This window comes from Streptomyces lydicus (assembly GCF_000717345.1).
Classification (GTDB): domain Bacteria; phylum Actinomycetota; class Actinomycetes; order Streptomycetales; family Streptomycetaceae; genus Streptomyces; species Streptomyces lydicus.
This window is the reverse complement of the sequence record NZ_JNZA01000019.1, coordinates 57,672-112,754: the sequence shown is the minus strand read 5'-3', so window position 1 is coordinate 112,754 and position 55,083 is coordinate 57,672. Positions and strand designations below refer to the sequence as shown.

The window sequence follows — 55,083 nt, the reverse complement described above, 5'->3', positions numbered from 1 at the left end:
GGGGTGGCCCGGCGGCCATGTGACCGGGCCACCCCTTCGGGCATGCAACTGTCAGGCGGGCTGCGCGGCGGGCGCTGGGGCGGGGGCCTTGTGGGCCTTGCGGGTCTCGCGGAGGGTCAGCAGGCCGGTGATCGCGATCAGTGCCGAGGTCAGGCCGTGTATGCCGAACGCGGCGGAGAGGGAGCCGTGGTGGGCCAAGACGTTGATCATGTCGCCGAACGGGGCGACGGCCTCCATCAGCAGGACCCAGCCCAGAGCCCGGCGGTGGCCCGTCACCAGCAGGATGCCGATGACCAGGCCCATCGAGAATTCGCGGGTGCCCTTCATGATGAGGAAGCCGTCGCCGTTGCCGGCGGGCCAGTTCGGCAGGCCAACGCCCTGAGTGGACGCCTCAGGGGCCAGGATGAAGGACAGCCCGAGGTAGAGGACGAACAGGGTGACGGCAGTGATCAGCACGGTGTTGACGTTCTTCAGCGACATGACGCTTCTCCTTTGATGCTCAGGTTGGAGTGGGGCAGGGTTCGGCGGCGGGCGTAGCCGGGGCGGCCGGTGACGTGCCGGATGACGCGGACCGGTGCGGGCGGGGCGGACTAAACCGCGATTGCTCGGGGGCATCCGTAGAGCCGCACACCAGAAGTGCTTCGCAGTGCTGCCCTGCAGACGGGGGGAACGGACACTGGCATGGCTGACCGGCATCGCCGCGGCTGCGAACGCAATCCCGCTGTCACCGGCGAGGGCGTGATCCGCTGGGTCGCCACCGGCCTCACGACCCGGCACCGCCCGGGGTGAGGATTTCCATGAGGTGTCCGTCGGGGTCGCGGAAGTAGGTACCCCGGCAGCCTTCGGTGCGCTCGCTGCGGTAGATCTGCCCGTTCTCTTGGCATGCGGGATCGGCGTAGTGGGTGATTCCACCGTCCTGGATGCGGGCGAAGGCGGCGTCGAACTCCTCCTCGCTGACCATGAATGCGTAGTGGTGTGGCTCGAAGTCATCCAGCTGGTCGTAGTCCAGGCTGACTTGGTTGGCCAGCGTGACCGGCGTGAAGTGCGCCAGCGGCGGGTCGACGCTGAGGCCGAGGATGTCGGCCAGGAACTGCGCCGAGGCTTGCGGGTCACGGGCGGGGACGATGGTGTGGTTCAGTTCCACGGTCATAGTGACTCCTGTTCAGGGACGGGCTGCGCGAGGTGGGGTGCTGCCCGCCCGGGGGAGGCAGGGCGTCTCCGGCCGCCCTGCCCTCCCTCGGCTGCGGTTGCCGTGTCACACGTCGATCTGCTCGAAGATGTGCGGGTACGACACGATGTCGTCGGGGGACTCGGCCACCATGCGCTGGAACTCCGGGCGGCCGAACGCCGTGGCGAGCGCCTCGGTCGACTCCCAGACCGCGACGTTCATCAGAAGCTGACTGTCCGCCGTTCCCTTGTGCATCTGCAGGGAGACGAATCCCGGCTGAGCCTTCATGAACCCGGCCTGCCTGTGAAAGAGGGCCAGGAACGCTTCCGTCCTCTCCTTCGGGACGACGAAGGTGTTGGCCAGGACGATGGGCCCGGTCTTCTCCTTGAACTGCGCGAACATCGGGGTGTCCGGGTCGAGACCCTGCAGCTTGGCCATTTTCGGTACGTCCTCTCACTAACGGGGGGGGTACCTGTGGCACGAGGGGGTCTGACGGGTACTCAAGGGCCATCGCTGGTGCCGGCCTCCAACGACTGCGACCCTGCCAACGCGTGTTGGCCAACTCGTGTTGGCAAACGTAGGGCCGCGGCTCTGGACTGTCAACGCTTGTTGGCCAACTCGTGTTGGCCTATGTTTGTTGGCATGACCGGCACCACGGAGAACCAGCAGGCCGCACGGCGTTCCGACGCCACCCGCGCCACGATCCTCGCCGCGGCCCGCGAGCGGTTCGCGGCGGACGGCTACGAGAAGGTGACCATCCGGGCCATCGCACGCGACGCCAAGATCGATCCGTCAATGGTGATGCGCTACTACGGCAACAAGGCGGGCCTGTTCGCGGCGGCCGTCGCGATCGACCCCGGGCTGCCTGGCCTGCCCGTCGAACCGCGCGAGGAGATCGGCCGCACCCTGGTGCGCCACTTCCTGACCCTGTGGGAGGAAAACGAGGAGCTCACCGCACTGATGCGGGTCGGCGCCACCGACCCGGCCGCCGCCGAGCGCATGCAGAGCGTGCTGCGTGAGCAGTTGATCCCGCTGGCCCGCCGGCTGGGCCCCGAACCGGACCAGGCGCCGGCGCGGGCGGCATTGTGCGCCTCGACCGTGCTGGGGCTCGCGCTGACGCGCTACGTGCTGCGGTTCCCGGCGAGCATGGCGCTCGGCCGCGAGGAGATCGTGGACTGGCTTGGACCCACGGTCCAGCGGTATCTCACCGCGCCCACGCCCTGAACAACGCGTCGAGGGCACCAACCACCGCGACCTCGGTCACGGCGTTTTCCCTCCCGGCGAAAGCCGACTCGTCACCGAGCATCAAAGGCCGGCAGGCACGCAGCCCACCAGGCGGATGCTGAGGGGCGGCGCCCTGGCCGGTGCGTGCGTACCGTCGAGCCATGCGATCGCTCTGGCAGGGAACGGTCTCCTTCGGCCTGGCCGCTTCTCTGAACTTTGTGGCCGGTCCGTCCCAAAGCCTCTGGTCTGTAGCTCTCTGAAACCGACTCGCTGATGTCAGAGGCGTCACAGCAAGAGCCGCTCCGCCTGCCGCCTCAGTACTGTGACTTCGCATGACCGACACCGAGATCGAGATCACCGCAGACCTGGTCCGCGACCTGCTGCAGGAGCAACATCCAGACCTTGCAGGGCTGGCCATCCGCGAGGTGGCGGGCGGCTGGGGCAACCAAATGTGGCGTCTCGGGGACGAGTTGGCCGTGCGTATGCAGCGCATGGACCCCACCGCGGAGCTCCAGCTCAAGGAGCGGCGGTGGCTACCCGTGCTGGCTCCGCGCCTGCCGCTCCCGGTGCCGACTCCGGTGCGGTTTGGCGAACCGTCCGAGCGCTTCCCCAAGCACTGGACCGTGATGACGTGGGTCCCCGGCGAGCCGCTGGACCACGGCTCGATCAGCCGCGGCGCCCACGCGGCCGACACGTTGGCGGGCTTCCTCCGGGCGCTCCATGTGGAGGCGCCCGCCGAGGCGCCGATCGCTACGGACCGCGGTGCCCATCCCAAGAACTGCACGGACGGCTTCGAGAATTTCTTCCAGGCCGTTGCCCTCGACGACATCGCTGCCGACGTCCGGGCCGTCTGGGACGACGCCGTGGCGGCCCACGCGTGGGAGGGCCCGCGGGTGTGGGTGCACGGCGACCTCCATCCCGCGAATGTCGTCGTCTCGGACGGAACGCTCTCGGGCATCGTCGACTTCGGTGACATGTTCGCCGGCGACCCGGCATGGGACCTCGCCGCCGCATGGGTGCTGCTGCCCGCGGGCACGGCCTCACGGTTCTTCGACATGTACGCGCACGCAGACGAGGCAGCGATCCGGCGCGCCCGCGGGCTGGCCGCGATGAAGAGCCTCTTCCTGATGCTCATGGGGCAGAACGGAGATCGGGGCCTTCCCGGCGGCAAGCCGAACTGGGGACCTGCAGGCCGCGCGGCACTTGACCGTGTTCTGAAGGGTGTTTGATGCGCGCCTCTAGGAACTGGTTCTCGATCTTGGTTGAGGGGCATGCGGCAGTCTTCCCGAGGACCACAAGGTCGTCAAGCAGCTCGCTCGCGCGAAGTGCAGCTGACCCGGCGGGGCTTCGGTCCGTGGGCGCGTATCTACCGGCCGGCCGAGGGCGGCCGGCGGCAGTGCGTGCAGCTGGCGGTCCTGCCCTGGGCGGCGCTCGAGGCGCGCTCGTGGGGGAGCACCGACCAGTTGGAGCCCGCGGACATCGCCCGCGTGCTGGGCACTTACGCTGCCCGTGTCCTGACCCCGCGGGGATCGACGGCCGTCTCCGGCCTGGAGGCGATGACCGCCCTGCGACCGCCAACCAGGGCAGTCAAGGATGAGGAGTCCGGCACCTGGGTCTCCGGCCCGATGCCCGGCTCCTTGACCGCAGCGGTCGACCCGGCCCCGGTGGAGGCCCCCGACGAGCACCCCGCCGCCGCTGCTCACCGACGCCGAGTGCGCGCGGGCCTTCGCGGTCGGCATCGACGTCAACACCGCCTTCCTCGCCGCCGCCAACCGCCTCGTCGTCGGCCTGTCCGGCCCGGTGCATGTGAAGGCGCCGGCCTTCGACAAGAAGGCGCTCGGCTCATAGCTGGTGGACCTCTCCAGCATCGAGCTCGACCCCCGTCTGCCCAACCCCTTCACCCTGCACGGCACCCGGCTCGAGGGCCCGGCCTGGTACGCGACGCCGACCGTCACCTACGCCCAGGAGCTCATCGACACCTACCGCCTCCCGGCGCAGGTCCGGCCGCTGGAGGCGTGGATCCGCACCGAGTCCGGCCCCTTCCTGGACCCCTGGTACAAGCGCATCAGTGAGGCGTACAAGGCGACCATGGCCGACCTCGGGGTCACCTCCGACCTGTCGGAGGAGGAGTTCCTCGCGGCGATGGAGCGGCACAAGGCCACCGACCCGGCCCTGGCCGCGGTGTTGTCGGCGATCAAGTCGACGGTCAAGGGCGGCATCGGCAAGCTGCGCGAGCGGCCCAAGAGCATCCGCCACAAGTTCGGCGAACGGTGGCCGGCACTGGAGCGGCCGACCTGGCGGCCCGACTTCCGCGCCGCCGTCATCTCGACGCCCGCGTCAACATGCACCGCAAGGTCCTCAAGACCGCCCTCGCCACACAGCACGCGCCGACGCCGTCGGGGAACCTGCTGCTCGCCCAGGACGCCCTGCTGTCGGACTGTTCGGTCTACCTCTCGGACGGGCCCAGCCCGCTGGACGTCCTGCCGCACACCGCCGACGGCAAGCCGGCTGCCGGGGCGTTCCGGCTCGGCGTCTCGCCGGGGTTGGTCAAGCACGAAGGCACCCAAGAGCTGCTGTGGGCGGTGCAGATGCTCGACGAAGACCACAACCCCGCCCGGCACATCAAGGGCACTGACGCCGTACCCGACGGAGAGTAGGAGACCGACGTGGGCATCCTCGGCGACAGCCTCGACAAGGCCACGGACGCCACCACCACCCGCCCGATCCCCAAGAGCGCGGGCGCGCAGATGCGGTTCCTGGTCAAGCAGCACAAGGGCTCCACCAAAGCCGTCGCGCAGCTGCTGGGCATCTCCCGGCGCACCGTGGAGCGATACGCCAAAGACCAGATCCGCCGACCCCGTCGCGAGCTGGCTGCCCGCATAGAGCGCGAGGTCCGCAAGCGGTGGCAGCCGAAGGTGCGCCAGAAGGCCCAGCAACGCGCCTCCTCCACCGGCGAGATCGTCATCGAGACCAGGGCACGGTTCGGCTTCACCGCCGCCCCCGGCACGACCGATGACGGGCGGATCCGGCTGATCACCCAGCACCTTCCTCCGGCCTACGCCGCCCGGCTCTTCGACGCCCAGGCCTCCGGCGCCACCGAGCAGCAGCTGCAGAACATCGCCGCCGAAGGTCTGCAGGAGATCTACTTCAAAGACCGCGGCCGCCGCGCCGACGGCCTCCTGGTCGAGTTCACCGACATCGACTATGTGGAGCTCGACTTCTGAGACCACGTGGCAGCCGGCGGTCGAGGAGCAGCTGTGACTGAGCGCTTCAGTTGGCCAGTGAGCGGCTGAATTGGCCGGTTGAGCGCCTCGGGCCGACCGCTCAGTGCGACATTTCAAGATAGATGACTTCGGATCGACGTGATTGCCACCAACCGCACGCACCGAAGGCCGCGGGTGACGAGGGCGCTTGTTGTCCAGGGTGTCCAGCCGAAAACGCAGGCGAGTGGGCTACCGGTTGTTCTGGCAAGTGAGGCTGTAGCGTCTCGGATTTCGTGGCACAGTCTCAGTCGCGGTGGCACAACCGTGAGGCCGGCGTTGTGAGATCCCTGGTTGGAGCTTTCACCCTTTCGGGTGGTGGTGACGCTGGTCCGGCCCCGCGCCAATCAGCCAGTCATTCGTCGCCGACCATCGCCCGCATCCCACGCCGAGCACCGTCTGCGCTCGAACGGCGGTGGCGGACGTGAGGGGGAGGCCGAGTACGCTCAGTCTTTTTTGGACTCTTGGAATCCCACCACGGCCGCGCCGTGCTCGTGAGCCCACTCAGTCAGCACGGCGATCGGCTTCACCAGCGTCCGGCCCAAGTCTGTCAGCACGTACTCGACCTTCCCGGCCTCGGCATGGCGGTCGACCAGGCCGTACCCCTGCAACCGCCGCAGCGTCTGGGTCAGCACTTTCCGCGAGATTCCGCCGATCAGGTCGACCAACTCGCCGTGCCTGCATGGTTCCCGGCTCAACGCGAACAGCACGACCACCGCCCACTTGTCGGCGATGATCTCGATCGCCAGCCGAGCCGGGCAGTCGGCGAGGAAGACGCTGCCGGAGTACTCACGCATGCCCCGACGGTAGCCCTCTGCCAGGAACCTGGAGGTACCTACCGCCTCACTAGCGTCCACGGCGGAAGCTACCGAGCAGGGGGACCGAATGACGGCAGAGACCGAATGGCCGGGCGGGCGGAAGGTCGTAGCGCTGGTCACAGTCGCGTTGGAGATGTGGTCACCAGGGCACTGGCCCGCCTACGCGCCGATGGCCGCGGCGTGGCCGCTGTCCGGCATCGACGACACGCACAGCACCTCCTGGGCGGACTACGGCGTCACCACCGGCATCTGGCGGCTGCTCGACGTCCTCGGTGACCTGCCCGCCACCGTCGGCGTCAATGGACTGGTGGCCGAGCGGTACCCCGAGACCGTCATGGCCGTGCACGAGGCGGGTCACGAGATCGCCGCACACTCCTGGGCCCAGGACGTGGTGCCCGCGCTGCTCGATGTCGATGCCGAGCGGACCAATATCCGTCGTTGCACCGACATCCTTCGCCGAGTCACCGGCGTTCGCCCGACGGGGTGGATGAGCCCACGCGCCACCGGTTCGAGGCACACTGCCGGCCTGCTCGCCGAGGCCGGCTACCGCTGGACCGGCGACCACTGCGACCACGACCTCCCGCAGGTCCTGTCCACCGCTCACGGTCCTCTGGTTTCCCTCATGCACAGCGACTACTCCGACGTCCGCGACGCTGCAGCCGGCCCGTACGCCTATCGCGACCTGCACCGTGAGCTACTGGACCAGATGCTCGTCGCCCCTGGCCCAGGCATCTTCCGCCTGACCATCCACGCTCACGTTGGAGGCCGACCGCTCCTCGCGGGCATGGTCGGCCAGATCCTCGACCACATCCGTGAGTCCGGCGACGTCTGGGTTGCCACCCACGCCCAGGTGGCCGAACACGTCCTGACACACCAGGGAAGAACGCCATGACCCACGTCCTCGTCGTCGGCGGCACCGGAGCCATGGGCAGCCACGTGATCCCACACCTGTTGGCCACCACCGACGCCACCATCACCGTCCCCACCCGCCACCCGGAGTCCGCCCGCGCCACCGAACTCGCCGCCACCGCGCCCGACCGCGTGCGACTGGTCCGCTCCGAGTCGGCGGCCCTGGAGGTCTTGATCGGGCAGGCCGACCGCGTGTTCGCCAACACCGACTTCTTCGCGACGGGCAGCGCCGTGGGTGAGTATCGGCAAGGGCTGCACTTGCTGGCCGCCGCGGAGCGGGCCGGCGTGGAGCGTTTCATCTGGTCCTCGTTGGACAGCGCGGTGTCCCTGACCGGCCACCCCGTCCCGCACTTCGACAGCAAAGCCGCCGTCGCCGCCCACATCGACCTGATGCGGTCGGAGGAAATGCTCCGAAAGGAGACCGACGGCTGGTACACGGACCACGTCTCGGTACTGACCACCGCGCCGTACTTCGAAAACCTGCGAGACCGACTCACCCCCCGACCGGACGGCCGAGGCGGCCTGACCTTCAGGCTTCCCCTCGGCGCCGCCCGCTACCCGCTCGTCGCCCTCGACGACATCGCCTGGTTCGTCGGCCACATGTTCGACAACTGGCAGTCCTGGGGCGCCCGCGACCTCGCGGTGATCGGCGACAGTCTCACCGGCGACGAGATCGCCGCTACCTTCGCGCAGGTCACGGGCACACCCAGCACCTACATCCCCATGCCGCATGACGACCTGCGCGCCGCCGTCCCCGACTTCGGCCACGACTACGTAGCGATGTTCCAGTTCTTCGCCGACCGTGATCTCTACGCCAGAGACCGGGACATCAAGCTCCTGCGCCGCCTGCACCCCGACTTGATGACCTTCGAGGACTGGCTGCACCGCACCGGATGGACGGGATGACCACCCACCACGTCAAGTCCGAACGCAGTCACGCACGACAGGACTCGTCGCTCCGGACCGGGGCCGACGCCGGCCTGAGCTCTGGCAAACCTGGCGTGACACACACCAGGGGCCAGCCGAGGAAGATGCCACGAGTTTGAGACCGATCATGACGGCATCGCCGTGAGACAACGAAGAAACGCCCAGGTCGCACAAGGTCGACATGTCATGCGCGGCGAGACCCTGCAGAGGCACATGTGAACGGGGGCAGGTTGTGCTGGCCGCCGCGTTCACCGCGACCGGGGTGCACAGGCGGGGGCACCCGACTCATCCCGTAGAAAAACTTCGGGGACGGTGTCGATCTGATGGCGTCCCGTTCGTCGTCATGGTGTACGGCGACCCGCCGGACGAAGAGGCAACAGGACCTGACAGGAGTCGGACCATGAAGTACATGCTGCTGATCAACGCTGGTGCGGTCGATGAGAACGGCGCAGCCGCCGAGTGCAGCGTCGAGGACTGGGTGACGTACGACAAGGAAGTGAAGGACGCGGGGATCTGGGTGTCCGGGGAGTCGCTGGCCGATCTGGTCACCGCCACGGCGGTGCGGGTCGGCCAGGACGGCAGGCGGACCGTCACCGACGGACCGTTCGCCGAGAGCCGCGAGGTCCTCGGTGGTTTCTACGTGATTGACGTACCGGACCTGGACGTCGCGCTCGACTGGGCGGCCCGCTGCCCCGGCGCGCGCGGCAGCGGCTCGGTTGTCGTCCGCCCGATCGCCGAGTTCGGGGTCTGACAGTGCCTGATATGGAGGACGAGGGAGTCACCGGGCGCGGCATACCCGTCGCGTCCGCCCGCCAGTCACCCGCCCACGCGTCCGCCTGCGCGTCCGTGGAGTCGGTGTTCCGGGAGGAGCGCGGGCGGCTGCTCGCCTCCCTCGTCCACCACTTCAGCGATCTCGACCTGGCCGAGGACGTCGCCTCCGAGGCCGTCGAGGCGGCGCTGGCGCACTGGCCGGCCGAGGGCGTTCCGGCCCGGCCAGGGGCCTGGCTGCTGACCACGGCGCGACGCAAGGCCGTCGACCGGCTGCGGCGGGACCAGGCGTACGCCGCCCGCCTCGCCGTCCTGCAGGTGGAGGCTGACCGGGCCGCCCCGGCCCCGCCGCCCGCGGACGCCGCCGGCGATCTGCCCGACGAGCGGTTGCAGCTGTTTTTCACCCGCGCGCACCCCGCGCTCGCGGCCGAGGACCGCACGGCGCTGACCCTGCGCTGCCTGGCCGGGCTCACCACACCAGAGGTGGCGCGGGCCCTTCTCGTCCCGGCCGCGACGATGGCCCAACGGATCGTGCGGGCGAAGAAGAAGATCCGCCAGGCGCGTATCCCGTTCCGTGTGCCCGGCGCCGATGAGCTGCCGGAGCGCCTGCCGGGAGTCCTCCAGGTCCTCTACTCGATCTTCACCGAGGGCTACGCGGCCAGCTCGGGCCCGCAGTTGCAGCGGATCGACCTCGCGGAAGAGGCCATCCGGCTGGCGCGCATCCTGCACCGGTTGATGCCCGCTGCACGGGAGGTCGACGGCCTGCTCGGCCTCATGCTGCTGATCCACGCGCGACACGAGGCCCGGACCGGTCCGGACGGCGAACTCGTGTTGCTGGAGGACCAGGACCGCAGCCGCTGGGACCACACGATGATCAAGGAGGGGTGCAGGCTGGCGGTCTCCGCTCTCACTGGCGGACCGCCCGGCCCGTACGGCGTGCAGGCCGCCATCGCCGCCCTCCACGACGAGGCCGCCGACCTCGCCACCACCGACTGGCCGCAGGTCGTGGCACTCTACGACGTACTGCTCGCACTCGCCCCGTCCCCCGTCGTCGAGCTGAACCGGGCCGTGGCGGTGGCGATGCGAGATGGCCCGCAGGCGGGCCTGGCACTGCTCGACGCACTGGCCGGCGAGCCGCGGCTGCGCGGTCACCACCCCTACCCGGCCGCCCGGGGAGACCTGCTGCACCGGCTCGGCCGGCTGCCCGAGGCAGCGGCCGCCTACCAGGAAGCGCTCGATCTGGCCGGCACCGAACCCGAACGGGCCCACCTGCGACGCAGGCTGCACACGATTGAGCCGCCCGGCCCGGGCGACAGAGCAGACAAGACCAGCACATGACCGGGCTGCACACTCGATGAGCTGACCTTCGCCATAACCCCACGCCGAACACCTGGCGGCCACCGGCGCCGTACGTGCCTGAAGAACCCTCGGATACCTTCAAGGCACGTACAGCAATGAGTGCTTGCCACACTTTCCTTCATCCGAATTCGCCCCTAGATAAAGCTTGTGACCTGCGAGAACCTCCTGCTGCTGGTGGCAGTTGGGCCGAAGACCAGGACCAGGTGTCAGCGAACTCCAACTATCTGGTGTCAGGCAACGCGAAAACTTGTCTGCAACTACCCAGATCACCCCTCGCCTCGGTGTCATCTATCGCGAAAAGTCGCACTCAGCTGCCGTACGTGACAAGCAAGATGAAACCGACGGTGAAAACCGCGAACAGCAGTAGCCAGCCGAGCAACTGCCGAGCTTGCGCGTCCGCTCGCGCGGCTTCGGCTTCTGCGTCCAGCTGTCGGCGCGGGGCCGTTGTGGCTCAGGCGTCTGGTCATGAGGGTGATCGCCGCCCAGGTGATCAGGGTCTCGGATTCTCTGCACTAGGCGTGGCTGCGTGCCGCTCAGGAACTGCCCGTCGACATGTCGATGGAGGCTGCGAAGCCTGCGAGGGTAGTGAAGTCGTCGTCGCGCAAACCGATCCGCGGATTGACGTGGTGGAGCAAGGCAGGTGCGCGGTGGTTGGCAGCCACGTGCTCATGATCCGCGTCGCTCTGTTCGTCGTCCACCCAAGCGAATGGTCGGCCATTGGCGTACTCCACCAATGGCTCGGACTTCCAATGAACGCCATCAGGGCGCTCGCTGAGCAGGGCGTTACCGAAGTCGACGAACGGCAGTTCAGGCAGACCGAGCACAGGTCCGATCCACTTGTTCGCGTCACTCATCCAGGTTGTGGCCCAGCAGATCTCGTAGCCGAGGGTCAGCAACGCCCGCCCGTGATCGGGGTTGAGCCATACACGCAGTGGCCTCCTGCGGGTCCGCACTCTCCCGGGCTCCCCAGCTACCCCGCTCTCCTGTGGGACGCGGAGGGTGGTGTAGCCCTCGGGGCGCTTCTCAGGTTTTGCCGCATACGGATTCAGGGGTCCGTCGACATCGAGGAACAGCAGCGGACGACCCATGGCAACCCCCCGAATTTTCGCTCCCTATCTACTCAGTCGCCGAAGCGTATCCGTCTTCATGTATCTCTAGCGCGTCCGGCGATCTGGGTGAAGCCGGGCATCCCGAGATCGACCGCTGTGGCCGTGCGGGCTGTGGCGGCCTCCATCTGGGCGAGCTTCTCCTCGGCGCCAGCGAGGCTGGTTTCGAGGTCAGCTGCTGCGGACCCCAGGGATCACCGGTCTGTCGTAAGCGGCTCCACTGCGGCAGTTCCAGAGCAGATAGATCACGCTCGGCCCCCTCGTTCTCAGGCATACTCGGAAGCTAGCAGCAGCATCCTCCATAGCTTGTCTGAACTGGAAAAAATCCCAGTTCAGACAACAGGAAGTGCTGGACGAGTCGTTCGTAGTCCCGGGCATGCCGGCGTGCGGGCCTCATCCAGGTGAGCGACCTCTCGACGACCCAGCGGCGGGGAAGGACGACGAAGCCGGAGGCCTCCTTGGGACGGCTGACAACCAGCGCCCTGGAGCGACGCCTACGGGGCACCGGATACTTGCCGGCATGTCCCTTGCTCCAGATGATGAGATCCGCAGCCGCGAGGAGCTGGCCGCTTTCGTCCGCACACTGCACCAGGACTTCCTGCAGCAAGGCGATGCGTGGGAGAACAACACACTCGCCACCTTCCTGGAGGCCCTCGCCGCCTGGGTGCACGACTCCCCAGGCTTCTATCAGAACTTCGGCAAAGAGCTTCCAGCAGGCGGTGACTGGACCTTCATCGCCCGCGCGCTCCAAGCAGCCAAGGTCTACGAGTAGTCCATAGCCCGGCTTCCGTCGGCGCCAACTACGTGCCTTACGTCCCTCACGCTGCCACGGATCATTGAGCTGCGATGAAAGCACCGGAACCCAAGATAATGATCACGATCGTGGCGTACGTCGAAGCCTAAGAGATCGTCTCAACTGGCTTGGTCATTAGGCTGCTTGCGGTGATAGCGATGGTGGAGCGGCTGGTGCCGAACGGGTTGTGGGAGTTGTTCCAGCGGGTGGTTCCCGCAGCCCCGGTGCGTCCCCAGGGCGGGGGCCGACGGCGGTATGGGGACCGGCAGGTACTGGCAGCGATCTTGTTCGTGGCCACGACGGGCTGCACGTGGCGCCAACTGCCGCCAGGCTTCGGCCCGTGGGGGCCAACCGCACACCGGCGATTCACGGAGTGGAGCCGGGCGAGGGTGTGGGGCAAGCTGCACCGCCTGGTCCTGGACGAGCTCGGTGCCCGCGGCAGCCTGGACTGGTCACGGTGCGCGATCGACTCCGTGAACATGCGCACGGTGAAAAGGGGGGACCTGACGGGTCCGAACCCCGTAGATCGCGGCAAGAGGGGGTAAAAGATCCACTTGATCACCGAGCGCACCGGTCTGCCCCTCTCGATTGGCATCTCTGCCGCGAACACCCATGACAGCCAGGGTCTGGAACCCCTGGTACGGGGCACACCTCCGATCCGCTCCCGGCGAGGGCCCCGTCGGCGACGGCCCGCCAAGCTCCATGGTGACAAGGGATACGACTACGACCACCTGCGCCGATGGCTCCGCTCCCGGAACATCACCCCGCGCATCGCCCGTAGGGGCATCGAGTCCTCCCAGAAGCTGGGCCGCCACCGTTGGACCGTGGAGCGCACAGTGGCGTGGCTGTCCGGCTGCCGCCGCCTGCACCGGCGCTACGAACGCAAGGCCGAGCACTTCCTGGCCTTCGCAGGGATTGCCGCCGCCCTGATCTGCTACCGCCGTCTGTCCAGGTAGACAGCCCACCGGCCCTCCATATCCCGTTGCAGTGATCCGTTCCGCGGGACGATCATGACCGTCATGAAGCGGCCGAGGCAGATCATTGAGTGCGGAGACTTCGCCCTGCGACGCTGGCGAGGGCAGAGCGACTTCGAGCCGGCGTTCACGTTGATCGAGGAGTCCCTGGACCACCTGCGCCCGTGGATGCCATGGGTCGCCCGTCACAGCGAGGAGAAGACTCGCGACTTCCTCGCGAAGTCCGACGCGAAGTGGGACAGGGGTGACGCCTTCAACTACGCCATCACCAGGGACGGCACGCTCATCGGCATGTGTTCCACCTACCGCGGGGCCGAACCCCAGGGCTGGTACACGGGGTACTGGCTGCACCCTGCCGCCACCGGCCAGGGCATCGCCACGAGAGCGACGGCAGCCATGGTGGCCGAGGCATTCACGCTGCCGAACGTGGCATATCTGGAAATCGCGCACGACCTGGCCAACGTCTCCAGCGGCGCCATCCCGCCCCGACTGGGCTTCACCGAAGTCCGTCGCGAGCAGGTGACGCCGCCCGCTGCCCCCTCAGACACCGGCATCGACGTGGTCTGGCGGCTTAACCGCCCCACGACGCCCGCTAGCGACATTCCCTGTCCCTGAACTGAACAGACCGAACTTATCTCCTGCCACTTCGACACCAAACGAGATCACCTCTAAGCCACTGAGGTGCCGCGGGCGCGGGCCGGTCGGTCAGCGCGCAAGACACCTCAGCCGTAGGCCACGATCTGCGGCTTCGCGCCCTTACTTCTCGGCCGCGGCAGCGGGGGCGCTGCCCTCCAAGTGCTGGCGAATACTGGCGTACTGCTGGGGCGCCCACTCGGGCGAGACGGGTCGCGACCGAAGCTCGTGCGCACAATCCGGTTCAGACACTGTCTTCGTCGTCCGGGCAGACGTCGCCTGTGAGGTGGAGGTCGAGGTAGTAGCGCTCTGGGGTGGGATTGTTCTGCCAGGCACGCTTGAGGCTTTCGGGCTCGGTGTGTTCGGCCAGAGTGCGGTCGTAGTAGTCGCGTGTGGAGTTTCGGCCAGTCCACCAGGCGTGGCCCTCGTAGACCCCGGGCCGGGGAAGATCCATGGTTCCTGCGGGACCGATGGTGAGTTGGTTGATGACCAGGCAGGCGGTGGCGGACTCGATGAATACGGGGATGGAACCCTCGGAGTGCTTGGGTGGTGCTTGTGCCTGATCCCAGATGCGAATGGTGACGTCAACCGCGATGTCGGGTTGCAGGCTGTGCAGGTACAGGTGGTAGCCGTTGCCGGCTACCACCTGCTCTCGTGATGCCTCGGCCGCGGCGCTGTCGTCGAGATAGGCGTCGGCGTCATAGACCTCCACCAGACCGTGCGCAGGTCGGGCGTTAACGGTGTGCTCGGCGAGCAGCGCCACAGTGTCTTCCTTGGGTCAGCTCGTGATTTTCACGAAGAAGGGATCCCCGTCGAGGATCCTGTTTGCGGTGTAAACGGAGTTGAGTCGACGGCCGCCGGTTTCGTTGTCGGTGCCGTCGATCAGCCGGACGGAGTAGCGGTTGTCGCCCTTATTAGATCCCTCGCGGGTCGAAGCGGAGGGATACTCGTCGCACTGCAGGGGAGTTCCGGAATAGTTCCCCCACACCTTGTTGCACTCAACGATTGATTTGTCCCGGTTCGCTTCCTGCTTTTTGGTATCGACGAGTCGGTGCAGCGGTTCCTTCGCTCCGGGCACGCTCTTCCCAGGCCAGGCCAGGCCAGGCCAGGACGGGAAGGTTCGCTCCGGGTTCTTCTGGGCGTCGAGTATGTGCTGTGCGCTCTCGTTGACTGCCGGGTCCTTGAGGCTCAGCGCAAGTTCAGCTGTCCTTGAGGGCCGCCTGAGCCACCCGCTCCAAAGCGAGCAGCCCGGCCGCCGCATCATCGAGACGAGCTGCGGGCCCGGGGACCAGCCGGGGCACGGACGCGGCAAAATCACCGACCACCCGCATGGCCAGACGCAGCCCGGCGCGCACTTCCACCGCCTCGGCCTGCACCACTGCGACCCGGTTGAGGACCACCAGGGCCAGCGGGACGCCGAACGCCGCAGCTGTCACGGACGAGAAGACATTGGTGACGAAGGACTTGTCCGCCCAGAATCCCGTGCGATAAGCACGGGACGTGGCTGCGCCCGCCGATCCTGATCGACCGCCCCTCTTGGCCCCGTCAGACAGCGGGCTGCAGGGCGTTGAGGGCAGAACACGCGTCGGTGTCCTGCGCGGCCGTGGCTTTGTACGCGACTTGCGACTTCGTTTCGACGTGGGACTGGGAGTCGCACGCTCGCACGAATAGGTGATGTTCGCGAGAACGGGAGTCAGTCGCCAGGAGCTCCTTCCTGGGCGTGCCCGTCACTGCCCGGTCCGGATGATGAGGGACTGTTGAGAGGCGCTCGGTGGCGCGAACAGTGCCTGGACAGTTTCGGCGGCCATCTCGCGCAGCCAGTTGTGGGCGCGGTCGTCGTCGTAGCGCTGGTGCCACAGCAGGTACAGGGGGACGTCGGGCAACGGGAGTGGCAGCGGCAGCGTGACCAGACCGAGCTGGTCCCGGGCCGCGCGGGTGACCGCGTCCGGAAGGGTGACGACCAGGTCGGTGCCGAGCGCGAGTTGCAGAGCGAAGGCGGCGGTGGGCCCGGCGGCGACGACACGGCGTTCGTTGCCGCGCGTGGTCAGGGCGTCATCGATCTGGTCGCGCAGGCGTCCGCGCCGCGAGACGGTGAGGTGTTCGGCGGCCGCGTAGCGTTCGAGGCTCAGCGGGCCTTCGGTGAGCGGGTGGCCTGGGCGGACCGCGACGACCAGCCGGTCCCTGCCGACGAGGCGGTGGCGGATGTCGGGGAGCGTCGGCCGGCTGGAGCTTGATTCGAGGTCGACCTCACCCCGGCGCAGCTCGGGGGTGTCCGTGCCGGGTTCGGCGGACAGGCGCAGCTGGACGCCGGGGGCCTGACGGTGGACGGCGGCGATCAGGGCGGTGCCGCAAGCGGCGGTCAGGGCGTCGTGCCAGCGCACGGTGAACACCCGCTCCAGAGCGGCTAGGTCGAGTTCCTGCTGCGCGGACATGAGTCGGTGGGCCTGCTGCACGAGGGCGTGGACCTGTGCGCGCATGGCCAGCGCGCGGGTGGTGGGGACCATGCTGCGGCCGGTGCGGACCAGGATCTGGTCACCGGTGGCCTTGCGGATGCGGCCCAGGGAGCGGCTCATCGCCGGTGCGGTGACGTGGAGGCGGGCTGCAGCACCGGCGACACTGCCCTCTTCCAGCAGCGCGTCCAGGGCTGTGAGCAGGTTCAGATCCAGTTGCATGAGAGTAACTCTACGAGTGAAAAGCATGCACTTGTTGTTAGTTGTCAGGGCACCTACCTTCGAAGTGCGGGTGCGGGACCAGCCGCCTCGCATCGACCGAACCCAGGGAAGCCCGCCATGAGCACAGCCATGCCTTCCGACGTCGACACGACGCTCATGTCCGACGTGACCGCCGCGGTGAAGACCGCCGGCCTCACGCTGCGCGACCGCTACACCTCGCACGCCCGAGGCGTGAGTCTGGACGAGGTCGTCGACGAGATCCACGCCAACGACGGCGCGGTGCTGGACGTGCTGCGGGAACCGCTGTTGCGGGCCCGGCGAGGATCGCAGTGGGCCGAGGACGAGCTGGCCGGCGGCGCTCTCCCGCCGGGGGAGTGGTGGGTCGTCGACCCCGCCGAGGGCAACATCAACCACGTCCACGCCATGGAGGACTGGGCCGTCACCGCCACTTTGGTCCGCGACAACCAGCCGGTACTCACCGTCGTCCACCTGCCGCTGACCGGTGACACCTACACCGCCGTCGCCGGCGGCGGTGCCCGCCTCAACGACCGACCCCTGAAGGTGTCCGCCAAGGCCGACCTGGGTGCCGCGCTCGTCGGCACCGGCCAGGCCAAACCCGGCGAGGACGAGCGCACCTTCCGGCGGATCGGTGACTCCGTCACTGCCATGCTCATCAACGGCCTGGTCGTGCGCGTGTCCGTTCCTGCCACGATGCAGCTCATCCACGTCGCCGCCGGACGCATGGACGCGTTCTGGCAGTTCTCCGACGTCCGCTCTGGCCTGGTCGCCGGCGCCCTGCTGGTCTCCGAGGCCGGAGGCACCGTCACCGACCTGGCGGGCGAACCCTGGAGCACGGGCAGCCGCGATTTCCTGGCCGCCGCTCCCGGCATCCACGCCGCCGCCCTCAAGGTTCTGTCGCCGATCGCCTGACCACGAAGCGGCCAGCGCTCCCGCCCGTCCCACCCGACACAGCAAGGACCATAACCTCATGACCAGCATCGGCATACTGGGTGCCGGCCGCGTCGGCGCCAACCTCGCCGGCAAGTTCGCCGCCACCGGATACCACGTCATCCTCGGCCGCCGGAGCCCGATGGAAGAGACCGCAACGGCCGCCGAAGGCACAAGCCCCCGCGTCTCCTTCGCCGACCAGCGCACCACCGCCCGCACCGCGGACATCGTGATCAACGCGACGCCCGGCGACAGCGCCCTGGACCGTCTGGCCGGCCTGCGAACCGAACTCGCTGGCAAGATCCTCGTCGACGTCTCCAACGCCACCCGCGACGCCGGTGACGGCCTGCCCGGCGACCTGTGCTATCCCGGCAGCAGCCTCGCCGAGCAACTCCAGGCCGCCCTCCCCGACACCCATGTGGTCAAGACCCTCAACACCATGTTGTTCATGGTCATGACTGCCCCTGACACCCTGGTCGCCCCACCGACCGTCTATGTCTCGGGCAACGACGAACACGCGAAGAAGACCGTCACTGGCCTGCTCGGTGACCTGGGCTGGCAGCCCGCATGGATCGAGGACCTCGGCGACATCACCACGGCCCGCGCCACCGAGGCCATGATCCTCGTGGTGCCCCACGTCCTGCGCCGACACGGCTTCCAGCCCTTCGCCGTCTCCCTCGCCCGCTGACCCCACCAAGGCCGGGTCAGACCAAAATCGGGCTCGTGCGAGGCAGCTGGGTGCTGGCACGGACAACCCCGCTGGGCCGCAAGTGACGCCCAGAAAGTGGAGGTGAGCCGCCGGCACCACTCGTCAGCCGGGCCGGGGAGTTCCGGATCGGTGTGAGGAGGTCAGGACGCCGGCCGGGTCAGGTAATCGCCGTGCTCCAGGTCGTCGAGCAGGGTCGGGTGGGTGGGTGACCAGCCGAGCAGTTCCTGAGTGTGAGCACTGGAGACGGGCCCGTCGAAGCCATAGGCCGTGGCCATGAACGGGCTCACGAAATGCGTGGCAGCCTCGGCGGGGGTCAGTGAGACCGTGGGTAGATCCAGGCCCCGGGCGATCGTCTCTGCGATGCTCTTCAGGGTGACGCCGCTTTCGGCTACTCCGTGCAGCACGCTGCCTGCGGGTGCCTTCTCCAATGCGAGGCGGAACAGGACCGCCGCGTCGAGCCGATGTACGGCAGGCCATCGGTTGGTGCCGTCACCGACGTAGGCCGACACGCCGGTCTTTCGGGCGGTGGCGATGAGCATGGGGATGAAACCGTGGTCTTCGGGGCCGTGGACGGTGGGAGCGAGGCGGACCACGCTCGCGCGCACATCCCGGGCGGCGAAGTCCAGACAGGCTCGCTCACCCGCGATGCGGAAGGCGGCAATCCCGGCCATGTCGGGCTCGTCCTTCTCGGTGGTCTCCCGGCCGGCAGGCATGACCAGGGTGCCGGAGGTGATGACGAGCGGCCTGCCCGAGTGTGCCAACGGCTGGCCGAGCGTCTCGATCGCGGTCCGGTCCCGCCTCATCATGTCGTCGAGATCGGAGAAGTCGCCGCCGTAGGCCATGTGCAGGACGCCGTCGGCGGCTGTGGCGCCGCTGTGCAGACTGTCGAGGTCCTCCAGGGAGCCGCGGTGTGGCGTGGCCCCCAGCGACTCCAGCCGGGCAGCAGCGGCATCCGAGCGCGCCAGACCGGTGACCGAGTGGCCGGCCGCGACGAGCTCAGTGACGACTGCCGGACCGGTCTGCCCGGAACCACCGGTAACAAAGACACGCATGAAACGCTCCAAAGCCGGACGGATCCTCGAGGCCAACCGCCCGTTCGCCGAACCACGACTGGCAATCATCGCGGTGACACCAGCGCTCCGTGAGCGCGACTTGGCCAAGGCCGCGTCGCTCACCGATGCCCTGGCAGAGGCGCTGCGGCAGCGCGGAGTCCCCGACCGGCTGGCCGGCCTGGCTGCTCAAACCGGCTGGGCCACCTTCCACCAAGCGGCCCGAGCCTGGATCGACGACCCTTCACAGAGCTTGGACGCGCATCTCCTCCAAGCCTTCGACGATCTGCGCGCCCTTTCGGCGACTGTCCCACCGGCACAGGCACAGCCTGAAAGCTGACAATGCCCCGCGCACGGCCACCGATCATCACGAGCGAACCGCGGCACGACTGCTCTGCCGCACCGTTCACCGGAGCGGCACCACCGCAGCGATTTCACGGCCGGTTCAGGAACAGGCACTGAGTGCTCTCCGCGGGAGCGGAGGTGAGTCCTGACCGCCTGGGAGCCGGCCCCGTACTCCGCCGGCCGACAACGAAGCCAACGGTCCGTATCACCGGCCACTCCGAGGTCGGGTCGACGACGAGCAGAACCCGCCACGGGATGCTTTTCGAGCCGTCCGGATCTCTCCCGACCAGCTACTACAGGTCGAGGGGGGACGGCAGTACGCGTTCCTGGTACATCGCGCCGATATCCGGGTCCAAGACGTATATCTGGAAGGGTGCCCACGCCCGGTTTGCGAGTACTTCGAGATACTCGTGGCAGTGGACCAGCAAGGCCAGCTCCTCCGCCCAGTCCCGCAGTTGGCGCGGATCGGGGCAGGCCACACCGACGAGCGTCCACTGCTCACCTTCGGGTCCGCTGCGCTCGTACACCGGTCTGCCGTCGCCGTAGCGAGAATCCGGAGCGCCGAAGACCAGACTCCGGCTGAAGTACAGCTCCGCCAGGGCCCGGAAGTACCTCCACTGCTGCTGGTCCAGGCCCGTACGGTCCCAGAACAGGTCGTACGCACGGGCCTTGGCCTTCTTCTTCCTGGCCTTCTCCCGCTCCTTCACTTCCCGTTGCCGCGCCTGGTCCCTGGCCTGACGTCTGGCTTCCTCTTCCTCCTCCGCACGCTTGCCGTCCGCTGCCACATACGAGGGGGCCGTCCACCACATGCGCCACGAGTCGTCCATGAACCTGGTCCAGCCCTCTGCCCACTGGTACCAACTGTTCGGCCTGGTGACCCGCCGGCTTCTGGAGCGGGGGGTGTGCGGCACTATTCGGCCCGTCAGCATCCACGACACCGCGTCGGCCAACGTCGCACCGACCGGAGACCAGTCCGCGTTTTCGCTGGGTAAGCGAGCCAGGCCGGCACTCACCGACCACTCCTGCCCTCGGTCGGCCGGGGACCGGACCAGAAGCGTCGGCACGGTACCCACCCACGGGCGCGGCTGGAAGCCGAACCAGCACACCCGCACCCCGTCCCGCTCGTACAGACCGGTCCGCACGGCGATCTCCTCCGCCGTGATGGGCGACAGCTGCGCCTCCAGAGCCATCAGCCGGTCGCCGTCCGGGCTGAAGACCATCACGTCCGCCCTCCACTCCCCGGTGGGCGCAGCGACTTCGAGCTCTGCCCGGTAGCCTGCGGCCCGCGCGCAGGTCACCAGCTCCAGCTTGAGCAAGTGGTGCTCCAGTGACTCGTTCGCCAGCGAGCACGACGGGGGGCGTGTGCGGTGGTAGAGGTGGCGGGTGCCCAACTTGGAGAGTCTGGCGAAGACCTGCCCCCCGCACTCAGGACACCTCAGCTCCACGCCCCGCACCCGGTGGATCTCCTCCCAGGACCGGCTGCAGCCCAAATCGTCCAAGGTGATGTCCACCCTGCCCCACTCCACATGCTCGGCAGTGAACTGCACAGGCGCCCTCCCCGTTGGTCATCGTCTCCGGCTGCGAAGTCATGATGCGATGGGGGCGCCTGTGGGGTGTCGCCGGGGTCCAGGCCGAGGCAGGACCGTAGGTGTGTCTTGAACTTCCACTCCCGATAGCCGGGGCGGCGGAAGTAAGCGGGTCGAGGTAGATCGGCACGAGTGGGCAGGCGAGGGTCACAACTTCCGGGTGGGCCATCGGTGAGTGGTCAGGTCCCAGCTGCGGAACCAGTAGGGCAGGCCCAGCCGCTGATGATCCATCGGGCGTCGCGGACGCGGCAGGCCATGATGGCTGGTTGAGGGTGGCTTTCGTGTCCAGGACGCGCGTGGCTGCTCGTTGGCGCCCGGGGGCGATGATCCATGCGCCCCCTGATGGGGGAAGGGGGTCAGCCTTCGCGGCCGGGGAGCATGGCCAGGGCCTGGGAACGCTGTGCGACGAGGTCGTCGTAGGTGCCGTCGCGCTCGGCCCAGCGGTGCATGAGGACCCCCTTCACCAGGATTTCGCGGGGGGTGGGGTCCTCTGAGAGCAGTTGCATGACCTCGGTGGCGAAGTCGTCGAGTGGCAGCGCATGCGGGTTCACCTTTTCCTGGCCTGCTGCGGCGACGGCCGGCGGGACGAGTTCGACGACGCTGACGCCGGTGCCGTCGAGTTGCGCGCGCAGTGCCTCGGAGTAGGCGTGCACCGCGGCCTTCGAGGCGGCACAGGTGGGCATGGGCGGGAGAGGCAGGAAGGCGATGCCGGAGGTGACGGTGATGAAGGTGCCGGCGCCCCGCCGGACCAGGTGCGGGGTGAAGGCGTCGATCACCCGGATGGTGCCCACCAGGTTGGTGTCGATCGTCGTCTCTGCCGCCTCGAAGTGCGCGGGGTCCCGCAGGTCCTCCAGGAGCATGACGCCCGGCATCGTCACCACGGTGTCCAGCTCGGGGTACCGGGCGAGCACGGCGTCACGGGCAGATGCGACGGAGGCACTGTCGGTGACATCGATGCTGATCGTGCCGAAGCCCTCTCCGGCGAGTTCCACGAGGGCCTCCGGGCTGCGGCCGCCAACGGCCACGGTGCTGCCCGCTGCGGCGAACCGGCGGGCCAGCTCTCGCCCGATACCTGAGGTCCCGCCGACGATGGGATGAGGAACCCGGCAACCGGCTCGGCAGCTACCTGCGCGCCCGGCGCGAGCTGATCTCACCGGCACAGGCAGGAATCCCGCCCGGCGGCAACCGCCGCGTGCCCGGCCTGCGCCGTGAGGAAGTTGCCCTGCTCGCCGGAATCAGTCCCGACTACTACCTGCGACTGGAACGCGGCCGCGACACGAACCCCTCACCTCAGGTCCTCGCATCACTCGCGCGTGTCCTGCGCCTCGACGACGTCGAGCGGACGTATCTGCTCGGCCTCACAGCAGCACGGACCCGGCGGAACGGATGCGACCTGCAAAGACACCGGGGACGCGCGGCAGGTGTGGGCGCCAAGAGGCCATGCAGGACGTCCAGTTGACGCCTCTGCGGCCCCCCGTAGTTCTACCGTGAGGGCAGGCACACCGTCGAGGAGCGGAAATGCGGCCTCCCCGCGTACGGGAGGACGCCGAAGCTGTCGACGGAGCCGTCCGATTCGTGCTCGGATGCTACGCGCATCCGCAAGAGCAACGCTGGGAACAGGTGCTGAGCGGATCCACGATGACGGAGCTGGTTCGCGAATTCGTCGACCGCAGCCTGGCCAATCCCTGGACCCGGCCGCGCTGAACGGGTGACGACAAGGTGCGGCTGTGGATCAGCCGAAACGCAGATGCGTGGGCAGGGTGAGAATTTCGGCTCCGTTGTCGGTGATGGCGATGGTGTGCTCGCTGTGCGCGGTCCGGCAGCCCGTCGCGCTGCGCAGCGTCCAACCGTCGGCGTCGGTGACGAGTGTGGCAGTGTCGGCCATGACCCAGGGCTCCAGGGCGAGCAGCAGTCCGGGGCGCAGCTTGTATCCGCGGCCGGGCCGTCCGGTGTTCGCGACGTGTGGGTCCTGGTGCATGGTCGAGCCGATGCCGTGGCCTCCGAACTCGGTGTTGATCGGGTAGCCCGCCTCGCTGAGGACCGTGCCGATGGCGTGGGAGAGGTCGCCGATGCGCGCCCCAGGTTTGGCGGCTGCGATGCCGGCGGCGAGTGCACGTTCGGTCGTCTCGATCATCGCGACGCTCTCCGCCGGCCTGGCATTGCCCACCAGAAAGCTGATCGCGGCGTCCGCGGCCACCCTGCCCCTGACTATGGCGAGGTCGAGAGTCAGCAGATCTCCGTCTGCCAGCGTGTAGTTGTGAGGCCGCCCATGGAGCACTCCGTCGTTGACGGCCGTGCAGATGTAGTGCCCGAACGGGCCGCGCCCGAAGGAAGGCGCGTAGTCGACGTAGCAGGACTGTGCTCCCGCCTCGGTGATCATCTCCTTGGCCCACTGGTCGATGTCCAGCAGGTTCGTCCCGACCGTGCTGCGCTGCTTCAGCGTGTGCAGGATGTCTCCGACCAGGGCGCCGGTGTCCCTCGCCCGGTCAAGCTGCGCGGCGTTCAGGATCTCAATCATGGGGGACCTCTCATGTGCGTCCAATAACTATCCCGGTCTAACTGTACCGGTATTAGAATGGGGTCATGGTCAGGTTGCCGCTCACCCCCGCCGAGGTAGAACGCGGACAGCGCCTTGGTGCCCTGCTCCGCCGAGCCCGGGGCCGCCGCTCGATGCTGGACGTGGCGCTCGCTTCGCACATCTCGCCAGAAACCCTGCGGAAGATCGAATCCGGCCGTGTGGCTACCCCCGCCTTCCCGACCATCGCGGCGATCGCCGACACCCTCGGCCTGTCTCTCGACGCCGTCTGGGCCGAGATCAGCCGGGCGGAGCGAACCGTCGAGGATCAGTCGGCCCTGCCTGTCACGCGGCATCCATCGCTGGTTTCGTAACGCTTCGTAACGCTGAACTCAGAGAGTCAGCGGTTCACTGACCGTGCTGTGCCGGTACACCTGCGCACACGCCGATCACCTCGTCGACCAGCCCGAGCACCGCCTCGCGGACCTCGGCGGCTACACCGCTTGGATGCCCGTCGGCTCCGTCGCTTCCTGCCCGAAGGGCGCGAGCGCCCACCGAAAGCCGATCGACGGAACTTCCGGACTGCCTCTTGTTCCCAGAGCGCATCCTCGAAGACGGCCCAGCATTCCCACGACATGTCGATCTCTGACAAGTAGCGCGAACGCCTGCGTAAAGGCGGTTCTTGCCCTCATCGGTTTGTGCAGATGACGAGGCGGCCGGGGTGGATCCGTGGGTCGTCTCGTGCCGTGAGCTTGGCCATCTGGTCGTCGTTGGGGGTCTTGCCGAGGAAGTGGACGCGGTTGCCGAACTGGTCCAGGCGGACGCGGGCCTCCTCCGCGGAGGGACCGCGGAGTTGTTCATGCTCGTGACGGTCGACCATCAGCGAGAGCCCTTCACCGCGGGTCAGGAGAGCCTCCTGTTGGGCTTCGGCCCGGCATCCGGCCTTGGAGGTCCCGGCGTATCCCTCGAACGTCTGGACGCCGAGGTGTCGGTATGGGATCGCACCGGCGATGTTGCCGCTGGGGCGGCGGCCGATGAACCACGCCAATGTCCTGCTTTTCTCTGCAGAGGTCGTGTGCGGTCGGAACCGTGTGGTGATGGGGCATGGGTGTTCCGGCGGTGCGACGTTCGCGACGATGAGGGCGGTGTGTGTTGCATTCCAGCCTTGCCGGTGCGACGCAGTTCACTTTACTGATCGGCGGATGAGTGGGCGGGGGCACCGGCGTGGGAGCCCCCGCGTCTCGGTCAGCTCCAGGTCATGTTGATCTCGCGTTGGAAATTGGCGTATCCAGCGCGATGGAAGGCGTTCGCCATCGGGACGTTGCCCAAATCTGTGGACGCGCGGATGCGGGGGACGTCCTGCTCAGCAAGGACGCGGGTGCCCTCGGCGAGAAGGTCGTCAATGTAGCCATTGCCGCGGTGTGTGGGAAGGACTGCGATGTAGGCAATGATCGGGTTGTAGCCGTTGTGCGCCGGGATGACGAACCCAACTGGTTCTCCACGAGGTAGCGTTGCGATCCGCCACCAGTCTCGTGGGCTGGTGTAGCGCGCGAGTTCGTCCTCGTAGTGCTTGAGGGCCGCTTCGCGTACGGACATCCGGGTCAGGTCGTCACGGCCATGTGCGTCCAGTGTCCCGTCCAGAACCGAGGCCATGAGAGCCACGAGTTCCTTGGCATCGTGAACCGGCCGGAACACGAGGCGTCTGCTGGGCTCAGGAACGGGCGATTCCGGACGCCATTCCAGACGCAGTCGTTCGACGAACAGCCGGGCACCGGTCCGCTCCAATACCGCCATGCGATCCTCGACGACTTGCCTGGTCACCGCGTTCTCACGCCAGTCCGGCGGGACGAAACGGCTGTACTCAGGGAGACGCGACCCCTTCGAGAGGGTGGCGGCCATTGCGGTGTGCAGAAGTCGCACCCCGGTGTCCACGCGATCGGGATCCGAGGCGCTGTCGTCGATGTCGAGGACATCCAGGATGAGTGGTGCGTCGCCGCCCGGCCGGCTCCACCAGGCTGCCCTGGCCAGCAGGCGGTCACCGCGCAGGGCGACCCACATCCATTCCGGACGTCGGCGGTCAGCGGCAAGGTCGTCCGCCAGTTCCTCGTTGAGGGTGTAAGGCAGTTGGGAGAAGATGTCGAGTTCTTCGCGTCCGGTGATTGGACGCATGGTCAGGTCGTTCTGTTTCACGGTCAGGCACTCTCCGGTGAAGGCTCCCGTCCGCTCCGGGGTCAGAGATGGTCCGAGCCCCGGGAGGACGCAAGCGCGGTGATCATGGGGATCATGGGCTTATCCCTCCTCTCGCTGTCGTGGCCCCTCACCCTCGTGATGGGGGCTCCGCCGTAACGTCTATCCAGGCGCAGCCCCGTCCGCAAGCGCTTTTCGATCACCTTGCTTCCGACAATGCCCGCGTGTCAGCTGCACGTTCCGATCACAGTGGTTCGAGGTGCGGGAAGTCGGCTCACGCGGCTTGTCCCGAGGGCGGCTTCGCGGAGACGGACGATCTCTTCATGCTGGGCGGCGAGCCGGATGCGGTTCTCGTTCTCGGTCCGCTGAGCCGGCGCCACGCAGTCACCCCGGAGCAGCCGACGTCTCGGCAGGAACGTCTCGCCACGCGATACCGGTCCGCAGTACGTAGACGATGCCCGCGAGCGCGGTCCGGTCCGGAACGCGTAGGAGCCCGCAGTAACGGTGGCGCCGCTCGGGAGCGGGAGGCAGCAGCGGAGCGACGCGCGCCCACAGGTCGTCCGGAACAAGATCAGCACGCACTCGGACACCCTGCCGACCAAGATCGCCGAGCACAGGACCCGCGCTCAACTCATTCTGAAACGAGCAGTCAGTCAAGGGTGTACGCCTCGTAGCGGACGGCCTCGGAGGTACGGGCGCCCGAGGCTACGGCGAGGGTGCGGTTCAGCCACCGGTAGCGCTCGTCCCCGGTCTCGAAGCGGCAGAAGAGCCGGAAGTAGTACTCGGCAGGGTCCACCGCCTCTCCGGTGGCCAACCTCCGGAGAACCTCGGGTTTTCCGTGGCGTACGCCGCTGGTGGAGAGGTAGAGAGGTGCGCCGTCGTGGGTGCGCAGCGTGGAGCGGGTATCGATGCTGGCCATGCCGTCGTCGGGGTGCAGCACCTGCCAGTCCGCGCCGCCCGGCAGGATCACCCCGGACAGTCGGGGCCCCTCGAATGTCCCACCGACGATGTTGATCACTCGGCGGCGGCCCCAGTGCGAGTCGCCGAGGTCGAGGATCGGGTCCAGTCTCACCTCGAAGACGGCGAGACTCCTCAGGTTCACCGCACGCTCCACGACGCGCGCTCGTTGAGCAGGGTCGGGTCGAAGCCTGCGGTGCGCTTGTACGAAGCGGCGATCTCCGCGCGCTCCGCGAGCGGGACGGCCTGTTCGATGTCCTTGAAGCCACCGGGAGCCCGCTCGTGGGCGAGCCTCAGGACGACGTCGGGCCCCTGGCGCCGGTTGGCGAGTTGGAGCGCGGTGGTGGCGGGTCTGCGGATGTCCTCGTACGCGGTGGCGGTGCCGGTCGTGGCGAGCGAGTGGGCGAGCACCCGGGCGTCGATGATCGCTTGGGACGCTCCGTTGGAACCGACGGGGTACATGGCATGCGCGGCGTCGCCCAGGAGGACGACGTCTTCTCTTGTCCAGTACGGCAGGGGCTCGCGGTCCACCATCGGGTACTCGAAGGCTGCCTCGGCTCCCGCGATGATTCCCGGCACGTCCAGCCAGTCGAACTTCCAGTCGCAGAAGTGCTCCACGACTGTGGCCAGGTTGGCGGGGCGGTTCCATTTTCCGCGCTCAGGCGGTTCGCCGTCCAGCGGCCGCTCGGCGATCCAGTTGATCAGCCGTCCGTCCCCGATCGGGTAGGCGACGAATTTCTGCGTGCCGTCTCCGGCCATGATCATGGACCGGCCGGTCAGGAACGGTTCGCCGTAGGTCGTGCCCCGCCACAGCATGAGCCCGTTCCATGGCGGTGCCCCTTCACCGGGGAAGAGCGCGGCTCTGACGGCCGAGTGGATGCCGTCGGCGCCAACGAGCAGGTCGGAGTCGTGGCGCAGGCCGGTGATCCGGCTCCCGGTTCGGACGGAGTGTGCACCCAGGCGCTCGCGGACGGCGTCCAGCAGCAGCAGTTGCAGCCTGCCCCGGTGCACCGAGTACTGCGGCCACCGGTAGCCGGCGCCGAGCCCGCGCGGTTCGGACCAGATCGCCTGCCCGTACCGGTTGAAGTACGCCAACTCGGCGGTGGGGACACCGATCTCGGCCAGCCGGTCGGCCAGGCCGAGCTCGGTCAACTCCCTTACCGCGTGCGGGAGGAGGTTGATCCCGACGCCGAGCGGACGGATCTCCTGGGCCGCTTCGTGAATGACGATGTCGTCGAGTCCGGCCGCATGCAGGCTGAGTGCCGTAGCGAGCCCGCCGATGCCGCCTCCTGCAATCGTGATCCGCACAGCATCCTCCCGCGACGATTGTTATGGCCGTAACAATCTCGCGGCGAGCCTCCATGCGCAAGACTCTGTCCGTGGACCGACCAGATCTCAGATACGCCGCCTATGCTCGCGACCGACTGGCGGGCATGCCCTCACCGGCCGACCCGGAGGCATTCGCGCTCGCCTACCACCTGCTCCACCTGTCCTACTTGGTCGTCGCCGACCTGGAGAGCCACATCCACCGCCCGCGCGGCTGGACGCTCCCCGGCTTCCGGCTGATGTTCAAGCTCTGGCTGCTGGGCCCCACCCAGCCCGCCAGGCTTGCCGAGATCTCGGCGATGTCCCGCTCGGCGGTCACCAACGCCATCAACACCCTCGAACGGGAAGGGCTGGTCGAACGCCGGCCAGTCCCCGACGACCGGCGCGCGGTCGCCGCCGGCCTCACTGCCAGGGGCGAGAAAGCCGTCCGGGAGGCGTTCGCCGAGCAGACCCGCCGCGAGCAGCAGTGGTTCGCCACCCTCGACGCCGAGGAACGGGCCACCCTCACCGACCTGCTCACCCGTGTCCTGGCCGCGCGCCCCGAGGACGCCGACTAGGGCCTGTCCGGCGTCCGGCCGCCTCAGGGTGGCCTGCACCTTTTCGGTACTGGCGAGCGGTGTCCGGCGCGTGCAGTGGCAAGGCGGAAGAAGGCGGTAGGTGTCCCAGTCACCGGCGGGCTCGCCCGCGTTGTACGCGTCCTTGACCTCCTCAGTGACCTCCTCAGTGCGCACGAAGCCGGCGGATTGCATCAGCTGCCCGTACTCCACAACTTGGTTCGAGTGCCTGGGCTGTGGTCGCATGGTGGCGATGCTCTCCAACGAACCTTCCGCAGACTCCAAGGCACGGGTACCGGCGAGCCGTGCTCCCCAGGACGGTCCGGCCTCGGACAACCAGGACCCGGCCGAGCCGTCGGCCCCGGGCGGCGAAGAGCCGGACGCCTCGTCGACCCAGGGCAACACCGTCGGCGTCGACTCCGGTACAGCCACCGGCAGCGCCACAGTCACCGACACCGCCGTCACCGACAACGGCACCGACTCGGGCCCCCGCGCTGACGTCGGCACAAGTACCGCCGCTACTGCCACCGCTACCGCTACCGCTACCGCAGCCGACAGCGGCACGGGCTCGGTCACGGCAACTGGCGCCGACACTCGCGTCGCCGGCGCAGCTGGAGCCACAACGGCAGCCGACGCAGGCACTGACAACACGGTCACCGGCGACGGGAAGGAGCACCCACGGGCCGGGCGCAAGCCGCGTCGGATCGTGCGGAGGACCGCGAAGGTGGTCGTCGCGCTGGCCGTCGTTCTTGCTTTTCTTGCGCTGGGGGACCGGTGGGCCGTGCTCTATGCGGAGAACCTGGCAGCGCAGCAGGTGCAGAAGGCGCTGAAGCTACGCGCCGAGCCCGAGGTGCATATCGACAGCTTCCCGTTCATCGGGCAGGTGCTCGCGGGCAACATCGACCACGTCGAGGTCGACGTGCCCGATGTCGACGCCGGGCCGGTCTCCGTCGCTCAGGTGAAGGGGACGGTGGACGACATCCGGATCGTCGGCAGCCTGCCGTCCTCGGTCAAGGGTGCGGTGCTGAGCCGGGTGCGCGGTGACGTCCTGCTGGACTTCAAGGACCTGAACCGCGAAGTGGGCGCGTCGCAGATCCACTTGGTTCCCGGCCCCGAGAAGAACACGGTGCTGGCCGGCGGCGACCTGCCGGTGGGCGGCAAGCAGGCCCAGATCCGGGGGCGTGCGCAGTTGCAGCGCACCGGGGACCGCGGCCTGCGCATGACCGTGCAGGACACGCGCGTGGTGGTGCCCGGCCTGCTCACGTACGTACCGGGCAAGGGCGGTGGCTTGCAGCTGACTGCACCCGTCGCCGACAAGATGGACGAGGGCGAGCTGCAACAGGCGACCGGGAAGCACGTCCTTCCGCAGCAGATGATGAAGGGCCGCGTGCTGGACACGCTCGTGGACCATCCGTCGCTGCTCGAGCCCACCGGCATCGATCCCTCGCTCATCCAGGGCCTACAGAAACTCCGGGAGCCGAAGGTCGCGCAGCAGATGGAGTTCTCCGCGCAGCTGCCGGACAACCTGCCGGGCGACATTCGGCTGCGCGACATCTCCGTGACGAAGACCGGCATTCGGGCGCAGCTCACCGGCAAGGACGTACCGGTGGGCCAGGTCGGGTCCGCAAAGTCAGGGCAGCCGGCGTCGTAGGCAGGCGAGGGTGACCAGGGCTTCGTAGCGGCGCCCATGAGTGCCCGCGGTGACCATCCGGCCGGTGCGGCAGTCCGCCACCGACGCCCTGCTGTCGGCCTACGCCGACTTCAGCACGGAGGCCACCGGGCAGCCGTCCCGCCCCGAGGACGCCGCAGCGCTGCCGGCCGACCGGCGGCCGCTGCCGCATCTGACGCTCGACCTCCTGGCCCCGGAGGGAGAGGGCGCCGCCCAGGTCACCGCAGCGATCGCGGGTGAGGCAACACCTCGCAGAGATCCCTCAATAACGCACACTTGCCGCAATGTCGGTGAGGGCCTCTGCAAAGGCGCCCATGTATCCGTTGGCACCTGGGCTGATCCAGTTCAAGAGAGGGCCCGTGATTCTGAGGTCGTACTCGGGACGGGTAGTCGCTTCCTCAGTCGGTACCTCCTCGTAGGTGGCCGTGAACTGGTGTGATCGCAGGTCGGTCCAGGGGACGAGGACTCTGATGTCGCCGTCCAGCAGGCCCATTCCGAGATCGGAGAGGACGAGGCCGTCCCGGCGCTTACTCCGGCGTAGATAGGGCCATCGCCAGATGCCGATCAGTTCGGTCTGTGGTCTCAGCCAGTGGGTCTCCCTTGCTTGGCGCGCGGCTCGCGACTGCTGGTCCCAGACGAGCGTGACACCTACGACGCGGCCCATGCGCTGGAGCCGTGATCGGACGGCGGATACTTTTTCGGGAGTCAAGGCTTGGCCCTGTGCCTGACCAACGGCAGGTGACGGCTTTTCCCGGAACGAGCTGTCGGGCACCACAAGCCCAAGCGGTACCACTGCGGCCGAAGCATGCGCTGGCCGGCTGGGCGCGACGACCTGCGGGCTGACCGGCAGCACGGCATGCCCCGGGTGGAAGCTTTCACGAGGCACGTGCGCCACGGTCAGCCCCTGCTTTTCCTGCCTCGCCCAGAGGAGCGGGGTCTGTCTGACCCGAGTTGCCGCGAAAACCTCGCAAACGTACTCGTGCAATTCCTGCACGCTCACCAGACCGTCTCCGTTGCGGTCCGTTCTGGCCCGCGCGCAATCCCTCGATGACGGCGCCAGTGAAGTGCGACGGCTCAGGTTCCAGCTCGCTGAGGTGGTTGCCTTCCCAGGCGTACTCCATGCGGTTGGTTGCCGTGAGCACTGCATGGCCATATCCGGCCAAGGCGTCCCAAACGTGCGCGGTGGTGTCGCTGCTCTTCATGCCAGGCAGGAACGCACCGCTGAAGCAGCAGTCCAGCAGGAGCACGATGGAACGGGAACGACAGTCGTCGACGTAGTTGCGCAGGTCCTTCGCCGACACTGATGTGGAGTCAAGGAGATCTTGCTCGGTGTCCCGGGCGGCGAAGAAGAGCTCGCCATGTTGTTCGTCCTTGATCCCGTGGCATGAAAGGTGCAGCAACAGCACGTCGTTGGGCTTGCGGTTGCGGAAGAATTTCTGGATCGCACGATTGATCTCGTAGTGGCGTGCATCGACGACCGTCGTGACGGAGAAACCTCCAATTCGAGGATCTCCGAGCACCTCGGCCAGTCCCTCGGCGTCCCGGGCCGGCGATCGCAGACGCCGCAAGCCCGGATCGTCGTAGGTCCCTGTGGCAATCAGCAGAGCGAACCGTCCGTGAGACACGACCGGAGTCTCACTCTCCCCCGGCTCCGCCGGGATCCTGGACGGGCTCGGACATGTGTGGGACGGCGGCCGCGGACCGATGCCCCGCCTGCCGGGCAAGCCACCCATCGATCACCCGGCGCTGGTCCGCGGAGGAGAGCGCATTCAAGTCCAGGATGTCCTCCCCAATCGTGAGGAACGCCGTGCGAACAGGCCGGTGCTCGATCCATTTCTCCACCAGCCGTACCACCTTGGACAGCACGAACGGGAGCGCTGTGACTACGAGTGCACCCGCGGCGATCACGTCACCGGGTTTGGCCCCTTGTACGTCGGCCGGCGAACTCGCCAGCACGACATCGTCGACATCAAGCTCGAGCAGACGCTTCCGCAGGTCGAGCGTGTACGCCTCCAGTTCCTCTGGATAGCTGTCCTCGGTGCTCACTAGCACGACGCGCACGGACTGCGGCGCCCCATCAGAAATGATCAATGTCCTCACCCTCTGGGTAACGGTCAAACGCTAATGGTGAAGTGATGACCAGGCTGTCCTCCTGGGCCGGGAAGCCATGAGGTCAGGTGGTCACGAGCGGTCGCGCCGTGCCATGCGGCGCTGACCGGGTCGGTGCATCCTGCGGTACGTCTGTTCCGCGTCGTGAAGGTAGGCGGTGACCAGCCCGGGGGTCTGCTGGGCCAGAGCGCGCAGGACGGTGAGGGCTTCGGTGAGGTGCGCCCGAGCCCGCGCCTGCGCGGTCCCGGCCTGCCAGTCGGCTCGGGCTTGCGCGTAGAGCGCGACAGCGAGGCGTAATTGGTGGGCGGTAGGGTCTGCAGACACCAGCCGACGGCTCAGGACCACTGCCCGGGCGGTGGCCTGTGCGGCCTCCTCGTACTGCTTGGTCTCGGTCAGACGCAGGCCGAGGTGGGCGAGCGCCCATGCCACCTCGTGCTCGTGAACCGCCGGGCTCTGCGCAGCGAGTTCCTCACAGAGGCGCACGGCGTCGCGGGTCGCTGTGAGGGCCGCGTCGAGGTCGGTGGCGTCGGTGGCGAGGTGGTGGCCATAGGTGAGCAGCAGGGCCGCCCGGGCGGACTGTGCCTCCTCATCCGTACCCAGCTGCAGGCTGACCGCCTGTGCGAGGAGGGGTAGGCCCTCGTCCGGCCGAGCGGTCTGTGCCAGATGTCTGCCGAGACTGGCCAGCGTCGCGCTTTGCAGCTGCTCGCGCGAGGGGCTCAGCGCGTCATCGGGCAGGTCCGCGGCCATGTCGGCGGCCATGCGCAGAGTGTCCCCGGCGTCGGGCTGCCCGTGGACGTCCCGCTGGGTGCCGAGCACGCACAGGGCCCATACGAGCAGTGCTCGGTGGGAGGGTTCTACCGGAGGGGGGTAGTCCCAGATCCTGACGGCCTCTTCGGCGACCGGCAGTGCCTCGTCGTGACGGCCCGCCTCGGTCAGTGCGTATGCCTGGGCCACAAGTGCCTGGCCAAGTAGCGGCCGGTGCTGTGTGCTCTCGGACATCAGTTCCCGGTGGATCGCTGCCGCTCTGTTCAGAGGATCCCTCGCCTCGCCATGACGTCCCAGACGGGTGAGGGTGACACCGAGGAGAGTCAGCTCCTCGGCGTAGCTGGGCCGGTGGGCGGCGGGATCGCGCCGTGCCAAGGCTGCCCGGACCTGCAGTGTCTTGTGCAGGGCGTCCGGCACTTCGTCGGTGCGGCCCAGGATGAGAAGAAGCAGATGACGGATGGACAGGGCTGAGACGAGGGGTGAGGCGTAGGCTCGCGGTTCCTTGCTCATCAGTCCCTGGTAAATGTCCACCGACTCCTCGGCGGCGTGCAGCGCTTCCTGCGGCTGGTGCAGGCCGCAAAGACACACCGCCTTGTTCGCCAGTGCGGTGGCAAGCACTCTGAGAGCAGAGTCGGCCGGGGGAGCGGCCATGTTGTCACGGCTGATACCGATGGCTGCGTCGAACGTATCAAGGGCCTCGTCCAGCTGGCCGAGGTCCTTCAGATGCAGGGCCAACGTGTTCAACGCGGTCCCCAATGCCGCGAGATGGGCCCGCGGATTCTGCTCGCTCAGTGCTCGGTAGAGACTCACGGCCTCACGGGCGGCTTCCAGTGCCTCGTCGCCACGGCCGGCCTGGGCCAACTCGTCGGCGAGCGTGTTCAGCGCCATGGCGAGATCGGCTTGGTGCGCGCCTGGGCTCGTCGCGGCGATGGGCCGGTACAGGTCCACGGACTCCTGAGCTGCCGCCAGGGCCTGCGGTGCCCGGCCCGCCTTGTCCAACTGACATGCCAGGGTGTTCAAACTCGTCGCCAACTGCTCTCCGTACGCAACCTGATCGCGTTGGGCGAGGGTGCGGTAAAGGCCGACGGCGTCCTGGGCCGTGGCCAGGGCCCGGTCCTGGTGCCCTGCCTCCTCCAGATCGATCGCCAGGGCATTCAAGCTTCGTGCCAGGGCGGGCAAGTAGGCGGCGGGGCGCTCGCTCGCCAGCTCACGCCGGATGTCCGCGGACTCCTCGGCGTATCGCAGCGCCTCGGCATGTCGGCCTGCGTCGCGCAGACACGAGGACAGGGTGCCCAGGCCCATGGCCAAACCGGCACGGTGGGCGTCCGGACGGTCCTGCGCCAAGGCACGGTACAGCGCGACGGCCTCGCCGGCCTCACCGATCCCCTCGTGCACACGACCGGCCTGCTGCAGGCGGATCGCCTGGTTGTTCAGGGCAGCCGCCAGGTCCGGCCGGAAGGTGTCACCGTGTTGGTCGACCAGGTGTCGGCGTACCGCAATGGCTTCCCGGCTCGCGGCCAGGGCAGCCGGAAGCCGCCCAAGTTCCCCCTCGGCGTTGGAGACGGCGTTAAGGGCGTGCGCCAGTTCGGGCTGGGACGCTCCACCGTCCCACTGGCCGACCCGCCGGTAGAGCCGGACGGCCTGGTAGGCGGGGAAAACGGACGCCTCGCGCCGCCCCAATCGACCCAGGGCCACGGAGATGTTCAGCAGGCACGCGGCAAGCTGCACCTCGTAGACGCGCGGTTCCTGGCGTGCCAGGGAGCGGAGCAGCCGAAGCGCTTCACGGGCCGTCTGGTACGCCTCCGCCCAGAGCTCCGCATCACCGAGCCGGCCGCACAACAGGCGTAATTGCCCGGCCAGATCGGGCAGGTGCGCCGGATCCTGTGCGGCCCGGGCCCGGTGCAGCCGAACGAGCCGCTGCGACAGGTGCAGTGCGAAGTCCGCCAGCCGGTGCGTGGGGCGCGGAACGTGCCCGTACAGTCGGAGCAGTTCCGCGGGGTCAGGTTCAGGGGCGTCAGCCAGCCGGTACAGGGCGGCCAGCAGCGGATCCGGCCGTTCCACCTGAACGGCCACGTCGATAGCCGTAGTAGCCAGCGTGTGCGCGTGCCGGACACACAGCTGTGTGAGGTCGGCGTCCAGGCGGCCACGGTGGGTGGAGTGACCGGCTGCGCGGGTGAAGACCGTCAGCAGGCGGGTGGCCTGGGCCTCGCCGGCGCCCTCCAGCAGTCGTTCGGCGAGCTCGGGTTTGCTGAGCAGATATCCCCCGACGAAGCACTCGGCGAGTCGGTCCGGGTGAAGGCTTCCCCAGACCTGTGACCGGTCGGGCGGCGGATAGAGCTGGGCGATCCATTCGCTGACGGTGTCCAGGGTGTTCGGGCTGTACCGTTCCAGGCCCGGTACCCGGGCGAGGAGGGCGTGAGCCTCCTGCTGGTCGTGCGCGCCGCAGAGGAAGACGGCGGTGAGCGCGGCCTCCACGTCCTTGGTCCGGCTCACGCCCGACGCCTCGCCGACAGCCCGCCAGTAGACACGTTCGTGGCTCAGCAGTCGTTCCTCCGCCGACCCGGGGGCGTCGGGAGACGGTGGCGGGCGATCACCACCCTCGTCGACGGCGTCCGCGGCGGCATCCAGCAGATCGGCGAGGGCGGTCATGTGCAAGGTGAGCGCACTCTCCATGCCCGGGAGGTGTAACCGATGCGCGGGCAGAGCCAGCACGCGCGCTGCAAGGGCCGGCCAGTCGTGCTCCTCCTGCCCCAGCACCTGCGGCAGGGCACCGGCCAGTGCGTCGACAGCCTGGCGATAAGCGTCAACGCGGTCGTCGGCGTGCTGCTCGAGCGGCGACAAGAGCGTGCCTCGCACCGCATACAGGTCCTCGATGCGGGCGCGGTCCTGCAACTCCGGCCACCAGTCGTCGGCGGTCCGGGCCAGCAGCAACACCTTGAACGGTGTCGTCTCCGGGCTGCGCAAGGCTGCGCGCAGAAGGGCGAGCAACTGCTCCGGGCGTGTTTCCGCATAGTCGACGACCACGGCCACAGGGCCAGGCGGGCTGCTGAGTGCGGTCAGGTCGGCGACCGCGGCGTGCCGGCCGAGCCAGAGGACGTTCCACTGCTCCTGCACCAGTTCGTCGGTGAAGTGGCGCGCGAGCCGGGTCTTGCCCTGCCCTCCCGGCCCGTACACCAGATGCACGCCGAAGCCTGGCTCAGCGCACCAGGCCGCCAACTCCTCCAGTACGCCGGCCCGTCCGCGGAAGGGGACCACGGCACGGTGTGCCTCCAGCAGGGCCGATGGGGAACGGGGCGGTCGAACCCTGCCGACCAGATCGTCCCATTCCTGCCATCTCTGCTGAAGGTCCGGACCGGGTGGGTGGAAAGTCAGGGTGTTGTTGTCGCCAGTTACGACGGCGAAGGCGTTGCCGCCGATCGCTACGGCCCTCTCTCCGACGGCCTGCACGTCAGCTGGCCGGAGTAGGTGCTTCCACCGTGCGGTCACGTCGCACCTCCCTCGTCACCGGTGTCCGCGATGCCGACGTTCCCGCCGGCGGCGATACTGCGCTCCCCCGGCGCGCGCACCGGCTCGGCGGGTTCCATGCCTGCGCCACCTGGCGGGACGGGCACCGCAGGTACGGCGGCCGGATGGATGGGGCGCGCGCCGCGGCGTCGGTCACCGGTGCCGGCGTAGCCGATGCTGCCCCTCACCGCGATCGAGCGGGATCCGCCTGCTTCTACCGGACTGCCGCCGCTCGCATCGGATTCGGTGCGGTGCAGGCTGAAGAGGGACACCACCAGCCCGGCCAGGCCGACGACCGCCCCGACGACGCTTCCGGCCCGATCGGCGGTGTCCAGGTCCACCATCAATGCCAGGACCGTCAGCCCCACCGCGGCCAGGCCGCACAACACCGCCAACGACACAACAACAAATCTCATTCTTGCCGTCATACCGTCATCTTCTCGGCTCACGCCTGGGCGGGGAAGCGAAACGGCGAAGGACCCGTCGCAGGGGCCGACCTGTTGTCTCCGTCACGGAACTCCGCTCGCCGTCACGCTCACCGGCGGGAACCGACACGACGCCACCCACCTCCTGCCGCTGCTGGACGCGGTCCCATCGATCCGGGGACGTCGGGGATGCCCCCGCCGCAGGCCGCGGCGCCTTACTCCGGATCCGCGCGCAGTACGACCTCGGCACAACGTTCAAGCCCGGCTCCGGCGGCCCAATCGACAGCCAGCCGTTCTGACGAGCGGCTGGCCGTTCCACGTTCGCCGTGGCGCCGCTGGGCCCGCCGCCACCATCCGGACCCGGCGCCGGCTTCGCCAGCCGCATCGGGAGCACCCGCGCTCTCGGCCGAGGCCCGGCCCCCGCTGTGGAGCGCGGTCCTGGTTTCCGACTGCTGCTTCCCTGAGGAGCGCGGAGGATTTCGCGGAACTGGCCCGGTCACGCTTCCTGCTGGATCAGAGGCGCGAGGGCGGCGGGCGTATGCGTGCTGGGCGCAACGTTGTTCACCTCCGCCACCGGCTGGAGGATGTCTCCTGCCCGGATGACGCTGATCGGAAGGATCAGCGGCGAGCCATCGTGGACAAGCCACGCCGGCTGATCAACGTGCCAGGTGCACCGGGCAAGCGCATCGAGCACATGATGAGCCGTGATCCGGCTGACGGGCCGAGCAGCGCCGCCCGTAGATCTGCTCGCGGTAGTTCGCCGCATCCCGACGAGCCCCGGCCGTGGATCTCCGCCACGCCGAGTCCACGCCTGGTGAAGCACGCGGTGGTGAGGACCGCCGGGCGTGTCCGGACTTCGCTCAGACCCTCTGCGGCTCGCCGGCGCACCGGACACTTCGAGTACCGGGTGCTGACGCCGAGGCCAAAGCTCCTTGTCAGCCACCTGCTAAAGCCGCACAGCTCGGCAAGCTCTGGCTGTGGCGGCTCGTCAGGGTCACGCGGCGAAGGCCCTGCGGTGATCTTTGAAGCACCTCGACGGTCAGGGCCGCGACGGCCTGACGTCCCGTGCCGCGCGAGATGCCGTAGCGCGCCGCGAGGTCGGCCTCCGTGGGAAGCGGACTGCCGACCGCGTAGTCCTCGCGATCGATAGCCCGCCGCAGCTTTTCGGTGATCTCCTCGTGCCGTGCCGCCATGCCCCCTCTCGCACAGAGTGGTGCGTTGTGCGCACAGCGCGACCAGCGTGGATGAGGCACCGCGACACGTCCTTGCGCGCCATGGATGTGCGGGAATGGTAGCCAAGAGTTTCGAAGTTGTTACGGACCGAACATCGGGAGCGTGCCTACTATGGCCAACTTGTTCGGACGCGTCATTCAGACAAGTTCTCACCCCCCACGTGAATCCCGTGCGTCCACTGTGCCCCCTTGTGTACCCCTCTGGAGATACCGTGACCGAGATCCTGCCAAGGTCCGCCGTTCTTACCGGCGGCATCGTCGCCGCCCTACTCGTCCTCAGCGCCTGTGGTGCGGGCTCCGACGGGGAGAGCGCGGCTACCGCGGTCTCGGCCAAGGACTTCGGAGGCATGGACGCGCTCGTCAAGGCAGCCAAAGAGGAAGGCACGCTGCACGCCTTTGCGCTCCCTCGCGACTGGGCCAATTACGGTGCGCTGATCGACGGCTTCGAGAAGAAGTACGGCATCAAGGTCGAGGTGGAGAATCCGGACGGCGCCAGCCAGGACGAGATCAACGCCGTCACCTCCCGCAAGGGCCAGGGCCGGGCGCCCGACGTCCTCGACCTCGGTAGCTCCTTCGCGTACAGCGCCGCCCAGCAGGATCTGCTCGCGCGGTACAGGGTCGCCGATTACATTGACATCCCCGACGGCCAGAAGGACACGCTGAGCCGCTGGTACAACGGCTACGGCGGCTATATCTCCATCGGCTGCGATGCCAATCGCGTGAAGACCTGCCCGACCACCTTCAAGGAACTGCTCAAGCCGGAGTACAAGGGGCAGGTCGCGCTCAACGGCAACCCCACCAAGTCGGGTTCAGCCTTCGGCACTGTATTCGCGGCCGCCCTCGCCAACGGCGGTTCCTTCGACTTCATCCAGCCCGGCCTCGACTTCTTCGCCAAGCTCAAAAAGAACGGCAACTACACGCCCGTCCAGTCCACCTCGGCCACCATCTTGAAGGGCCAGACGCCGATCGTCCTCGACTGGGACTACCTCAACGCCAAGTACGCCGACGAGTTCAAGGGCAAGGGACTCGACTGGCAGGTCGCGGTCCCAGAGGACGGCAAGTTCTCGCAGTACTACTCGCAGGCCATCAACAAGGACGCCCCGCACCCGGCGGCCGCCCGGCTGTGGGAGGAGTACCTCTACAGCGCCGAGGGCCAGAACCTCTGGCTCAAGGGCTACGCCCGCCCCGCCCTGATGGTCGCCATGGAGAAGAACGGCACGCTCGACAAGACCGCGGCCGCCAAGCTGCCGAAGGTCTCCGGCGCGCCGACAATCCCGACCGAGTCGCAGATGGACTATGCCAAGGAGGACATTGCCCAGGGCTGGGGCAAGGCCGTCTCCAGATAACCGCGACTCTCGCCACGGCCGACGCGGTGCCCGCCGTTCCTTCGGAGCGGTGGCGCCGCGCGGTCAGCCGGTGCCCGCGAATCTCGGCGGCGTCCCGCTGGCCCCCACCACCTTCGCCGGCCCCCTCGGCAACGCCGGTGTCCTGCCGAGGTGTCGTTTTGGTGAGGCCGCCCTCCTCGGCCAGCAACCTGCCAGCAGATTCTTCGTCTGCTGGCGGTGCAGCGGCGGCAACTCGCTGACCTGCGAATATGCCAGCGGAGGAGACCTTCAGCTGGGTGACGGTGCCCTGGGTGGCCACCGCGTCCTCGGAGACGGTCGAGTCCTGGGCTCGCCGATGTTTCCCCCTGAGTACGCCGGTGGCCGCCACGACCTCCTTGTCCTTGCTGAACAGCCGGTCCGGTGCCGTTGAACGCTGCAGGCGGCGCCGGAAGTGCGTCAGCAGCGACGGGTCGAAGGCCGTATCCAGCAGGCCCAGCCCGCAGGCGGCCTTCCATCGCAGGTCGCAGCGCAGTTCCAGGACCGTCTCGAAGCCCGACAGGCCATGCAGCACCACGGCGGCGGCCAGCACCTGGGGCGGCATGGACGGCCGCCCGTTGGACGAGGGATACATATCGGCGAACATCACCGCCGGGAACAGTAATTCGCGGTGCTCGGCCAGTAATGCGAAGACGCTGCCCGGCAGGATCAACTCCCGGCAGGTCTCCCGCACATCGGGCCCGATCGACTCCCCGGCCCGCTCGCCCTGCATGCCCACCAGACTGGCTCCGGACCACAAGATCCGGAGCCAAAACTCCCGACATTTTCAGTGAGCTTCCAGCCGGCCTACCCGTCTGGGGCGCTCGTTCGATCTGAGCCCGCATCAGCGCGAACGGTCCACCTCGCCCTGGGCGAGCGACTGTGTCAGACGTTCCAGGCGCATGGCGAAGGCGGCGGCCTCATCCGGCGGCCACGTCGCCATCTCCTCCGCCACGAAGGACTCCATCGCCCCGCGCAACGCCGTGACTGCCCTCTCGCCCTCGACGGTGAGGGCCAGTCTGGTCGCACGGGCGTCAGCAGGGTCGGGACGACGGGCGATCAGCCCGGCCTCCTGCAGCCTGGTCGCGTACCGGGTGGTGACGGTGCGGTCCATCCCGATCGCCTCGGCGAGCTTGGTGGCGGTGACGGGCCCCACGCGGGCGAGCCCGGACAGCACGGGGTAGGTCGTGGCGTCCACGCCCTCCACCCCGGAGGTCAGCCGGCCGTAGAGCCCGGCACGGGTGGCGCGCAGGGTCAGTGCCCCGATGGCTGAGGCCACGCGGGCGGCGGACGTGCTGTCACGTGTCGTTTTACTCACCCCTCGATGATACGTGCAAGAAGCACGGAGTCCTGCTATCGTCATCTGCGTGCAGAAAGCACGTACATCAAGCACGCAAAGGACAGTCATGTCGCACTCGTCTTCGCACCAGCACCAGCACCAGCACCAGCCCGCCGTGCGCCCGGAAGATGTCCTGCCCGAGGGCATCGACTCGACCGCGATCAACGGGCTGACCGTCCGCAAGGGTTCGGTGGCCGCATTCGTCGCCAACGCCCAACGACTGGACGAGCTCACCGAGGGCACTCCCGAGTACGCGGCCCTCGTCGCGCAAATGCGGGAACTCGCTCCCGCCCTGCGCGCCATCGGTCTCAACGACGTCTTCCGGCCTCGCTCCCCGGCAGTGGAGCGGATCCTCGCCGATGCCGCGTAACGCGGCGCGCGCTGCCGGCGGCCGGGGAAGCGAACACTGCGCACCCGTCGGGCGTCGAATCGTCGGGCGGTGCGCTGGTCGGTGACGATCCGGTCATCGCGGCTTCCCCTCCGGGCCTGTCCCGCCGGGCTTGCCCCACGTGGCCTGCGATCGTCCTGACGCCGCCCCGCCGCGACGGAGGCGGCTGTCAGCTCCGCTGGTCGGAGCAGGTGAAACCGAGCGATGCCCGAACCCCCCGCTGCTGCACAGTGCGTCGGCGTCTGTCTCATCCGACGGCGCTCGAAGCGGGGCACAACGCAATTGGACAAGAGTGAAAGGAAGTGGTTGCCATGCTCGACGTGCTCATCGCCGGGGCCGGTCCGGTGGGGCTCTGGCTCGCCGCGGAGCTGCGCCTGCAGGGGGTGGAGGTGGCCGTCGTGGAGCGCCGGGCGGCACCGGACGGACGGTCGCGCGCGGTCGGCATGCAGGCCGGCACGCTGGACACCTTCGCCACCCGCGGCCTCGCGCAGCGGTTCATCGAACGCGGAACCCCGGTGCCGACCGGTCACTTCGGGGCGGCGACCACCCGGCTGGACTTCTCCACCGTCGGGGCGGTCCACCCCTTCATGCTGGCGCTCGGCCAGTCCGTCACCGAGCAACTCCTGGAAGAGCACGCGGTCGCCGTGGGCGCCCGGGTGCTGCGCGGGCAGGAGGTCGTCTCGCTCACCCAGGGGCCGGACGCCGTCGAGGTGGTGATCCGGGTCGGCGGCACCAACCGGACGGTGCAGGCCCGCTGGGTGGTGGGCTGCGACGGCACCCGCAGCGCGGTACGACAGGCCGCCGGCATCGACTTCCCCGGCCAGGACACCACACTGACCGGGTGGCTCGCCGACATAGAGCTCGACGATCCGCTCACCGCGCCGCTCGCCGCCACCGGGCCGGCCGGTTCGTTCCTGGCGGCCCCGATCGGCGACGGCGTCCACCGGCTGGCGGGACTCTCCACGGCCACCATGCACCGCGGGACCGGCGAACCGCTGACCCTGGAGGAGGTGCGCGAGCAGACCCGCACGCTGCTGGGACGGGACCTCGGCATCCGCAACCCCCGGTGGCTGTCGCGCTACGGCAACGCCACCCGCCAGGCCACGCGGTACCGGGCCGGACGGGTGCTGGTGGCCGGGGACGCGGCGCACATGTTCTTCCCGGCCGGTGGGCAGGGCATGAACCTCGGCATCCAGGACGCCACCAACCTGGGCTGGAAGCTGGCCGCCACCCTCCAGGACCGGGCGGCCGACGGACTGCTCGACAGCTACGACACGGAGCGCCGACCGGCCGCCCGCGCCGTCATCGACAACACCCGCGCGCAGCTCGCCCTGTTCGCCGCGGCGAGCCCGGAGCAGATCGCCCTGCGCGAGGTCTGGTCCGCCGCGCTCGCCGAACCGCAGACCAACCGCCAGTGGGCCCGCCGGCTCGCCGGCTTCGACGACCCGCTCCCCGCCGACACCACACCCGGCGCGCACCCGCTGAACGGCACCCGACTGGCCGGCCTTGCCCTCGACGCGGCCGACGCACCCACCGCCCACCCGTTGATGCACCACGGCCGACCACTGTTGCTGGACCTCGGCGGGACGCGGACACCGTGCCCCGCGGAAGGTTTGGAGCAGCGGGCCGGAGCCGTCAACTCCGAGGCGGCGCAAGCGATCTGGCAGGACGTCACCGCCGTCCTGATCCGGCCGGACGCCCGGATCGCCTGGGCCAGCACCGACACCGACCCGCAGCGCCGGGCCGCGGACTGCCTCACCACCCTGCGCACCCTGTGCCGCTGAACGCCGCTCGACGAGCGCACCCGCCGGCCACGCCTACCCGCACACCGCCCTGGACCACCACTCCCGCCACGCTTACGCCGAAGACCTCCCCGACGAGACCGCCCCCAGATATGCCGCCTTCCTGCGGGCCACCGCCTGGTGCGCCGCCCACGGCATCACCCACCGGAAACGCCTCGAACGTCTCTCCGTCGTGCCAGGACACGGCCATGGCCGCGATCTGCTCCTCCATGATCTTGGCGTAGCCTGTGATGCGTGTTGTCTGGAAGGCCGGTTGGAGCATGCGGCGCTGGCCGCGGTGCCGGGCGTGAGGGCAGGTGACAACGCTGTCCGCGAACAAGTCACCTAGCTTCTCGTAGAACACCCCGCCTACGTCGAAGGTGCGGTCGTCGACCAGCACCTGCCGCAGCAGCTCCGGTAGCGGTAGCGAGGAATCACCGGTGCTACCGGCGTCCCGCTCGCCGCCACTTGACCGGGCGGCGACCGACGATGACCCTAGCCGTTCCTCGTCCGCCGCAGCACCGAGCACGGATCCAGCCTGAGCGCGCCTGGGCGCCCAACGCTGGCTCGCGGAGGGCACGTTGACCCACCTTCACTGGTTCCGCCGGCTGCGGTTCGGCTGCGAGAGTGCGACCACATTCACGAAGCCTTCCTCACCCTGGATGCGCACGGCCGGGGTCAGCCGGGAACGATCAGGTCGATCCCGTAGGCCGCGACCGCGAGGCAGGAGGCGAAGCACAGCACTGCCGCGGACGTCGCCATCTTCTGGTGTCGGCCCCGGGGCACGTCGGAGGCGGGCTGCCCGTGTCCGGCGCGGGCCCACGCGGCCAGGCCGAGTGAGAACATGACGACCACCACCACGGTGACCCCGAGGCTGACGGCGAAGACCCCGGCGAGGGTGCTCCAGTTGATGTCCATCCCATTGCCCCTTTCCGTGGTCTCTTTCTCGACCAGGGCCCGGCTGCTCGGGCCGGCTCAGGCGACCGGCCTGGCGGTGGATTCCGGAACGGGTGCTGGTACCTCGTTGACGTTCTCGGGGCTCACCGGGCGGCGGCGCGACAGCACGTAGAAGGTTGCCGCGGCGGCCATCGCGACGAACGCCACCAGGGCCACCCCCACGTTGCCCTGGTCGGCCACCCACGCTGCCACGCCCCCCACGGCGGCCGCGGCCGGCAGCGTCAGCAGCCAGGACACCGCGATCCGCCCGGCGACTCCCCAGCGCACGTGTGCCAGCCTGCGGCCCAGTCCCGCGCCGAGGATGCTGCCCGTGCACACCTGGGTGGTCGACAGCGCGAATCCCATGTGCGAGGAGGCGAGGATCACCGCGGTGGCGCTCGTCTCGGCGGCGAAGCCCTGTGGGGCCTGGATGTCGGTGAGCCCCTTGCCCATGGTCCGGATGATCCGCCAGCCACCCGTGTAGGTGCCCAGGGAGATCGCCAACCCTGCGCTCAGCACCACCCACCAGGGCGGTCCCGCCCCATGGCTGAGTACCCCGCTCGAGATGAGTGCGAGAGTGATGACACCCATAGTCTTCTGGGCATCGTTGGTGCCGTGGGCCAGCGCTACCAGCGACGCCGACCCGATCTGGCCTGCGCGAAAGCCCTTCCCGACGGCGTACGCCGAGGTCCTCCGGGTGATCACATAGGCCAGGTAGGTGGCCAGCACCGCCACGATGCAGGCCACCACCGGCGAGGCTATCGCCGGGATCACGATCTTCTCGATGATCGTGCCGAAGCGCACCGCGGAACCTCCGGCCCCCACCCACACGGCGCCGATCAGCCCGCCGAACAGCGCGTGGGACGAGCTGGAGGGCAGCCCGAGGAGCCAGGTGACCAGATTCCACAGAATCGCCCCGATCAGCCCGGCGAAGATCATCACCAGGGACACCTCGCTGTCCTGGACGATGCCCCCCGAGATCGTCTTGGCCACTTCCGTGGAAAGGAAGGCGCCGGCCAGATTGAGCAGACCCGCGACGGCGACGGCGACCCGGGGGCTCAGCGCCCCGGTGGCGATGGAGGTGGCCATCGAGTTGGCCGTGTCGTGGAATCCGTTGGTGAAGTCGAAGGCCAGAGCCGTGAGGATCACGGCCACGAGCAGGAAGGAGACAGATTCCATCCCGGACCTCCACGTCGAGGGCCGTCCGGCCGCGCGGGCACACCGGACCACGTGCGCGAACCGCCGTACCCTCCCACGCTAGGGCCTGTCCGGCGGATCAGCGAGCCTGGCGTGCTTGGTCAGTTGACTGCACTGACTCGTTGGCCGGCTCGACTCAGCGAAGGTTCAACGGGGGCATGCGGTCGCCTGCCGGATGGCGAAGGCGGCTGCCGGCCCTCGTGGGCCCCCGCCACGACCGGGTAAGCCCGCGGAGCCGGTGTGCCCGCGCACTTTCGTGAACCATGGGGCCGGGTCCGCGTCATCCTGGTGTGCGGCTCGTGCCGGGTGGGGCCGGACGAGGGATGGCAGGGGACGGATGACGACACGTGAAGTGATCGGTTTCGTGCTGGCCGTGTTGGCGAGCCTGCTGTGCCTGTGGGGCGGTGTGCGGGAGGCGCGGCTGCAGGCGCGGCTGCGTCGGTACGGCGTGCACACCGAGGGGCTGGTGGTGGACCAGAAGATGGCCCCGGCGGATGACCATCTGACGCCCGTCATCGAGTTCACCGACCGGCAGGGACGGCCCGTCAGGTTCACGCCCGTGGCGACGGGGTCGAGGATGGGGATGGATCTTGGAACCCATGTACCGGTCGCCTATCTGCCCGAACAGCCCGAGAATGCAAGGGTGTCCACCAGGAAGCATCGCCGCTCTCACGTCGGCCTGTTTACCGGAAGCGTGATCTTCCTCGGCGGCGCCGTTTGGGTGTGGCTTACCCGCTGAACTTGTTCCTCCTCCTCGTTCCACTTCCGCCCCGACCTGCGTACGTCCTGGAGCCCCTCACAGGCTGCGGTTTCCCGTTTCGCCACGGTGACCGGAGCTGCCGCAGGAAAGCCGCGCGACAAGCGTTCCGCGCCATGGCGAAGATCCTCGTTCTCCGGAGTTCGCTCCCTTATCGTCAGTCCCGGCCGCCGTAGTGCGACGACGACGTGCGTTCGCCGAAGAATGCCGCCACCGGTGTTCATACGGGTGCTCCGTGCTGTGCGGAGAGGGCGCAGCCTGCGCACGCCCTCTCCGGCAGCTCGTGTCGCTGACGGTGGAAGGTGGCCGTCGTTGTCAAAGCGCACCAGCCCAGCCTTGGCACCAGGTGCAGGCAGTGCGGGCGATTGCGGGCGAGGCCGCCCGCCCACGGCATCGTCCGGATCCGATCCCACCCCCACCATCTCGATGTTGCGGTAGGGCTCGAACCGCGGTGCGGTGGAGCCTCCTTGGTAGTCAGTGGACGAGATCTCGGACGTGTCGGCCTCCAGCTCCTTCCCATACGCCCGCGGGATGACTCGTCCGGGACATGCTCGGAGTCGTCAGTGAGGGAGGAGCTGCTGTCCGCCGTCGATGTCGTACGTGGCGCCGGTGAGGGCGTCGTTGCACATGAGGTGGACGGCCAGGGCGGCGACGTCAGACGGGCCGACGACGCGACGGATGGGCAGGGTGGCGCGCAGTTCCTCGCGCCGGGCTTCCAGCTGATCGCCGAGGAGCGAGGCGGACAGGGGTGTGTCGACGAATCCGGCAGCGATGAGGTTTACCCGGATCGGCGCCAGTTCGAGCGCCAGATTGGCGGTGAGGGCGGATAGGGCGGCCGTGAGGGCGGACACGATGACCATGCCGACGCCGGGGCGCCGGCCGCCGGTGCCGCTCATGAACAGCAGCGTGCCTCCGGGGCGTACCTTGTCGCGGCAGTCGAGGGCGACGCCGAGTGTGACGGTGAGCCGTTGTGCGAACTCCCGACGGGCGGCGTCGAGATCCATGTCTGACAAGGGCCGGTAGGAGGGGCTGCCGGCCGTCACCATCACATGGTCGACAGGTCCGGGCAGTTCCTGGAAGAACTGCTGGAGCCGGTCGGTGTCGTTCGCATCGAATGCGGCCGTGCTGAGCGGCTGAAGTTCGTGCGCGGCTTCCTGAAGCCGTTCGGGGTTGCGGCCCACCAGGACCAGCCTGCCGCCACCGGCCCGTACCTGGCGGGCGGTTTCGAGGCCGATCCCCGCGCTGGCCCCGATCACCACGACGGTCTGCCCCGCGAGATCGGGGCGAGGCGAGGGGCCGGGATCGCAAGAAGCTGCAGTCATGACGGAACACCGCTGTTCAGGGTCGTGTCGTGGTCAGGGGCCCGGTCTTCTCCGCCGGCATCCGTACTCCGGACATCGGTCTCTGCTCCCATGTCTCTGCTCCCATCGTGGCGCTTCAGGCCACTGATCACCTGTCGGCCGCCTCAGCGGTCGAGGCCGCGGAGGTGAAGCGCAGGTCAGGGCCATTTCGTCGTGCGCTCGACAGGCCGCGGACCGGACCTCAGGTCGTGTGCTGCACGGGTGCGACGCCACACGAGAAGAGCGACGGTGGTAGCAGCACGCGGGTCCGAACGGAGGATGCGATGAGTGGCACCGGCACGATCAATGACTACGACGTGATCGTCCTCGGCGGAGGCGCGCCGGGCGAACACACCGCGGGGGCGCTCGCCGAGGGGGGCCTGCGCGTCGCGGTCGTGGAGCGAGACCTGGTCGGCGGCGAGTGCTCCTACTGGGCCTGCATTCCGTCGAAGTCGCTGCTGCGGCCGGGGGAGGCGGTGCAGGGCGCGCGTGAGGCGGCGGGGACCGCTGAGGTCGACGTCCAGGCCGCCCTGGCCTGGCGCGACTACATGGTCTCCAGCTACTCCGACGCCGGAGCCGCGCAGTGGCTGGCGGACAAGGGGATTGCTCTGCTCCGCGGCCGAGGTCGCCTGGCCGGCATCGGGGCAGTCGAGGTCGACGAGGCGCGGTACACCGCCGAGCACATCGTGCTGGCGAACGGCGCCGACCCCGTCGTCCCGCCGGTTCCCGGCCTTCGGGAGCTCGAAGGCGTATGGAGCACGCGCGAGGCAACCGGCATGAAGGCGGTGCCCGAGCGGCTGATCGTGCTCGGCGGTGGGCCGGCAGGACTGGAGATGGCGCAGGTGGTACGGCGTTTCGGCGGCGAGGTGGTCCTCGTAGAGGCCGCCGAACACGTCCTCGCACGCGAGCCCGCACCGCTGGGCGAGGCGCTCGCCACGGCCCTGCGCCGCGACGGCATCGAGTTCGTACTCGGCACGCCTGCGACCAGGGCACACCGCGACGGCGAGGACTTCGTCCTGGAGTTGGAGGACGGCGGGGAGCTGCGTGGCGACTGCCTGCTCGTCGCCACCGGCCGCCGCCCGCGCGTCGAGGGGATCGGACTGGAGACCGTCGGCGTCACGGCGGACGCCCGGGGGATCCCGGTCGATGCGCGCATGCGGGCGGGGGAGCGGTTGTGGGCGGTCGGTGATGTCACCGGCATCTGGCCTCTGACGCACGTCGGCGAGTACCAGGGCGAGGTCGTCACGTCGAACATCCTCGGCGAGCCCCGCGAAGCCCATTACGAGGCGGTCCCGCGTGTCACCTACACCGATCCGCAGGCCGCTGCGGTAGGCGCCACCGAGGCTCGGTTCAGCGCGACCGCACGGCTTACGGAAATCCCCAAGACAGCCACCTACACACACGCCTACGCCGACTCGAACGGCTTCATGACACTGCTCAGCGACGGTGCACGGCTGACCGGCGCCTACGCGCTCGGCCCCGACGCGGGGGAGTGGATGCAGCAGGCCACGCTGGCGATCCGCGCCCGCGTCCCACTCGACGTGCTGCGCGACACGATCCAACCGTTCCCCAGCTTCTCGGAGATCCACGCCGCCGCGCTGAAGGCGCTCAACCGTGAGACGAGAAAAGCGGGGCAGCCGCTGACGGCCTGATCCCGAGCGAACGCGCGACGAGCAGAACTGGGGAAGCGCGTCGGCGCCGACGATGGCGACCTACGGCAATTCACATGGATCACGGCCACACCCGCCCTGCACGCTCGGTACCGTCTGGAATGGCGGTTCCGGGCACGTACCGAACTCATCACAAATCAAAGGGAGTTCAGGTGATGGACGTGCGGCCCAGCCAGCAGATCGCGGCCTCGCCCGCCTCGTCCACCAGTCGTCAACGCTACGGTTGCAGCCAGCGCCCGTTCGATGCCGCGGTGCTCTGGCTGCTCCGTCGAGGAGGACGTTGCAGCAGGTGCGGCATCCCGTCTCCGTCGGATCTAACTCCGCAGGGAGAACCGGCCTGCGGCCCCCCGTGTCGGCTGCAGGCCGGTTCGACGGTTACCCATCGCGTGCGCGGCGCTGAACATCTCGATGTCGGCTTCCTCCAAGTACCAGCCTCAGCCCGATGGCTACCGGGGCGGTGGACGGCCGATGAAGTGGATGCGAAGAGTTGTGCACGGCTTTGCCCGCTGGGACGACTACCCCGCCCGGTTCCGAGATCCCTTCGCCGCAGCCCTATTCCCTTGGGTCGGGATTGGGCACGCTGACGGTATGAACCTGGCCGAACACGCGAACGCACGTCTCGCCGATTGGCCGATGCTCTCGCGGGGTCGTGCGCGTTGCGGGGCACGGCATTGCTTTTGCGCCGGCACCCAGGAAATCGTCCACTTCCATGGCGGCAACGAGGTCGACGTACACCTGACCCACGGCATGATCGACCGGCTGCGCCCGGCACTGCAAAAGTCGAGCGCCCTCAAGCTGCCCACAGCATCCGGCTGGATCACGGTCCGACTCGAAGCCGGCTCCGACATCGACCTGCTCACCACGCTCGTCAGCGCAGCACTGTTCGCGACAGGAAGCCGATCGGAGCTGGCCGAAACGGTCCGTACGGACCCCTGCACCCAGGGGTCCTCGCAAACGCCCTGTCAGCGTTCGGACTGGAGGCCACGACGGCACACGAGGTGGCGTCGAACGGGCAAGGTCCCGGATGGCATTACGGATTGAAATCCTCGCCCGGGAGAGGGCGATTCCCGCCTGCCGCGCCGTTGTCTGGTGTGGCTTCGGGTGGGTTCGGGTCTCCCAATACCTCACGGTACTGCGCAACGCGGGTCTGGTCAGCGCCCATCGCGCCGGCCGTTCCGTCCTCTACGCCCGCACCACTGCCGCCGAAACCCTCCTCAAAGCCGCCTCCTCCTGAAGCTCCGGACGTCAACCCCCGAAGAACTTCCCGAGCCGACCGTTAGCACCACGACCCGTCGGTGTCTCCCAGTCCATGTCATGTCGATCTCAGAAGGGCAAGGCGTCACAGTAAGTGACCAACGCTTCTCGCGACGTCGTGTACGGACAGCGCGGTCCGACCGCCGTGCAGGATGTTCCCCATGAGTGCTCTCTTCGATCCCCCTGCGCCCCGTCGGGTGGCGCTTGGCGAGTACCCGCTGTGGGACGAGGCTCTTGCCGTTGTCAACAGGGACCTTGCGGTGACCTTGCCAGACCAACGACCCCTGCAATTGCTGGGCCTTCCCTCGTACGACGAGGGCGTGGCCGAGTACGTCTACGTGGCCCTGGCCAACGGCGAGTGGCACGGCAACGCCATCGATCCGGACTCGGTGGACATCCCTGCCCTCGCCCTGGCAGCCATCACCGACGCCGCACAGGAATCCGTCACCGAGTGCCTGTGGCAGGCATGGCCTCTGTGCGACGAGCACGACCTCGGCATGCATCCGCGTGAGGCGAAAGGGAAACTCTCCTGGTGGTGTGCGGGCCGGAACATCCCAGGAGAGCCGGCGCATATACGGGCGGCCGTGGGGGGCCTCGACAGTCTCGTCCACCCAGACCGGCAGCTGCACCGCAAACGCCGACGTGAAGGCTGACTACCTGCTTCAGCACGGTCGTAGCGGGCTGCCACGACATGAGAAGAGATGCGGCGGTTGGTGTTGTGCGGAGGTCGCGAGTACTACGCCGCCGAGGCCCACCCTTCGATCGCCGGACTTGTCTCCGGCCGGATCAGAGAACGGTGATCACCCACCAGCCTCCCCCCCCGGGGCGGAACCACCGGAGCACGCGACGGCCCGCGTGCCCGAAGGAGGAATGACCGTGCCCGTATCCCGCCGGCTCGATCAGCGCGGCACGACCGCGGACGCCGGTTCCTGCGTGCCTCTCTCCTGAGCGTACTGATGCACTGACCCGCGAACCGACGCTCTCCCCATGCGTAGTTAGGCTTCCGCGACACGAGTCCGCCGCGGCCCTCGCGGCATCGGCCATCTCCGCGGGGCATCGACAGGGGGGACCGCTGACTCATCCGACACGATTCATGGTGAAGCCCCCATGCGCTCAGAGTGCTCAGCCGGCCCTGCCGACACCGCCTCCAGGACCAAGGCACTTCATTTGCGCGAGATCCATTCCGCACCACACGGCCGTGATCAACGATCGAGAGCTCGACGTCTCATCGCTACCGTGCCCGAGCTCGTTGGAGAGCCAACTCCCGTTCGGCGATCGCCCGGAAGTCATGCGGTGGGCGCCCGGTGACGCGCTGCACGGAATCAGTGATGCGGTCCTCAGCTCCTCCGGCGATGGCGCGGTCCATGTCGGCCAGCATGGTGGCGAATTCCAGCGGCATCACTGCGGCCAGCCGGTCACGCAGGTCGTCGTAGGTCAGGTGGCGGTGGGCCACGGGGCGGCCGGTGGTCTGGGTGACGATCGCGGCGATGTCGTCGTGGCTGAGGGCTTCCGGTCCCGTGAGGACCAGGTCGGTGTCGGGCGACGGGTCGTCGGTCAGGGCACGTACGGCGACGGCGGCGATGTCGTCGGCGTCGACGAATCCGACCCGGCCGGTCCCGGCGGCGGTCAGGATGACGCCGTGCTCGCGGATGCTGTCGGCATGGGCGTGTGTGCCGGTGAAGTTCTGCATGAACCACGACGGCCGCAGCACCGCCCACTCGTCGAACAGGCCGGGCAGGGCCTGGTGCACCGCCCCCACCGCCGGCCCGCCCTCGGGGATGGCCGAGGAGCTGAGGAGTACGGCACGGCGTACGCCGGCGGTGCGGGCCTTTTGGAGGAAGGGCAGCATGACGGCGGCCGGGTCCGGGTCGCCCACGGGCGGAACGAGGTAGACGCGGTCGGTTCCGGTGAGGGCGTCGCCGAAGGTGGCCGGGTTGTACCAGTCGAAGCGGACCGGTTCCGCGCCCGGGAGCGGGGTGGCGCGACGGCTGGCGGCCTTGACCCGGTGGCCGGCGGCGATCAGCTGCGCGGTGGTACGGCTGCCCGTGGTGCCGGTGGCCCCGATGACCAAGGTGGTGCCGGTGGCGGTCATCGGACGCTGCTCCCCGCGAAGTCCAGGCCGGACGCCTGGACGGCCAGGGGGTTCCAGTAGTCCCGGTAGGAGGTGAAGCGCCCGTCCTGGACGGCTACCACGGCGATATAGGTCATGTCGAAGGGGCCGCCCGTCTCGACCATGCGGCCCACCCCGCGCATCTCGACCACAATGGTCCCGGGGTCGGTTGTCCGGTGGATCCGTACGTCGGGGAAGTCGTGCAGGTCGATGTGGTCGGGGTAGTCGCGCATGTAGGCGGCGATGGCGGCACGGCCCTCCAGCCGCTGGGGCCAGCCCGGGGGAGCGAAGGGGAACTCCATCACGCCGTGCTCGTCCCACATGTCGACCCAGGCGGGAATGTCCTTGTCCAGCAGCAGGCGCAGGCTGTGGCGGTACAGATCCGCCGGTGAGGTGGTGGCGACCATGGGGTTCTCCATCCCGTACGATACGGACCAGCGGTCCGTTTCTTCCCGGTGAACGATACGGACCGACGGTCCGTTTCGCAACCGGAGGTGCCCCGTGCCTGAACGCAAGCCACGCAAGGACGCGGCCCGCAACCGGGCAGCCGTCTTCGCGGCCGCCGACACCCTCTTCGCCCAGTGCCGGAGTCCCGAAGACGTCACCATGGCTGACATCGCGGCAGCGGCCGGCGTGGGCAAGGGAACCCTCTTCCGCGCCTTCGGCGACCGCACCGCGCTGATCCGCGCCCTGTGCGAGGCGCGACTCGAACCACTCAGAAGCGCCGTCGAAGAGGGCCCGCCGCCGCTGGGACCCGCCACGCCACCCCTTCAGCGCGTACCGGCCCTGCTCGATGCCGTCCTGTGCTTCAAGCTCGACAACCGCCACCTCGCGCTGGCCCTGGAGGCAACCGGCGCGGACAGCCCCTACCGGACAGCCCACTACGAGCGCTGGCACACCCTGCTCCGGGACCTGCTGAAGCAGCTCCCGGCACTGGCCGCCATTGACTCCGCCGATTTCGCCGCCCACGCACTCCTCGCCGCCACCCGAGCCGACCTCGTTGAATACCTGGCCGGCGAGAAGGGGGTGCCACGCGAGGACCTACGCAAACGCCTGGCGGACTACATCGCCGGAACCCTCGGCGCCCGCACTCAATGAGAACGGGCCGACGCACAGTGAAACGGCGCCCGGGTCCCGAGCCGATGTCCGGAAGCGAATCGGGCCTTGACGCCTTGACGCCGTGACGCCGTGGCGCAAGACGTATGCGGTCCACGGTCCGGGCAACGTCCTGCTGCACGCAGCGCCACCCGGGGTGCCCGGGAGCGCATGGTCCGGGTGCGCCGCGCACCGCATCGTCGCAATCTTGACGCATGACCTGGCGGTGCGCGACGAAAGGTGACCCATGAAGTTCGCAGTCATCGGTGGTACCGGCCTGATCGGGTCGGTGGTCGTGAAAAAGCTGAACGCGGCCGGGCACGAGGCCGTGCCACACTCGCAATCCACAGGTGTCGACGTGATCACAGGGCAGGGCCTTGTGGAGGCGGTGGCCGGCGCCGACGTCCTCATCAACCTGACGAATTCTCCGACCTTCGACGATGCCTCACCGGCGTTCTTCCAGACCTCGATGGACAACCTTCTGGCCGCCGCCCAGAAGGGCGGGGTGGGCCACTTCGTCATCCTCTCGATCGTCGGCGCGGACCAGGTGCCCGGCCTCGACTACTACAGGGCCAAGGTCCTGCAGGAAGACATCCTCAAGGCCGGGCCGATCCCCTACTCGATCGTCCACGCCACCCAGTTCATGGAGTTCATGGACGCGGTCCTGTCGTGGACCACCGAGGGTGACACCGTCCGCCTTGCCGCCACCCCGCTTCAGCTGATCGCCGCCCAGGACGTCTCCGACGCCGTCGCCGAAGTCGCTGTCGGCGCGCCTTTGAACGGCGCCCTCGACATCGCCGGGCCCGACGTCCTCCCCCTCGACGAACTCGGCCGGATCACCCTCAACGCCCATCCCGACGGCCGAACGGTTGTCACCGACGACACCGCCGGCATGTTCGCCGCCGTTCCGGGCGATGCGCTGATCGCCAAGGGCGACGCCCGTATCGCCCCCACCCGCTACAGCGACTGGCTCTCCTGAACCAGCCGGCCCACCACTGGAGGCCTCACCATGTCCAACGACGAGCCGGCAGCAGACAGCACGGAGAGCCCACCGCGTTCGGAAGCATGGAAGACGGCGCTCACTGTGCTGCAGTCGGTGCAACCCCCGTCCGTTCCGGAGGGCGCAGAGGCGATGACCGTCCTCATCGAGTTCCCTCCCGGGGACCCCGGAACCCCTCCGCACCGGCACTCGGGACCCGCTTTCGGCTACATGCTGGAGGGCGAGATGCTCTTCGAGCTGGAAGGCGAGCCCGAGCGTGTGATCAAGGCGGGGGAGACGTTCTGGGAGCCGGGCGGCGATGTCATCCACTACCAGGACGGGAACAACCGGACGGACTCCCGGAGCCGCTTCCTCGTCACCATGA

Annotated in this window: 55 protein-coding genes and 7 pseudogenes (1 of these 62 cut by a window edge); 28 read left to right on the top strand and 34 right to left on the bottom strand. The window is 68.5% G+C overall.

Annotation, left to right across the window (positions count from 1 at the left end; all coding sequences use genetic code 11):
* Positions 1-51 precede the first annotated feature (51 nt).
* The 3 genes from OO62_RS20020 to OO62_RS20010 form a co-directional block, all read right to left on the bottom strand.
* The gene (locus OO62_RS20020) at positions 52-480 is read right to left on the bottom strand and encodes a DUF4267 domain-containing protein (protein WP_033268851.1); all 429 of its coding nucleotides are present in this window, start codon (positions 478-480) and stop codon (positions 52-54) included.
* Between the two features lie 283 nt (positions 481-763).
* Positions 764-1,150, bottom strand: a complete 387-nt coding sequence (locus OO62_RS20015; RefSeq protein WP_033268850.1) for a VOC family protein — start codon at positions 1,148-1,150, stop codon at positions 764-766.
* Positions 1,151-1,255: 105 nt separating this feature from the next.
* Complete coding sequence (locus OO62_RS20010; protein WP_033268849.1) at positions 1,256-1,606, bottom strand: antibiotic biosynthesis monooxygenase family protein; 351 nt, start codon at positions 1,604-1,606, stop codon at positions 1,256-1,258.
* 204 nt (positions 1,607-1,810) lie between these two features.
* Between OO62_RS20010 and OO62_RS20005 the strand changes: the two genes are divergently transcribed.
* The 4 genes and pseudogenes from OO62_RS20005 (at position 1,811) to tpg (ending at position 5,616) form a co-directional block, all read left to right on the top strand.
* Positions 1,811-2,392, top strand: coding sequence for a TetR/AcrR family transcriptional regulator (locus OO62_RS20005; RefSeq protein ID WP_033268848.1), 582 nt, complete (start codon positions 1,811-1,813; stop codon positions 2,390-2,392).
* Between the two features lie 332 nt (positions 2,393-2,724).
* Entirely contained in the window at positions 2,725-3,621 is an 897-nt protein-coding gene (locus OO62_RS20000) for an aminoglycoside phosphotransferase family protein (protein ID WP_033268847.1), read from the top strand.
* Between the two features lie 52 nt (positions 3,622-3,673).
* Positions 3,674-5,049: pseudogene (gene tap, locus OO62_RS38145) on the top strand (telomere-associated protein Tap); the annotation flags it as partial.
* 9 nt (positions 5,050-5,058) lie between these two features.
* Positions 5,059-5,616: a telomere-protecting terminal protein Tpg gene (gene tpg / locus OO62_RS19990; RefSeq protein ID WP_033268846.1), complete on the top strand. Its 558-nt coding sequence runs from the start codon at positions 5,059-5,061 to the stop codon at positions 5,614-5,616.
* 482 nt (positions 5,617-6,098) lie between these two features.
* Here tpg and OO62_RS19985 read toward each other — a convergent pair whose 3' ends face one another.
* Complete coding sequence (locus OO62_RS19985) at positions 6,099-6,449, bottom strand: winged helix-turn-helix transcriptional regulator (protein ID WP_033268845.1); 351 nt, start codon at positions 6,447-6,449, stop codon at positions 6,099-6,101.
* An 88-nt stretch (positions 6,450-6,537) separates the two neighbouring features.
* On the opposite strand from OO62_RS19985, the gene OO62_RS19980 reads away from it, so the two are divergent.
* From OO62_RS19980 to OO62_RS19965, 4 genes are all read left to right on the top strand, one after another.
* Positions 6,538-7,362, top strand: a complete 825-nt coding sequence (locus OO62_RS19980; protein WP_033268844.1) for a polysaccharide deacetylase family protein — start codon at positions 6,538-6,540, stop codon at positions 7,360-7,362.
* The gene (locus tag OO62_RS19975; protein WP_033268843.1) at positions 7,359-8,285 is read left to right on the top strand and encodes an NmrA family NAD(P)-binding protein; all 927 of its coding nucleotides are present in this window, start codon (positions 7,359-7,361) and stop codon (positions 8,283-8,285) included. Before OO62_RS19980 ends, OO62_RS19975 begins: the two co-directional genes overlap by 4 nt.
* Before the next feature lie 421 nt (positions 8,286-8,706).
* Positions 8,707-9,057 (top strand): YciI family protein, encoded by a 351-nt coding sequence (locus OO62_RS19970; RefSeq protein WP_033268842.1) that lies wholly within the window; start codon positions 8,707-8,709, stop codon positions 9,055-9,057.
* 11 nt (positions 9,058-9,068) lie between these two features.
* A complete protein-coding gene (locus OO62_RS19965; RefSeq protein WP_078617274.1) occupies positions 9,069-10,412 on the top strand; it encodes an RNA polymerase sigma factor in 1,344 nt (447 codons plus the stop codon).
* A 554-nt stretch (positions 10,413-10,966) separates the two neighbouring features.
* Here OO62_RS19965 and OO62_RS19960 read toward each other — a convergent pair.
* Positions 10,967-11,521, bottom strand: a complete 555-nt coding sequence (locus OO62_RS19960) for an HAD domain-containing protein (RefSeq protein ID WP_033268841.1) — start codon at positions 11,519-11,521, stop codon at positions 10,967-10,969.
* Between the two features lie 301 nt (positions 11,522-11,822).
* Positions 11,823-12,014: pseudogene (locus OO62_RS38135) on the bottom strand (hypothetical protein); the annotation flags it as partial.
* 45 nt (positions 12,015-12,059) lie between these two features.
* Between OO62_RS38135 and OO62_RS19955 the strand changes: the two are divergent.
* From OO62_RS19955 to OO62_RS19940, 3 genes and pseudogenes are all read left to right on the top strand, one after another.
* Positions 12,060-12,311, top strand: a complete 252-nt coding sequence (locus OO62_RS19955) for a DUF7660 family protein (protein WP_033268840.1) — start codon at positions 12,060-12,062, stop codon at positions 12,309-12,311.
* Between the two features lie 179 nt (positions 12,312-12,490).
* Positions 12,491-13,288, top strand: a pseudogene (locus tag OO62_RS39035) (IS5 family transposase).
* 54 nt (positions 13,289-13,342) lie between these two features.
* Positions 13,343-13,921, top strand: a complete 579-nt coding sequence (locus tag OO62_RS19940; RefSeq protein ID WP_078617272.1) for a GNAT family N-acetyltransferase — start codon at positions 13,343-13,345, stop codon at positions 13,919-13,921.
* Positions 13,922-14,183: 262 nt separating this feature from the next.
* On the opposite strand, the gene OO62_RS19935 is transcribed toward OO62_RS19940, so the two are convergent.
* From OO62_RS19935 to OO62_RS19920, 4 genes are all read right to left on the bottom strand, one after another.
* Complete coding sequence (locus OO62_RS19935; RefSeq protein WP_033268838.1) at positions 14,184-14,702, bottom strand: hypothetical protein; 519 nt, start codon at positions 14,700-14,702, stop codon at positions 14,184-14,186.
* Between the two features lie 15 nt (positions 14,703-14,717).
* Complete coding sequence (locus tag OO62_RS40755; protein ID WP_228332358.1) at positions 14,718-15,017, bottom strand: NucA/NucB deoxyribonuclease domain-containing protein; 300 nt, start codon at positions 15,015-15,017, stop codon at positions 14,718-14,720.
* 121 nt (positions 15,018-15,138) lie between these two features.
* Positions 15,139-15,375, bottom strand: coding sequence for a hypothetical protein (locus tag OO62_RS39635; RefSeq protein ID WP_033268837.1), 237 nt, complete (start codon positions 15,373-15,375; stop codon positions 15,139-15,141).
* A 291-nt stretch (positions 15,376-15,666) separates the two neighbouring features.
* Complete coding sequence (locus OO62_RS19920) at positions 15,667-16,611, bottom strand: LysR family transcriptional regulator (RefSeq protein WP_033268835.1); 945 nt, start codon at positions 16,609-16,611, stop codon at positions 15,667-15,669.
* 117 nt (positions 16,612-16,728) lie between these two features.
* Between OO62_RS19920 and OO62_RS19915 the strand changes: the two genes are divergently transcribed.
* Entirely contained in the window at positions 16,729-17,541 is an 813-nt protein-coding gene (locus tag OO62_RS19915) for an inositol monophosphatase family protein (protein ID WP_033268834.1), read from the top strand.
* A 58-nt stretch (positions 17,542-17,599) separates the two neighbouring features.
* Positions 17,600-18,247 (top strand): NADPH-dependent F420 reductase, encoded by a 648-nt coding sequence (locus OO62_RS19910; protein ID WP_033268833.1) that lies wholly within the window; start codon positions 17,600-17,602, stop codon positions 18,245-18,247.
* 161 nt (positions 18,248-18,408) lie between these two features.
* Here OO62_RS19910 and OO62_RS19905 read toward each other — a convergent pair whose 3' ends face one another.
* The gene (locus OO62_RS19905) at positions 18,409-19,320 is read right to left on the bottom strand and encodes an SDR family oxidoreductase (protein ID WP_033268882.1); all 912 of its coding nucleotides are present in this window, start codon (positions 19,318-19,320) and stop codon (positions 18,409-18,411) included.
* On the opposite strand from OO62_RS19905, the gene OO62_RS38125 reads away from it, so the two are divergent.
* Entirely contained in the window at positions 19,319-19,657 is a 339-nt protein-coding gene (locus tag OO62_RS38125) for a hypothetical protein (RefSeq protein WP_228332357.1), read from the top strand. The genes OO62_RS19905 and OO62_RS38125 overlap by 2 nt on opposite strands.
* 298 nt (positions 19,658-19,955) lie before the next feature.
* Here the strand turns inward: OO62_RS38125 and OO62_RS19900 are convergent, their stop codons facing one another.
* Positions 19,956-21,209 carry a competence protein CoiA family protein gene (locus OO62_RS19900; RefSeq protein ID WP_033268832.1) on the bottom strand — a complete coding sequence of 418 codons (1,254 nt, stop codon included), beginning with the start codon at positions 21,207-21,209 and terminating at the stop codon, positions 19,956-19,958.
* A gap of 395 nt (positions 21,210-21,604) precedes the next feature.
* Positions 21,605-22,339 (bottom strand): SDR family oxidoreductase, encoded by a 735-nt coding sequence (locus tag OO62_RS19895; protein ID WP_033268881.1) that lies wholly within the window; start codon positions 22,337-22,339, stop codon positions 21,605-21,607.
* On the opposite strand from OO62_RS19895, the pseudogene OO62_RS38120 reads away from it, so the two are divergent.
* Positions 22,321-22,626 (top strand): annotated as a pseudogene (locus OO62_RS38120) (helix-turn-helix domain-containing protein); the annotation flags it as partial. The gene OO62_RS19895 and the pseudogene OO62_RS38120 overlap by 19 nt on opposite strands.
* A gap of 354 nt (positions 22,627-22,980) precedes the next feature.
* On the opposite strand, the gene map reads toward OO62_RS38120, so the two are convergent.
* The gene (gene map, locus OO62_RS19885) at positions 22,981-23,766 is read right to left on the bottom strand and encodes a type I methionyl aminopeptidase (RefSeq protein ID WP_033268830.1); all 786 of its coding nucleotides are present in this window, start codon (positions 23,764-23,766) and stop codon (positions 22,981-22,983) included.
* A gap of 65 nt (positions 23,767-23,831) precedes the next feature.
* On the opposite strand from map, the gene OO62_RS19880 reads away from it, so the two are divergent.
* Positions 23,832-24,137, top strand: a complete 306-nt coding sequence (locus OO62_RS19880; protein WP_033268829.1) for a helix-turn-helix domain-containing protein — start codon at positions 23,832-23,834, stop codon at positions 24,135-24,137.
* A gap of 314 nt (positions 24,138-24,451) precedes the next feature.
* Here the strand turns inward: OO62_RS19880 and OO62_RS19875 are convergent, their stop codons facing one another.
* The 5 genes and pseudogenes from OO62_RS19875 to OO62_RS19860 form a co-directional block, all read right to left on the bottom strand.
* Complete coding sequence (locus OO62_RS19875; protein ID WP_051733441.1) at positions 24,452-24,811, bottom strand: hypothetical protein; 360 nt, start codon at positions 24,809-24,811, stop codon at positions 24,452-24,454.
* A gap of 197 nt (positions 24,812-25,008) precedes the next feature.
* Complete coding sequence (locus tag OO62_RS19870) at positions 25,009-25,932, bottom strand: GNAT family N-acetyltransferase (RefSeq protein WP_033268879.1); 924 nt, start codon at positions 25,930-25,932, stop codon at positions 25,009-25,011.
* A gap of 385 nt (positions 25,933-26,317) precedes the next feature.
* Positions 26,318-26,532, bottom strand: a pseudogene (locus OO62_RS38115) (transposase); the annotation flags it as partial.
* Positions 26,533-26,599: 67 nt separating this feature from the next.
* Positions 26,600-27,052 carry a DUF3237 domain-containing protein gene (locus OO62_RS19865; RefSeq protein ID WP_228332356.1) on the bottom strand — a complete coding sequence of 151 codons (453 nt, stop codon included), beginning with the start codon at positions 27,050-27,052 and terminating at the stop codon, positions 26,600-26,602.
* The gene (locus tag OO62_RS19860) at positions 27,049-28,215 is read right to left on the bottom strand and encodes a flavin-dependent oxidoreductase (protein WP_033268827.1); all 1,167 of its coding nucleotides are present in this window, start codon (positions 28,213-28,215) and stop codon (positions 27,049-27,051) included. The genes OO62_RS19865 and OO62_RS19860 overlap by 4 nt, the downstream gene beginning before the upstream one ends.
* Positions 28,216-28,286: 71 nt before the next feature.
* Here OO62_RS19860 and OO62_RS19855 point away from each other — a divergent pair, with 71 nt between their 5' ends.
* Positions 28,287-28,790 carry a MarR family winged helix-turn-helix transcriptional regulator gene (locus tag OO62_RS19855; protein WP_228332355.1) on the top strand — a complete coding sequence of 168 codons (504 nt, stop codon included), beginning with the start codon at positions 28,287-28,289 and terminating at the stop codon, positions 28,788-28,790.
* Positions 28,791-29,040: 250 nt separating this feature from the next.
* Positions 29,041-30,438 carry an LmeA family phospholipid-binding protein gene (locus tag OO62_RS40750; protein WP_228332354.1) on the top strand — a complete coding sequence of 466 codons (1,398 nt, stop codon included), beginning with the start codon at positions 29,041-29,043 and terminating at the stop codon, positions 30,436-30,438.
* A 280-nt stretch (positions 30,439-30,718) separates the two neighbouring features.
* Here the strand turns inward: OO62_RS40750 and OO62_RS39630 are convergent, their stop codons facing one another.
* The 7 genes and pseudogenes from OO62_RS39630 to OO62_RS40745 all read right to left on the bottom strand — a co-directional run.
* Positions 30,719-31,351: a hypothetical protein gene (locus tag OO62_RS39630; RefSeq protein ID WP_129322924.1), complete on the bottom strand. Its 633-nt coding sequence runs from the start codon at positions 31,349-31,351 to the stop codon at positions 30,719-30,721.
* The gene (locus tag OO62_RS38105; RefSeq protein ID WP_077191318.1) at positions 31,332-32,081 is read right to left on the bottom strand and encodes a caspase family protein; all 750 of its coding nucleotides are present in this window, start codon (positions 32,079-32,081) and stop codon (positions 31,332-31,334) included. The genes OO62_RS39630 and OO62_RS38105 overlap by 20 nt, the downstream gene beginning before the upstream one ends.
* 10 nt (positions 32,082-32,091) lie before the next feature.
* Positions 32,092-32,574 (bottom strand): hypothetical protein, encoded by a 483-nt coding sequence (locus tag OO62_RS19840; protein WP_051733440.1) that lies wholly within the window; start codon positions 32,572-32,574, stop codon positions 32,092-32,094.
* Positions 32,575-32,637: 63 nt separating this feature from the next.
* Entirely contained in the window at positions 32,638-36,816 is a 4,179-nt protein-coding gene (locus OO62_RS37040; protein ID WP_129322923.1) for a tetratricopeptide repeat protein, read from the bottom strand.
* Complete coding sequence (locus OO62_RS19830; protein ID WP_157850158.1) at positions 36,813-37,262, bottom strand: hypothetical protein; 450 nt, start codon at positions 37,260-37,262, stop codon at positions 36,813-36,815. Before OO62_RS19830 ends, OO62_RS37040 begins: the two co-directional genes overlap by 4 nt.
* A gap of 493 nt (positions 37,263-37,755) precedes the next feature.
* Positions 37,756-37,953: a hypothetical protein gene (locus OO62_RS39980; RefSeq protein ID WP_033268824.1), complete on the bottom strand. Its 198-nt coding sequence runs from the start codon at positions 37,951-37,953 to the stop codon at positions 37,756-37,758.
* A 245-nt stretch (positions 37,954-38,198) separates the two neighbouring features.
* Positions 38,199-38,452, bottom strand: a pseudogene (locus tag OO62_RS40745) (GntR family transcriptional regulator); the annotation flags it as partial.
* Between the two features lie 251 nt (positions 38,453-38,703).
* Between OO62_RS40745 and OO62_RS19815 the strand changes: the two are divergent.
* A complete protein-coding gene (locus OO62_RS19815; protein ID WP_033268822.1) occupies positions 38,704-39,837 on the top strand; it encodes an ABC transporter substrate-binding protein in 1,134 nt (377 codons plus the stop codon).
* Positions 39,838-40,267: 430 nt separating this feature from the next.
* Here the strand turns inward: OO62_RS19815 and OO62_RS40740 are convergent.
* Positions 40,268-40,459, bottom strand: a pseudogene (locus tag OO62_RS40740) (transposase); the annotation flags it as partial.
* A gap of 237 nt (positions 40,460-40,696) precedes the next feature.
* Positions 40,697-41,170, bottom strand: coding sequence for a MarR family winged helix-turn-helix transcriptional regulator (locus OO62_RS19810; protein ID WP_063739034.1), 474 nt, complete (start codon positions 41,168-41,170; stop codon positions 40,697-40,699).
* A gap of 88 nt (positions 41,171-41,258) precedes the next feature.
* On the opposite strand from OO62_RS19810, the gene OO62_RS19805 reads away from it, so the two are divergent.
* On the top strand, positions 41,259-41,561 hold the full coding sequence (locus tag OO62_RS19805; protein ID WP_051733437.1) for a hypothetical protein: 303 nt from the start codon (positions 41,259-41,261) through the stop codon (positions 41,559-41,561).
* A gap of 329 nt (positions 41,562-41,890) precedes the next feature.
* Positions 41,891-43,363: an FAD-dependent monooxygenase gene (locus OO62_RS19800; protein WP_033268820.1), complete on the top strand. Its 1,473-nt coding sequence runs from the start codon at positions 41,891-41,893 to the stop codon at positions 43,361-43,363.
* Here OO62_RS19800 and OO62_RS41760 read toward each other — a convergent pair.
* The 3 genes from OO62_RS41760 to OO62_RS19785 all read right to left on the bottom strand — a co-directional run bounded on the left by OO62_RS41760 (position 43,335) and on the right by OO62_RS19785 (position 45,475).
* Complete coding sequence (locus OO62_RS41760; protein ID WP_129322922.1) at positions 43,335-43,889, bottom strand: cytochrome P450 family protein; 555 nt, start codon at positions 43,887-43,889, stop codon at positions 43,335-43,337. The genes OO62_RS19800 and OO62_RS41760 overlap by 29 nt on opposite strands.
* Before the next feature lie 149 nt (positions 43,890-44,038).
* Entirely contained in the window at positions 44,039-44,278 is a 240-nt protein-coding gene (locus OO62_RS19790) for a hypothetical protein (RefSeq protein ID WP_033268818.1), read from the bottom strand.
* A gap of 57 nt (positions 44,279-44,335) precedes the next feature.
* Positions 44,336-45,475, bottom strand: coding sequence for an inorganic phosphate transporter (locus OO62_RS19785; protein WP_033268817.1), 1,140 nt, complete (start codon positions 45,473-45,475; stop codon positions 44,336-44,338).
* 355 nt (positions 45,476-45,830) lie between these two features.
* On the opposite strand from OO62_RS19785, the gene OO62_RS37035 reads away from it, so the two are divergent.
* On the top strand, positions 45,831-46,232 hold the full coding sequence (locus tag OO62_RS37035) for a DUF3592 domain-containing protein (protein ID WP_157850157.1): 402 nt from the start codon (positions 45,831-45,833) through the stop codon (positions 46,230-46,232).
* A gap of 578 nt (positions 46,233-46,810) precedes the next feature.
* On the opposite strand, the gene OO62_RS19775 is transcribed toward OO62_RS37035, so the two are convergent.
* Positions 46,811-47,572: an SDR family oxidoreductase gene (locus OO62_RS19775; RefSeq protein WP_033268816.1), complete on the bottom strand. Its 762-nt coding sequence runs from the start codon at positions 47,570-47,572 to the stop codon at positions 46,811-46,813.
* 302 nt (positions 47,573-47,874) lie between these two features.
* On the opposite strand from OO62_RS19775, the gene OO62_RS19770 reads away from it, so the two are divergent.
* The 3 genes from OO62_RS19770 (at position 47,875) to OO62_RS19765 (ending at position 51,167) form a co-directional block, all read left to right on the top strand.
* Complete coding sequence (locus OO62_RS19770) at positions 47,875-49,242, top strand: dihydrolipoyl dehydrogenase family protein (RefSeq protein ID WP_033268815.1); 1,368 nt, start codon at positions 47,875-47,877, stop codon at positions 49,240-49,242.
* A gap of 606 nt (positions 49,243-49,848) precedes the next feature.
* Positions 49,849-50,301 carry a luciferase domain-containing protein gene (locus OO62_RS38090; RefSeq protein WP_157850156.1) on the top strand — a complete coding sequence of 151 codons (453 nt, stop codon included), beginning with the start codon at positions 49,849-49,851 and terminating at the stop codon, positions 50,299-50,301.
* Positions 50,302-50,675: 374 nt separating this feature from the next.
* A complete protein-coding gene (locus tag OO62_RS19765; protein ID WP_051733435.1) occupies positions 50,676-51,167 on the top strand; it encodes a hypothetical protein in 492 nt (163 codons plus the stop codon).
* A 578-nt stretch (positions 51,168-51,745) separates the two neighbouring features.
* Here OO62_RS19765 and OO62_RS19760 read toward each other — a convergent pair.
* Both OO62_RS19760 and OO62_RS19755 read right to left on the bottom strand, forming a co-directional pair.
* A complete protein-coding gene (locus tag OO62_RS19760) occupies positions 51,746-52,606 on the bottom strand; it encodes an NAD(P)H-binding protein (RefSeq protein WP_033268813.1) in 861 nt (286 codons plus the stop codon).
* Entirely contained in the window at positions 52,603-53,031 is a 429-nt protein-coding gene (locus OO62_RS19755; RefSeq protein ID WP_033268812.1) for a nuclear transport factor 2 family protein, read from the bottom strand. The genes OO62_RS19760 and OO62_RS19755 overlap by 4 nt, the downstream gene beginning before the upstream one ends.
* 94 nt (positions 53,032-53,125) lie before the next feature.
* On the opposite strand from OO62_RS19755, the gene OO62_RS19750 reads away from it, so the two are divergent.
* The 3 genes from OO62_RS19750 to OO62_RS19740 all read left to right on the top strand — a co-directional run.
* Positions 53,126-53,722 (top strand): TetR/AcrR family transcriptional regulator, encoded by a 597-nt coding sequence (locus OO62_RS19750; RefSeq protein WP_033268811.1) that lies wholly within the window; start codon positions 53,126-53,128, stop codon positions 53,720-53,722.
* A gap of 244 nt (positions 53,723-53,966) precedes the next feature.
* The gene (locus tag OO62_RS19745) at positions 53,967-54,698 is read left to right on the top strand and encodes an SDR family oxidoreductase (RefSeq protein WP_033268810.1); all 732 of its coding nucleotides are present in this window, start codon (positions 53,967-53,969) and stop codon (positions 54,696-54,698) included.
* Positions 54,699-54,728: 30 nt separating this feature from the next.
* On the top strand, positions 54,729-55,083 hold the 5' portion of the coding sequence (locus OO62_RS19740) for a cupin domain-containing protein (protein ID WP_033268809.1). 92 nt of this gene lie beyond the right edge of the window; 355 of the gene's 447 nt are visible here — the first part of the coding sequence; the start codon lies at positions 54,729-54,731; its stop codon lies off the right edge, out of view.

Excerpts from the sequence above, each read along its gene's own strand:
- OO62_RS20020 (WP_033268851.1), bottom strand. The coding sequence starts at position 480 with ATGTCGCTGAAGAACGTCAACACCGTGCTGATCACTGCCGTCACCCTG.
- OO62_RS20015 (WP_033268850.1), bottom strand. The coding sequence starts at position 1,150 with ATGACCGTGGAACTGAACCACACCATCGTCCCCGCCCGTGACCCGCAA.
- OO62_RS20010 (WP_033268849.1), bottom strand. The coding sequence starts at position 1,606 with ATGGCCAAGCTGCAGGGTCTCGACCCGGACACCCCGATGTTCGCGCAG.
- OO62_RS20005 (WP_033268848.1), top strand. The coding sequence starts at position 1,811 with ATGACCGGCACCACGGAGAACCAGCAGGCCGCACGGCGTTCCGACGCC.
- OO62_RS20000 (WP_033268847.1), top strand. The coding sequence starts at position 2,725 with ATGACCGACACCGAGATCGAGATCACCGCAGACCTGGTCCGCGACCTG.
- OO62_RS19985 (WP_033268845.1), bottom strand. The coding sequence starts at position 6,449 with ATGCGTGAGTACTCCGGCAGCGTCTTCCTCGCCGACTGCCCGGCTCGG.
- OO62_RS19980 (WP_033268844.1), top strand. The coding sequence starts at position 6,538 with ATGACGGCAGAGACCGAATGGCCGGGCGGGCGGAAGGTCGTAGCGCTG.
- OO62_RS19975 (WP_033268843.1), top strand. The coding sequence starts at position 7,359 with ATGACCCACGTCCTCGTCGTCGGCGGCACCGGAGCCATGGGCAGCCAC.
- OO62_RS19970 (WP_033268842.1), top strand. The coding sequence starts at position 8,707 with ATGAAGTACATGCTGCTGATCAACGCTGGTGCGGTCGATGAGAACGGC.
- OO62_RS19965 (WP_078617274.1), top strand. The coding sequence starts at position 9,069 with ATGGAGGACGAGGGAGTCACCGGGCGCGGCATACCCGTCGCGTCCGCC.
- OO62_RS19960 (WP_033268841.1), bottom strand. The coding sequence starts at position 11,521 with ATGGGTCGTCCGCTGCTGTTCCTCGATGTCGACGGACCCCTGAATCCG.
- OO62_RS19955 (WP_033268840.1), top strand. The coding sequence starts at position 12,060 with ATGTCCCTTGCTCCAGATGATGAGATCCGCAGCCGCGAGGAGCTGGCC.
- OO62_RS19940 (WP_078617272.1), top strand. The coding sequence starts at position 13,343 with ATGACCGTCATGAAGCGGCCGAGGCAGATCATTGAGTGCGGAGACTTC.
- OO62_RS19920 (WP_033268835.1), bottom strand. The coding sequence starts at position 16,611 with ATGCAACTGGATCTGAACCTGCTCACAGCCCTGGACGCGCTGCTGGAA.
- OO62_RS19915 (WP_033268834.1), top strand. The coding sequence starts at position 16,729 with ATGAGCACAGCCATGCCTTCCGACGTCGACACGACGCTCATGTCCGAC.
- OO62_RS19910 (WP_033268833.1), top strand. The coding sequence starts at position 17,600 with ATGACCAGCATCGGCATACTGGGTGCCGGCCGCGTCGGCGCCAACCTC.
- OO62_RS38125 (WP_228332357.1), top strand. The coding sequence starts at position 19,319 with ATGAAACGCTCCAAAGCCGGACGGATCCTCGAGGCCAACCGCCCGTTC.
- OO62_RS19905 (WP_033268882.1), bottom strand. The coding sequence starts at position 19,320 with ATGCGTGTCTTTGTTACCGGTGGTTCCGGGCAGACCGGTCCGGCAGTC.
- map (WP_033268830.1), bottom strand. The coding sequence starts at position 23,766 with ATGATTGAGATCCTGAACGCCGCGCAGCTTGACCGGGCGAGGGACACC.
- OO62_RS19880 (WP_033268829.1), top strand. The coding sequence starts at position 23,832 with ATGGTCAGGTTGCCGCTCACCCCCGCCGAGGTAGAACGCGGACAGCGC.
- OO62_RS19870 (WP_033268879.1), bottom strand. The coding sequence starts at position 25,932 with ATGCGTCCAATCACCGGACGCGAAGAACTCGACATCTTCTCCCAACTG.
- OO62_RS40750 (WP_228332354.1), top strand. The coding sequence starts at position 29,041 with ATGCTCTCCAACGAACCTTCCGCAGACTCCAAGGCACGGGTACCGGCG.
- OO62_RS19830 (WP_157850158.1), bottom strand. The coding sequence starts at position 37,262 with ATGACGGCAAGAATGAGATTTGTTGTTGTGTCGTTGGCGGTGTTGTGC.
- OO62_RS19805 (WP_051733437.1), top strand. The coding sequence starts at position 41,259 with ATGTCGCACTCGTCTTCGCACCAGCACCAGCACCAGCACCAGCCCGCC.
- OO62_RS19800 (WP_033268820.1), top strand. The coding sequence starts at position 41,891 with ATGCTCGACGTGCTCATCGCCGGGGCCGGTCCGGTGGGGCTCTGGCTC.
- OO62_RS19790 (WP_033268818.1), bottom strand. The coding sequence starts at position 44,278 with ATGGACATCAACTGGAGCACCCTCGCCGGGGTCTTCGCCGTCAGCCTC.
- OO62_RS19785 (WP_033268817.1), bottom strand. The coding sequence starts at position 45,475 with ATGGAATCTGTCTCCTTCCTGCTCGTGGCCGTGATCCTCACGGCTCTG.
- OO62_RS37035 (WP_157850157.1), top strand. The coding sequence starts at position 45,831 with ATGACGACACGTGAAGTGATCGGTTTCGTGCTGGCCGTGTTGGCGAGC.
- OO62_RS19775 (WP_033268816.1), bottom strand. The coding sequence starts at position 47,572 with ATGACTGCAGCTTCTTGCGATCCCGGCCCCTCGCCTCGCCCCGATCTC.
- OO62_RS19770 (WP_033268815.1), top strand. The coding sequence starts at position 47,875 with ATGAGTGGCACCGGCACGATCAATGACTACGACGTGATCGTCCTCGGC.
- OO62_RS38090 (WP_157850156.1), top strand. The coding sequence starts at position 49,849 with ATGAACCTGGCCGAACACGCGAACGCACGTCTCGCCGATTGGCCGATG.
- OO62_RS19765 (WP_051733435.1), top strand. The coding sequence starts at position 50,676 with ATGAGTGCTCTCTTCGATCCCCCTGCGCCCCGTCGGGTGGCGCTTGGC.
- OO62_RS19760 (WP_033268813.1), bottom strand. The coding sequence starts at position 52,606 with ATGACCGCCACCGGCACCACCTTGGTCATCGGGGCCACCGGCACCACG.
- OO62_RS19755 (WP_033268812.1), bottom strand. The coding sequence starts at position 53,031 with ATGGTCGCCACCACCTCACCGGCGGATCTGTACCGCCACAGCCTGCGC.
- OO62_RS19745 (WP_033268810.1), top strand. The coding sequence starts at position 53,967 with ATGAAGTTCGCAGTCATCGGTGGTACCGGCCTGATCGGGTCGGTGGTC.